This is a genomic window from uncultured Succiniclasticum sp. (assembly GCF_902793885.1).
GTDB lineage: Bacteria > Bacillota > Negativicutes > Acidaminococcales > Acidaminococcaceae > Succiniclasticum.
In genome coordinates, this window is sequence record NZ_CADBFF010000017.1 from 1 (window position 1) to 57,671 (window position 57,671).

Below are 57,671 nucleotides of genomic sequence, written 5' to 3' on the forward strand. Positions count from 1 at the left end.
TGTTATGTTTTGTGTGGTAACTTAATTTTAACAGTAAAGATACCAACATGGATTTTTATTTTCAATTTTTACTGTGCAACTTCATTTTACAATGAACCAATCTTTAATTTTTAGTTGTAAATGGAAAATTAGTCAGTTTACATTGCCGCAGGTAACGTAGTAAGTGAATCGTATTGAATTCCTCTGCGTGGGGATCGTCGCTCTTGCATTTTGACAAAGGAGTTGCTTTAACAGGCTGCATTATTTATGATATAATAAATTATCAGAGCATTATAATAACGTGTTAATGACGCGATGGTTTATGGTCAGGGATTTGCTAAAAAATTGTAAATCCATACAATCTGTATTTTCAAATTTTTGGGATGTTGGAGCGTAACAGCATGCATGCAATTCGTAACGGGCGTATTGTGTTGAACGACAAAATTTTAGACGGCTGCGCCCTGTTGTTTGATCGGAAAATTATAGGAATTGTTTCACGTGAAACGTTGGATTCTGCATGGGAAAAAGGAAAATGCTGGCAGGGTAAGCCGCTGACGCTGACAGATGCGCGGGGCGCCTATGTTTCGCCGGGCTTTATCAATCTGCATATCCATGGCTGTGCCGGGGCGGACACGATGGATGCAACGGAAGATACGCTGGCAGTCATGAGCCGTTTTCTGGTGCAGACCGGTGTTACGGCTTTTTTACCTACGACCATGACCTGTGCAAAAGCTGATGTATATAAGGCGTTGCAGCGTATCCGGGAAACGATGACGGTGATTACACGCCGCCGGGATGAGAAGCATGAGCCTGCGCAAACAGAACAAAAACCGACAATCGAAGCGGTCAATACTTCGGACACGCCTTCGTCAGAGCATTTCCCAGCGGTGACGGGCATTTCCGCAAAAACCGAAGAGGAAAACCATTGCCTGCTGCCGGGGGCTAAAGTGTTGGGCGCCTATCTGGAAGGACCTTTCATCAGCAGGCAATATAAGGGCGCGCAGAAAGAAGAGTTTATTACGCAGGCGGACTTTGCTTTTATCAAAGATTTTGCCGATGTAATCAAGGTTGTGGTACTGGCGCCGGAAACGCTGAAAGATGCTCTTACTCGCGGGGAGTTTATCGAACAGTGCAGGACGCATCATATGATCGTTTCCTTAGGGCACAGCGCGGCGGAGTATGATACGGCGCTGCAGGCAATTCGGGAAGGTGCCTCCCATGTTACGCATTTGTGCAATGCCATGACAGGTCTGCATCACCGGAATCCCGGCCTGTTGGGCGCTGCGTTGGACAGTCCGGCGATGTGCGAGCTGATTGCCGATGATCTGCATGTGCATCCGGCAGTGCAGCGGCTTATTTACCGCATGAAAGGCGCGGCCGGAATTGAACTGATTACCGATTCCATGCGTGCCTGCGGTTTGCCGGACGGCATTTCTGAACTGGGCGGGCAGACGGTATATGTAAAAGACGGGGCTGCCAGGCTGGCGGACGGCACGATAGCGGGCAGCGTGGTAACACTGAACCGTGCCATGGCGAATTTCCGGAATAATACCGGCGCGACGGTTCCGGAGGTGGTTCGCATGGTGACGGAGAATCAGGCTCAGGAGTTGGGACTGTTTGAAAAAATCGGCAGCCTGAGTCCCGGCGCGGCGGCGGATATTACCCTGTTTAACGAAAATTTCACAGTTTTGTGCACGTATGTAGACGGTCGCGAGGTTTACAAGAACCCGGCTTTTCGGTAAAATAAAAGAGACGCGAATTAATCAGCATTTCCTAAAGAAAGCGAGATCCAAACCGTATCCAAAACAGAGAAGCGAGGTACCTATGTTATTAAACGATATCATTCAAAAACACCCGGCGGATAAAACCGCATTCATTTTTAAGGATCAGTATACAACGTATGGCGAATTTCGTAAAAAGGTAGAAGACTGGGCGCTGTTTTTACAGTCCCAGGGCGTAAAAAGAGGCGACAGGGTCGGCCTGTTAAGCAAAAATTCAACGGACTTTGTAGCAGCATATTTTGCTGTAGTAAAGGCGGGGGGCATTGTAGTGCCCTTTAACTTCCAGCTCATTGCGCCGGAAATTTCCTATATTGTGAAAGATACGGAAATGAAAATACTCCTGACGAAAAAACCGGTGGATTTGGATCAGGCTTTGCGCGATTTAGGCTGGGAACAGGAACTGAAGCAGTTTACCTTTGAGGAGATGGTGCCGCCGGAGGGAGCGGAGTTTATCGATTATGCCCTGGAAGAACAGGATCCGGCTGCAATCATTTATACATCCGGAACCACGGGTCGTCCCAAGGGAGCCATGCTGAGCCAGGGAAACATTGTGCATAACACACAGGACTTCATGGCGATTACGAAAATGCAGGAGGATGATATTGCACTGTGTGTGCTGCCTATGTATCACTGCTTCGGTTGGATCTGCACAGTGTGTGCCAACCTGTATATCGGCGCGACCCAGGTGGTGCAGGAGACCTACCAGTTTGGCGACGCCATGAGCCTGATAAAAAAGTATCATGTGAACACGATGTGCGGCGTGCCCACCATGTTCCAGCTGTTTGTAAAGGGCGCAACAGCTGAAGAACTGGCTCATTTCCGTTTCTTTATCAGCGGCGGCGCACCGCTGTCCCGCGTATTATATGATGCCTTTGCAAAAAAATTCGGGCAGCATGTGCAGGAAGGGTACGGTCTTTCGGAAGCAACACCGGTTACGACCTTCAACCGTATTGACAAGACCAAACAGGGATCCATCGGCCTGCCGATTCCTCATGTGGAAGTAAAACTGATGGATACGGATTCCCAGGAAGTGCCTGTCGGTGAAGTAGGGGAAGTGTGCGTGAAGGGGCCTAATGTAATGCTGGGCTACTGGAACCGGCCGAAAGAAACGGCGTGGACCCTGCGGGACGGATGGCTTCACACGGAAGATTTAGCCTATCGTGATGAAGAAGGCTGGATCTTTATCGTTGACCGCCTGAAGGACATGATTATCAGCAGTGGTGAAAACGTGTATCCCCGTGAGGTGGAAGAAGTGCTGATGGCGCATCCGGATATTAAGGAAGCCGCTGTAATCGGGATTCCGGACAAACTGCGTGGGCAGGCAATCTGCGCTTATATTGTGCCGGAAGACGGAGGCACGACGGATAAGCGTATGATCCGCAAATATCTGCTTTCCCGGATTGCGGCGTACAAGGTTCCCAAGGAATTCATTTTCTGCAATCAGCTGCCCCGGAACAATACCGGCAAGATTATGAAAAATGTATTACGGGAACAGTCACTGGATGATCTGATCAACCGAAAATAATTGAGTTGTAATTTTTAAAGATACAACAAAAACGGTCACCCTGTTTTTCAACAGGATGACCGTTCTTTTAATTACGTTTTACCGTTTGGTGATCAGTTCCTTGCCTGCCTGCAAGGCTTTTTTATTCGCTTCTTCCGTTCCTTTGGGGACCCGGTTCAGGACAGCTTTTTCCAGCGCTTCTTCGGATACGCAGTGGGTTAACGCCACAACAGCCCCTAACGCTACGATGTTGGCGAATAAGGATTTGCCACAGGCGCCGATGGCCGTGTGGGTAATGGGCAGGTCGATACGTTCTTTATAGGTGCCCGGTACTTCCGTTACAAACAGGGAATCTGTGATAACGATACTGTCTTTGCCACAGTCCTTGGTGTACTTGTTCGCCGCTTCCTGGCTCATGGCCAGCAATACATCCGGGCAGGTAACCCGGCCAAAATAAATCTTGTCGTCGGAGATGATGGCTTCTGCTTTGGAAGAACCGCCCCGGGCTTCCGGTCCGTAGGACTGGGACTGGATGGCTTCTTTACCGTCAAGGATCGCTGCTTCCGCTAAGATGATACCGGCTGTGATCAGGCCCTGGCCGCCGGTTCCGGAAAATCTAAAATTATGTTTCATGATTATTTCCCTCCCTGTGCGCGCCGGATGACTTCATCATAGGCTTCGGTATATTCCTGTACGTCGTTGGTTTCAAACAGTACGCCGATGGGGAACTTGCCTGCTGCGATGGCTTCGGCTTTTTTCTCTTCGTCCATCTTGTCCCAGGCTGCTTTCATTACGCCGTGGTCCCGCTGCCATTCCATCATTTTGGCCGGTGTACCCGCTTTGTTCTGACGTCCGAAGTTGATGGGGCAGGCCGATACGCATTCGATGATGGAGAAGCCTTTGTGGGCGATACCTTTGGCAATCACGTCGACCATCAGAGGAACATGGAAGGTGGTAGCCCGTGCGCAGAAGGTAGCGCCGGCTGCTTTTGCCAGATCCAGCAGATTGAAAGAAGGCTCGATGGTCAGATACGGAGCCGTAGTCGCTTTGGATCCTTTGGGGGTCATGGGCGAATACTGACCGCCGGTCATGCCATAGATGCTGTTGTTATATACTACCAATGTTAAATCAATGTTGCGGCGTGCCGCATGAATCAGGTGGTTACCGCCGATGGCCGTGCAGTCGCCGTCGCCGCTGGCTACGATAACCTTCAATGCCGGGTTCGCCATCTTCAGGCCGCTGGCGATGGGCAGGGCCCGTCCGTGTAAGGTGTTGGCCGTATTAAAATCCAGATACCCGGAAGAGCGGCTGGAGCAGCCGATACCGGAAATTAAAGCGACTTCGTCTTTGGATAAGCCCTGCTTATCCACTGCTTTTACGATAGCGCCCGTGATGACGCCGTTGCCGCAGCCGGGGCACCAGATGTGGGGCAGGCGGCCCGGGCGAAAATATTTTTCAACTAATTGTTCCATTCCCATGGTCTTATCTCCTTTCCCTTACCGGCCCATGGCCTTTTTGATTTCCGCCAGCAGTTCCTGCGGTGTTGCGGATTCGTTGTCGTACTTGCCGTACAGGGTGACAGGGCATTTGCCTGCTACGACCCGTTCTACTTCCAGCACATACTGGCCGTAGTTCAGCTCATGCACTAAAATGCCTTTCACTTTACCTGCCAGCTCTTTCACTTCTTTTTCCGGGAAAGGCCAGATGGTGATGGGACGGAAGAAACCGACTTTCAGTCCTTCAGCCCGGGCCATGTCTACCGCTTCGTAAGCGGTACGGGCCGCGCCGCCGAAGGAAAGTACGACGAACTCCGCGTCGTCCATCTTATAATTTTCAAATGTAACGATATCTGCCAGGCTATTATAAATTTTATCATGCAGGCGGTTCAGGGCGTTGACCGTACCGGCAGGCGTGCCTTTCGGGAACCCGGTCTCATCGTGGATCAGGCCGGTGACATGCCAGCGGTAACCGCTGCCGTAATCTGCCATGGCAGGAACCAGATTGTCTTCCGTGGTACCGTAAGCCAGATACTCTTCCGGTTTGCAGGTGGGACGTACTCGGTCCACGGTTTCTACCGTGCTGTAGTCATCCGGCAGCTCAATTTTTTCCCGCATATGGCCGATGACTTCGTCCATTAAAATGATGACGGGCACCCGGTATTTTTCCGCCAGGTTAACCGCGCGGATGGTGAGCCAGAAGCATTCCGGCACGCTGGAGGGAGATACCACGATGACCCAGTGGTCGCCGTGGGTACCCCAGCGGGTCATCATTACTTCGCCCTGGGCGGGGCTGGTGGGCTGACCGGTAGCCGGGCCTACCCGCTGTACGTCTACGAGGACTACAGGGATTTCCGCCGTGCAGGCCAGACCTAACATTTCCTGTTTCAGGGAGAAGCCGGGGCCGCTGGTGGCGGTCATGGCTTTTTTGCCGCCCATGGAGGCGCCGATGGCTGCGCCTAACCCGGCGATTTCATCTTCTGTCTGCATAAATTTGCCGCCGACCTGGGGCAGGCGGGCTGCTAACTGTTCGGCAATTTCCGTAGAAGGGGTGATGGGATAGCCGCCGTAAAATTTAACGCCGGCCGCGATGGCGCCTTCTACTACTGCCTGGTTGCCTTGCAACAGTAATACTCTGGACATAACATCTCACTCCTTTACTTTTCCACAAAAATTGCGTAGTCGGGGCAGCGCATCTCGCACTGTCCGCACTGGATACAGTCCTTTTCTTTGTCCTTAATGATGGCGCACTTGCCTACTTCCGTAACTTCCAATACCTTTTTGGGACAGAAGTTTACGCAGATGCCGCAGCCTTTACAACGTTTTGTAACCAGTTTCAGCATTCGAAAACCCTCCTCTGAATTTGATTCCTCATTAAAATTTAGTAATATATGTTACAGTATTTTCCAAGTCAATTCATTATACCCTATCTTTTACCTTATTTAAAGCAGAAAATAATTTTTTAACAAATAAATTGACAACATTTTGCATTTTTTGTCAAAAGTCGTTATAATATAAAAATCATTATAATAAATTGTAAAGAAGGGGCAAAACGAAAGAGCAGGATTCCCGGCGTTATAAAATGGCCGGAAGGGCTTTTTCTGCAGATTCAATCTGTCCGGAGATTAATGGCATGAACAGGAAAGAAAAAGAAATCGAAACCAAAAGGCGGCTGATGGAAGCAACGGAAGCGGTGTTTTCCCGCAGAGGCTTTGCCCAGGCCACCGTGGATGAGATTATCGCGCTGGCAGATACCGGCAAAGGAACCTTGTATAAATACTTTGGAAATAAGGATAATGTGTTCTACACGCTGGTTTCCCATAAGCACAGTGAACTGATGGAACGGATGTGGTCTGTGGCCGATGACACGGAGAAAAGTGTAGAGGAACGGATGGCTGACATTCTGGCGGTCTGGATAGAATTTCTGCGGAAAAACACGGTGCTCTGGCAGGTACTGTGTTTTGAGATGACCTGTACAAACCGGGGCTTTTCCGGCGTGGAAGATGAAAACGGGGAAGTCCGACTGGTGAGCCGCTGGGGCAAGTTACCGCCGCCGGAGGAACAGGAAGGAATATTGCGGTATCACCGGCTGCTGGCAGAAGAGAATAAACCCATCCTGAAAGTTTATGAGGAAGGGATACGGCAGAACCTTTTCTGTGAAATGGCGCAACACAAAGATATTGCAGTACATATGTTCCTTGCGGTGGCCATGATTGTGTTTTTTCATTCTTCCGGTGACATAGAAAAAATCTCGGCCCGGGATTTTGCTGCCAACTTTGTGAAAACGCGCCTGTATGGTCTTATCAGGCATAATAATGAATTGTAATCCTTACAATTTACGGTAAGTGTTGTGAAGAGAGAAGGAAGTATCCATGATAAAGTTAGTGGACGTAGAGAAAACCTACTTCAGTAAAGCCGGCGATATTGCGGCCCTGAAGAAAACGAATATTGAGGTAAAAGAGGGGGAAATATTCGGTATTATCGGTTTGTCCGGTGCAGGAAAATCCACGCTGATCCGTTGCATCAACATGCTGGAGGTGCCTACGGGAGGGCAGGTGTTTGTGGACGGACAGGAGCTGACTGCCATGAATGAGGGCCAGCTGCGGAAAGCGCGCCAGAATATCGGCATGATCTTCCAGCATTTTAATTTGCTGGCTTCCCGCACCGTATTTGACAATATTGCGTTCCCGCTGGAAATTCAGGGGATGCCGAAAGAAAAAATCGCAGAACGTGTAAGGGAATTGCTGGAGCTGGTTCAGCTGACCGACCGTGCGGATTATTATCCCAGCCAGCTTTCCGGCGGACAGAAACAGCGTGTCGGCATTGCCCGGGCGCTGGCTTCCAACCCGAAAGTGCTGCTGTCGGACGAGGCCACGTCCGCGCTGGATCCCCAGACGACCAAATCAATTCTGCAGCTGCTGCGGGATATCAACAAACGCCTGAACCTGACGATTGTAATGATCACCCATCAGATGGAAGTGGTGAAAGAAATCTGCGACCGGGTGGCGGTTATCGAAAACGGCGTCATCATTGAGGAAGGCAGTATGTATAAAGTGTTCACGGAACCGCAGGAAGAAACGACGAAAGAATTTGTAAAGACCGTGAACGATATAAAAATACCGCCTATGGTCGATACGGAGTCCATGAAACAAACGTATTTCCCGGGAGCCCGGCTGCTGGTGAACCTGACGTTTCTGGACAGCGGTGAAAGCGGGGAAGGAAAAGAAAAGTCTGCCGGAGCGGACCAACCGATGGTTTCTGCTCTGATTAAGAAATTCGGGGTCGATGTGAACATTATTTCCGGTAAAGTCGATTACCTGAAAGATACTCCTTACGGAACCTTGCTGGTGGAAATCATGGGTGACGAAAAGGGTATCGCGGATTCTGTACAGTACGCTAAAGAAGCGGGCGTAAAACTGGAGGTGATCGGCTATGTCGGCTAATTTGATAGAGTTATTGGTAAAGTCCCTGGGGGAAACCTGCTACATGGTTCTGATCGCCATTGTCCTGGCAACGCTGATCGGCCTGCCGCTGGGCGTAATCCTGACGGTGACCCGGAAGGATCACATCATGCCCAATGCCCTGGTGCATAATGTACTGGGGGCAATCGTCAACGCGACCCGCTCTACACCGTTTATCATCCTGATGGTTGCGATTATCCCGTTTACCCGCATGATCGTGGGTTCTTCCATCGGGACTACGGCGGCCATCGTTCCGCTGACCATTACGGCGGCGCCGTTTATCGCCCGGGTCATTGAATCGTCCCTGCTGGAAGTGGACCGGGGCGTGATAGAGGCAGCCCAGTCTATGGGCGCCAGTCCGGTACAGATTATCGGGAAGGTGATGCTGCCGGAATCGCTGCATTCCATTGTTCTCGGCATTACCCTTGCCCTGATTGCGCTAATTGGCGCGTCCGCCATGGCCGGCGCTCTTGGCGGCGGCGGTCTGGGTGACCTTGCAATCCGTTACGGTTACCAGCGGTTTCAGATGGACGTGATGATTGCTACGGTAATCGTCCTGATTATCATGGTGCAGGGAGTACAGACCATCGGCAATATGCTGAGCCGTAAACTGAATAAGAATAAATTATCCTAAGCAGTTTCAGGTAAGCTGTGTTTAAAGTAGTTCCTTATTTCCGGCGTCCGGGTTTGAACGGGCGCCGGTTTTATGTATTTTAATGAAAGTTTAAGGATATATATTGACTTTCACACAATAAAGTAGTAAATTGATAAATAACGAATTTTATTTATGATTTTTACCAAAAGACAAATAATTGTAACACGAGATTGCAGATTAGAGTATTGCTGTGAAGTAAAATGGGGACTGTAGAAAAGGACAGAAGACAGTTTCCGGTAGCAAGGAGGAGTTTAATAATGGCAGAAAAAATTGAGAATCATTTGACAGAACAATTATGTGAGGCGCTTGCATGCCTGAAACAGAAACAACAGGTTGCCAATTTTCTGGAAGATGTCTGCACGATCAGCGAATACAAGGCGCTGGCGCAGAGGTTTGAGGTCGCAAGGCTTTTGGATGAAGGCATAAAATATGAAGAGATTGTAGAACGTACGGGAGCCAGCACAGCAACGATCTCCCGGGTGAAACGCTGTCTTGTGTACGGCAAGGACGGTTACGAAGTTGCATTGGAACATCTGCAGAAAAAACACCATATAACCCGCTCGCCCAAGGCAGTACTCAGAGCAAAATATGAAAAGGAAAGAGCCCAAAGAAAGAGAGCGGTACAGGAAAATGACTGAAACAATCTTACAGGTGCCGTATGGAACACGGGATGTGCTTCCGGGAGAGGCAGCGGCACGCCGTCAGATGGAGGATAAGATCTGCAGTCTGTTTGCCCTCTGGGGGTATGACGAAGTAGCCACACCGACCTTCGAGTATCTGGATACTTTTGCAGGTATGGGGCAGCCTGGCGCCGGCGCGTTTAAGTTTTTTGACCGCAAGGATAACATTTTAATGCTCCGCACGGATATGACGACACCGATTGCCCGCATGGTGGCCACGCGGATGCGCAAAGATGAAAGCGTGAAGCGGTTGTCGTACCGGGCTCAGTTATTCCGTTACGAAGAGGCCCAGGCCGGCCGTCAGTGTGAATTTACTCAGTGCGGTATCGAAATGATGGGGGCCGCCGGGGCGGCTGCCGATGCGGAAGTCATTGCGCTGGCCGTGTCGACCCTCATGGAAGCGGGCCTGAAAGATTTTAATATTACCCTGGGTCACATGGAGTTTATCAACGGGTTGATTGAAGCGGCAACGCTGACGGAAGAACAGGCAAAGGATATCAAGCATTGCCTGATCAGACGCAACGCGGCCGGACTGGAAAATGTCGTGGAAGCAGCGAAAATTCCAGAACAGTTGGCCCTTATTTTTAAAGAATTGCTGTTCCTGCATGGCGGTATTGCGTTGCTGGAAGATATGCAGAAGCGGGTGCTGAGCCGGCGTTGCTGGAATGCGCTGGAGAACCTGCGGGAAATCTATGAACTGGCCAAAGCCTATGGCGTGGAACGGTATCTGAGCTTTGACCTGGGCCTGACCCGCAGTCTGGATTACTATACGGGTATGCTGTTTGAAGGGTATGCTGCCGGAATGGGGTACTCCCTGATTGGCGGCGGGCGTTATGACAATATGATGCAGCGATTCGGGAAGCCCTGCCCCGCAACCGGTTTTGCCCTGGGCATTGACCGTATAGCCCTGACGCTGGAACGGCAGGGAAAACAGTTTGTGAAACAGCCGGAAACCCTGTTTGTTGCCTATGGGGAGGGAAAAACCGCAGAAGGCATCCGTGCAGCCTGTGCTCTCCGTAAAGATGGCAAACGGGTGAAACTGGCTGACCGTGCTATGACGGAAACGGAAATGCAGCAGGCCGTACAGGAAAATCATTACAGTACATGGAAATACATCGGATAATATCATCGTTGTGTTTTCTGTTACATGAAGTGCGGCGAAACAGGACCGAAATGGAGATTTGACCATGGAAGAATATATAACCATAGCGCTGCCCAAGGGCAAGCTGTTCAAACGCAGCCTGGATCTGCTGGGTAAAGTGGGGTACGGCGCGGAAGGCGTTTCGGAAAATTCCCGAAAGCTTGTGATCGCGAATGAGGAAACAAAGGTACGTTTTATCATCACCAAGACGGTGGATCTTCCGACCTATGTGGAGTACGGCGCTGCGGATATTGGCATTATCGGCAAGGATGTTCTGCTGGAAGAGCAGAAGGACGTATACGAACTGCTGGATCTGGGCTTTGGAAAATGCCGTCTGATGATGGCGGTGCCGGAAGCGAAGAAACGGCCGGAATTGAAAGATTACGCGCATTTGCGCGTGGCAACAAAATATCCCCGCTGTGCCCGGGAATATTTTGATAAGCTGGGCATCCAGATGGAAATCGTTAAGCTGAACGGTTCCATCGAACTGGGCCCGCTGATTGGGTTGTCGGAGCTGATCGTGGATATTGTTGAGACAGGGACTACCATCAAAGAAAACAAGCTGATAGAAGTGGACAGCATCTTTATTTCCACCGCACGGCTGATCGCCAATCCGGTCAGTTTCAAACTGAAATTTGAACGGCTGCACAAACTGGTCGTGGATTTACGTGCCGTACTGGCAGCGGAAAAAGGAGACAAGAAAGCAAAATGAATATAATCGACGCAAGAAAAATGAACGCAGAGGAAATTGCTGCGCTGCTGAAAAAGAAAGCCTTTGACGAAACGGAGCTGTCACCGGGCGTACAGGCTGCCTGCGATCAGATGTGGGGCGAGCACCTGACGGCTGCGCAGATCGTAGACCGCATTGTAGACTACGTGCGCAGGGTTGGGGACGAAGCGTTGCTGTATTTCACCAACACCATCGATCGTGCGGACCTGACTGCCGAAACGCTGCGTGTAACGGAGAGGGAATTTGACGAAGCCCGCACACTGGTAGACCCAAAGGTCGTTGATTCCATGACCCGGGCGATTATGAACGTTAAAAAATTCCATGAGGAGCAGATGCCCAAATCCTGGATCACCAACCGGGCTCACGGCAGCATTTTGGGACAGAAGATCACGCCCCTGGACAGTGTGGGTATTTATGTGCCCGGCGGTACGGCGGCCTATCCTTCCAGCGTGATTATGAACGCCGTTCCGGCCAAAGTGGCCGGCGTGTCCCGAATTGTGATGGCAGCGCCTCCCGGTAAGGACGGAAAGCTGAATCCTTATGTGCTGGTAACGGCAGAAAAAATCGGGATTACCGAAATTTATAAAATGGGCGGTGCTCAGGCTATTGCAGCGCTGGCTTTTGGTACGGCAACGGTTCCAAAGGTGAATAAGATCACCGGCCCCGGCAATATTTTTGTGACGCTGGCAAAGAAAGCGGTATATGGGCATGTGGATATTGATATGCTGGCCGGACCCAGCGAGATTTTGATCGTGGCGGACGATTCTGCCAACCCGGTCTATCTGGCGGCTGACCTGTTAAGCCAGGCAGAGCACGATCCGCTGGCCAGCGCAATTTTGATTACTGACAGCGAGCGTATTGCCAAAGCGGTGGCGGCGGAAGTGGATGTGCAGTTGAAAGAACTGCCCCGGGAAGAAATCGCGGCGGCGTCACTCAGGACCATGGGCAAGATCATTCTGGCAAATAACATGGAAACCGTGGTAGCAATGGCCAACCTCAGCGCGCCGGAGCATCTGGAAGTTATGACCAAAGCGCCTTTCCAGCTGATGCCTCTGCTGCATAACTGCGGCGCTATGTTCCTGGGAACGGATTCTCCCGAGCCCCTGGGCGACTATTTCGCCGGTCCCAACCATGTATTGCCCACTGGCGGTACGGCTAAATTCTACAGCGTGCTGAACGTGGAAACCTTTATGAAAAAGACCAGTATCATCGCTTATACCAATAAGGCGCTGCTGGAAGCTGCGGACGATATTATCGCTATGGCGGAAGCGGAAGGCCTGCGGGCTCATGCCAACGCAATCCGGAAGCGTCAGGAAAACAATAATCATTAAATCTGTGTGTATAAGCTGCTGACAGCTGATATCATTTTTAATTACACAAGAGGTGAGCAACGTGTCTGAAATTGCGATTCGTTCCAGCCTGGCCGGGCTGGAGGAATATGAAGTTGAAACGATAGAAGCGAAAATAATCGTAAACGCCAATGAGTCGAATTATCCGGTTCCGGCTTCCATACAGCAGGAAATTGAAGAAAAAACGAAAAGCTTTTTGTTTAACCGGTATCCGCCTATAAAATGCGAGACCCTGTGCAGCCTGATTGCAGAAACACTGGGTGTCGATATTGACAAAGTACGCGTCGGAAACGGTTCCAGTGAACTTTTGCAGATGGCCTGCTATGCCTTTGGCGGGGCAGGGAAGAAGATTGCGGTACCTTATCCTTCTTTTTCCATGTACGGCGTTTACGCCCAGATGTCAGACAGCGAAGTGTTGCGGTATCCTCTGAACGTGGAAGGATTTCTGGACGCGGAAGCAGTGATTGCGTTTTGCAAGGAAAATCAGCCGGATCTGCTGATCCTCAACAATCCCAACAATCCTACCGGAAATTATAATCCATTGTCTGTGATCGAACAGATTATTGCCAACGTGGAGTGTCCGATTATCGTAGACGAAGCGTATATGGAATTCGCCAGAGGGGAAGGGGTGGATCCCCGGGATCTGCGGCCGTTGAGCCAGTTGAAACTGGTGGCGGGTTCCGCGCTGGCACTGTTGAATAAATACCATAACTTTTTGGTTTTCCGGACCTTTTCCAAAGCCTACAGCCTGGCCGGTATGCGGGTAGGCTATTCCGTAGGCAGCATTTCCCTGAGCCGAATCTTGGGAAAAACGCTGCTGCCTTATCATGTGAACGCCTATTCCCTGATGGCAGCAGAAATCTGCTACCGGCATAAAGAAGATTTCCGGGAACAGATTGAAGAAATCCGTTCCCAGCGGGCGCTGATGATTGCGGAACTGAAAGAATTGGGCATGAAAGTCTGGCCCACGGAAACCAATTTTATCTGCTACAGTCCGGAAGGAAAAATTCAGGCTGTGCTGGCAGAGGCGTACGAAAAAAAATACGGTTACAGTAATTACAGCGCGGCGACGAAGGCCGGCAAAATGATTTTTAAGGCTATGCTTGCGGAAAAAATCCTGTTGCGGGATTTTTCTGAGCACCCGGTGTTGCAGGGCTGTATCCGTCAGACCATCGGGCTGCCGGAAGAAAATACTATAGTGATGAACAAAATCAAGAATCTTTGCAGGGAGTGTTTGGGAAATGAGCAAATCAACTGAAACAAAGAAGGCGCGCCGTGCTGAGATAGAAAGAAAAACGGCGGAGACGCAGATTTCCATAAAACTGAACCTGGATGGCGAAGGGACATGCGATATTGCAACGGGAATCGGCTTTCTGGATCATATGCTGACCCTGCTGGCCAAACACAGCTTTATGGATTTGACTGTAAAAGCAAAAGGCGATCTGGAAGTGGACAGCCATCACACCGTGGAAGATATCGGGATTGTACTGGGCGAAGCGCTGCGGGAGGCGCTGGGTGACAAAGCCGGGATTCACCGCTATGGTAACTGTTTTATTCCTATGGATGAAACCCTGGCTCAGGCGTGCCTGGATTTTTCCGGTCGCCCGTTTTTAGTCTTCGGCGCAGAGATTCCTAAAATCCGGTTGGAAAATTACGATACGGAAATGACAGAAGAATTTTTCCGCGCCGTAGCCATGCACTGCGGGCTGACGCTGCATATCCGGGTACTGTACGGCAGCAACGTGCATCATATCATTGAAGCAATCTTTAAGGCATTTGCCCGTGCCGTGGCGGAAGCGACGGCCGTGGATCCGCGGGTGAAAGGCGTTATGAGCAGTAAGGGCGTGCTATAAAAGCAGTTTAGGAGTTCTATAAACAGAAAAGGCATTCTTTCGGGAAAGATTGTTTCCTAAAGCAACTTTCGACAGAAACGTGAATGCATCTGCTAAAGTAACAGTATGTTCCTGAATACGTTTTGGAGATAGTAACGATGGGTAATCGGAATGTCGTAATTGTTGATTATGGTCTGGGGAACTTGCACAGTGTCAATAAGGCAGTTGCGCTGGTAGGAGGTAATCCTGTTATTACCGGAGATAAAGAAATCATTGCAGCGGCGGAAAAGCTGATCCTGCCGGGTGTAGGTGCATTTGGCGACTGCATGGCGAATCTGGAAAAAGCCGGCGTAATCCCGGTCATCAAAGAATATATTGCTGCTGACAAACCATTTCTGGGCATCTGTCTCGGAATGCAGGTATTGTTTGAAGAAAGCGAAGAAGCGCCGGGCGTTAAAGGATTGGGTGTATTTCCGGGCAAGGTTGTGCTGATTCCTACGTCTTTGAAGATTCCCCACATGGGCTGGAACCAGCTGAACCTGAAGACCGCTTCCCCGTTACTGACGGGCAGTGAAGGGCAGTATGTGTATTTTGTGCACAGTTATTGCTGCCGGCCGGAAGACCGGGCGCTGATTACTTCCGTCTGCGACTACGGAACGGAAATTGTGGCCAGCGTTGGCAGAGGTAATATTTCCGGCGTACAGTTTCATCCGGAAAAATCCAGTGAAGTGGGGCTTTCCATGCTGAAACGGTTTGTGAACTTGTAATTTGCAGGTAAGGAAAAGATACGAGCAAAACATCGGGAACGATTGCGTTATTTCATGAGATGAAAAGAGCCGTTGTGGCGAGACTGTTTGAGAGGCGAAGCCTCGAGTTTCGAAGCCACCGGCGAATGAATCCATGAAATAGCAATCGTACACGGTTTTGCGAAATCTTTTCCTTACCAGAAAATAGTGATGTACATTTATTAACAGAAAGAAGAGACGCTATGATTATTTTTCCCGCCATTGACTTGCGGAATGGAAAAGCAGTGCGCCTGGTGGAAGGCGATTTTAAACAGGAAACGGTGTATGCGGAGGACCCGGCCGCCGTGGCGGAACAATTTCGGGACGCAGGGGCGGAGTTTCTCCACGTGGTTGATTTGGACGGCGCTTTGGCCGGGGAGAGCCGAAACCTGGAAGTGATTCGGCGCATTTTGGCCAAGGCCGGTAACATGAAAGTGGAAGTAGGCGGAGGAATCCGCGATTTGCACGCGGTATCCCGCATGCTGGACCTGGGCGTGACCCGGGTCATTTTAGGCAGTCTGGCTGCACGGAATCCGGCGGAAACACGGGAAATCTGCAAATATTTTCCCGGTCAGGCGGTAGCGGGCATTGATGCAAAAAACGGTGAAGTGGCCGTGGAAGGCTGGGGCGTTTCCGGCGGTATGAATTATCTGGAACTGGGAAAACGGATGGCGGAAATCGGCATTCAGCATATTATTTTTACGGATATCAGCCGGGACGGAAAGCTGCAGGGCGTGAATGTGGAAGCTACGGCGGAACTGGCTAAAGCCAGCGGCGTGAAAGTCGTTGCCAGCGGCGGCGTGGCTTCGCTTGAAGATGTTAAAAAGGTTATGGCCCGGGAGAAGGACGGCATTGAAGGCGTGATAATCGGAAAAGCGCTGTATGCCGGCAAAGTGAATTTAAAAGAAGCGCTGGCTGTGGCAAAGGGCAAAGCCTGAAACAAGTTGGAAAAGCCCTGGGTCATACATTACTCTCTATTTCGCCGACGTTAGCAGGCAGCGAAAAGTGATATTGCAATCTTTTTACAATGCTTCAGAATAGCAAGCAGCAGCCGGAGAGGGTTGCTAATTCTGAAATAACTGCGAAATCATGCTGCAGCGCATGGTTTCGTAACACATAGTTTGCTATAATAGTAAAGGGGAACGACATGCTGACCAAACGAATCATTCCCTGCCTGGATGTGAAAGAAGGGCGGGTCGTAAAAGGCACGAATTTTGTGGGTCTGCGGGACGCAGGCGACCCGGTGGAGCTGGCTTCCGTCTATGACAGGGAAGGCGCGGATGAGCTGGTGTTTCTGGACATTACTGCCAGCGTGGAAAAACGCAAATCCATGCTGGATGTCATCAACCGGACGGCAGGCAAGGCCTTTATGCCACTGACGGTGGGCGGCGGTATCAGTACAGTGGAAGACATCCGCAATTGTCTGAATGCGGGAGCGGACAAAACTTCACTGAACACGGCCGCGGTAAAAAATCCGGACTTAATCGCCCGGGGCGCGGAACTGTTCGGCAGTCAGTGTATTGTGTTGGCAGTGGACGCCAAACGCTGCGGCACGGACCGTTGGGAAATTTATGTGAACGGCGGCAGGACGCCTACGGGAATCGATTGCCTGGAATGGGTGAAGAAAGCGGTGAACCTGGGGGCCGGTGAAATCCTGCTGACCAGCATGGACGCGGACGGTACCAAAAACGGTTATGATATTCCCCTGACGAGAGCGGTGGCGGAAGCGGTGAACGTGCCTGTTATTGCCAGCGGCGGCGCCGGTACGTTGGAACATTTTTATGATGTGCTTGCGCTGGGAAAAGCAGACGCGGTGCTGGCGGCTTCCGTATTCCATTACAAAACGTTTACAATCCGGCAGGTAAAGCAGTACCTGCGGGATAAAGGAGTAGAGGTGAGACTGTAATGAAAATTGATTTTTCCAATCTGAAATTTGATGACAAGGGATTGATCCCTGCCATCGTGCAGGATGTGTACAGTGATGAAGTGCTGATGCTGGCCTATATGAACGGCGAGAGTCTGGCGAAGACGGTGGAAACCGGCTATACCTGGTTCTGGAGCCGCAGCCGTCAGGAATTGTGGAACAAGGGCGCTACCAGCGGCCATATGCAAAAAGTGGAATCCATCACCTATGATTGCGACGGGGATGCGCTGCTGGTGAAGGTAGACCAGACTGGCGCGGCCTGTCATACGGGACATCGCTCCTGTTTCTTCAATCCCCTGTGGAATGAAGGGGAAGGCAAGAATTTGCCTGTTCCGGAACCGGACAATGAAAGCATCTACGGCGTACTGGCCGAACTGTACCGGGTCATCCTGTACAAACGGGAACACGGCGGCGAAAAGAGTTATACCAGGTACCTGTTCATGAAAGGGCAGGACAAGATTTTAAAGAAAGTGGGCGAAGAGTCGGCGGAGACTATCATCGCTTCCAAGAACAACAGCCGCCAGGAAGTAATTTACGAAATGAGCGACCTGTGGTATCACTGCATGGTATTGCTGGCGTACCACGGCATTACTCCGGCAGAACTGCTGCATGAATTGTCCGGCAGAAGGTCAAAGGAAAACAACAGTAAATATTAAGATTTAACCCAACAGCTAAAATATGCCCGGTGAAAAGAGGGCTGCATCCGACAAATTTTATAAGCAGAAACGTCTGCATCTTAAGGTGCAGACGTTTTTTTATGGTATAATAATATATTAAATTAAGTGTTAGCAATGTTAGGGAGGCATTTATGGATAAACCTGTTCTTATTATCGGCCACCAGCATCCGGATACAGACTCGGTCTGCTCGGCTATTGCCTATGCCTATCTGAAAAAGCAGCAGGGCTGGAATGCGGAACCGGCCCGGGCGGGCAAGCTGAATCCGGAAACGGAGTTTGTGCTGGATTATTTTAAGATTCCGGCGCCCCGGCTGATTAATTATTTCTATCCTTCCCTGGAAGATATCAGGCTTCTGCAGGCGCCGGCCGTGGGCATGCAGGCTACGCTGCGGGAAGCAGGCAAGCTGTTTGTGGAAAATCCCCGGCTGAAGTCCGTGCCTGTGTTGGACACAGAGGGCAATGTGGCCGGCATCATCACTGTGGGCGATTTGGCCAAACGTTATTACGAAGAGGAATCCATCAAGGAACTGGAGGATGGTTCCGTCAGCTATGCCAATATTGTCAGCACGCTGGAAGGCAGGCTGCTTTGCGGGGATATCGGGAAAACCTTTTCCGGCAAGATCAAGCTGGGCGCGTCTCAGGCGGCGACTATTCTGGCGGATGTGGCGCCCGGGGATATGATCATCCTGGGGGACCGGGAAGATGTGCAGAAGGAACTGTTGGGAATCGGCGGCGTCTGTCTGGTGTTGACCAGGAATACCGATGTTTCGGAGGAAATTATCCGGCTGGCGGAAGCAAAGGATGACGTGATTCTCGTTACGCCCTTTGACAGTTACCGAACGGCGCGGCTGATCAACCAGAGCATTCCTGCGAAGCTGATTATGACGTCCCCGGTGGTCTGCTTCAATGAAACGGACCTGTTGGCGGATGTAAAGGAAAAAATCCTTTCGGCCAAATATGTAACCTATCCTGTGCTGCGAAAGGGAAAATATATCGGAATCATCGATCGGGGCATGATGCTGGAGCCGGAACGGCAGCAGGTCATCCTGGTAGATCACAACGAGCGGAGCCAGGCGGTGGAAGGCATTGAAGAAACGCAGATCCTGGAGATCATTGACCATCACCGTCTGGGTGGCCTTACTACCGGCGCGCCGATTTACATCCGGCAGGAACCGGTAGGTTCCACGGCTACGATCATCGCCAACATGATGTGGAACCATGACATAGGCATGCCGCCTAATATTGCGGGCATTCTGTTTGCCGCTATGGTTTCGGATACGTTGTATTTCCGTTCCCCTACTACGACGGAGGCGGACCGGGCCGCGGCCAAACGGCTGGCAGTACAGGCGGGCATTGAAGACCCGGAAGATTTTGCTATGCGGCTGCTGCGGGCAGGGAGTGTGCTGAACACCATGGCCCCGGCAGATATTATCCGCAACGACTTCAAGGAATTTGATTTCGGGGATGTTCGGGTCACGGTGAGCCAGATCAATATTATGGACCGGAAGCTGGCCATGGAAAAACTGCCGGAACTGCAAAAGGCTCTGGACGAATTCAGAAAACGTGAAAACTATGATATGTCGCTGCTGATGGTGACGGACGTGCTGGGCGAAGCTACGGACCTTCTGGAGGCGGGCTGCCGGGACAGTGTGCTGGACCTGGCTTTTGGCGACCGGGACGCTGCGGGGTACTATCATCTGCCGGGCGTGCTGAGCCGGAAAAAGCAGGTAATCCCGCCACTGACGGAAGCTTTTAAGAAGATGGACTGAGGATAAACATGAAACATTACATGTGTTTTGATATTGGCGGAACTTCCGTGAAATTTGGCGTTGCCGGAGAAGATGGCGCGCTGTTGCAAAAAAACGAAATTCCCAATGTAATTACCCGAAAAGGTGTGGATGGTCTGGTGGAAAGTCTGGCTTCCGTCACGGAACGATACCGGCAGGAATACAATTTGCGTGGGATTGCGGTTTCCACAGCAGGTGTGGTCGATCCGGAAAAAGGTTTGATTCTATACGCACCGAAGTATTTTCCGGGTTATCCGGGTACGGTATTGGGAGAACGGCTGGAAAAACGTTGCGATCTTCCCTGTACGGTAGAGAACGATGTAAACGCCGCAGCGCTGGGGGAATATTGGCTTGGCGCCGGACAAGGGGTGAAATCGCTGTTCTGTATTACTGTCGGAACCGGAATTGGTGGCTGTGCCCTGCTGGACGGAAGGGTAATCCATGGCGCGGCCTGCTTTGGCGGGGAAGCGGGGCTGCAACATATTACGCCGGATAGCACCTGGGAAGAGATGGCGTCCACCCGGGCGCTGATCCGTAACGTAGCAGCGGCAAAAGGAATTCCGGAAACTGCGTTGGATGGCAGAAAAATTTTTGCCCTGGCACAGGGCGGAGACGAAGAAGCTGCGGCTGCCATTGCCAGACAGATGGATGACCTTGCGACTGGCATCGCCAATATTTGTTATATTCTAAATCCGGAACGGATCATCGTAGGCGGCGGCATTGCCGCACAGGAAGCATATCTGTATCCGTTGTTGGATACAGCGTTGCGGGAAAAACTGTTCCCGTTGGTGTATGAAAAACTGACGCTGCGGTTTGCCGCGTTGCAAAATGATGCCGGCATGCTGGGCGCTCTTTACAACTTACTGCAGAGGCAGTAAAGAGCCTTCTTGTATTGATAGGTTTTGCAGTATATTCCGAAAAAATGAAATCTGTAAAATTATGGTTATCTGCCATCGGTTATGGTCAACCGCTTATTGCAGATAACCATAATTATAAAAGTCATAAGAATTTTCTCTTGACAAATATACCCCTATGGGGTATATTATTTTTGTCAGGACAAATACCCCATGGGGGTATAGGAGAAGGATTCTGATAAGCAGTGGCAGGACTCTCACCGGCCGCTGTCGGAATGACGGAACTGCAGGCGGGGAGAAGGCCTGCAGTTCTTCCCCCTTTTTGTGTGAATGAAGAAGGTTTGAAAATGGCAAAAGAAGAAATGATGGCAAAAGAGGAGAAGTTTTGTTGTGCTGCAACTGCAAACTCCGATGCAGGAAAGACAATGTCCGGGTCTTCCTGCTGTGACTGTGTGAAACACAAGCACCGGGATGTAAACAGCAAAGAATACAAGAGTATGATCCGCCGCCTGAAGCTGATTGAAGGCCAGGTCCGGGGTATTGAAAAGATGGTGGAAGAGGACCGTTACTGTATCGACATTCTCATTCAGGTCAGCGCGATTCAGAGTGCACTGAATGCTTTCAACAAAGAATTGTTAGCCCAGCATATCCACGGCTGTGTGGTGGATGATATCCGTCACGGAAAGGATGAAGTAGTGGATGAGCTGGTGGCAGCAGTGCAGAAGCTGATGAAGTAAGAAGAATCTGCAGGCAGGTGTTTGTCTGCATAAAGGGAAACAGAGTTACGTAACAAAAAATGCGATTACAGCCGAACCGTTGTAAGCAGGAAGGTAATTATGAAGAAAGAAAAATATATCGTTACGGGTATGACCTGCAGCGCCTGCTCCAGCCGTGTGGAAAAAGCGGTGAGCAAGCTGGAGGGAATTGAAAAAGCCAGCGTGAACCTGCTGACCAATTCCATGCAGGTGGAATATGACGAAACGAAATTAAACGAAGAGAAGATTGTTCAGGCTGTAGTGGACGCAGGCTACGGCGCCGAACGGGTGGCAACGGGCCGCAGCGGTAAAACGAAGAATGATTCAATCGTCGGCGCGGCAGCAGGCAAAGGCGACGGGACGGCAAGTAATGGTATTATTGCGCCCGGCAGCGGCCAAGCAGTCGATTCTTCTACAAAAGCTAAAAAACCGGAAGAAAATCCGGCGGTGAAAGCAGCGAGGGAAGCTATTGCGGAAATGCATCACCGGCTTATGTGGTCGCTGGTATTTTTAATTCCGGTGCTGATTCTTTCCATGACGCCTATGTTTGCAAAATTTTTCGGTTTTGCGGTTCCGGATATTTTGCAGAATTATTTTTACGGAACCAATAATGCACTCTGGCTGGCTTTTACGGAATTTATCCTGGTACTGCCTATTCTGATTATCAATAAAAAGTTTTTTATCAGCGGATTTAAGAGTCTGGCCATGGGCGGTCCCAACATGGATACGCTGGTGGCGGTAGGGTCCGGCGCCGCGCTGGTTTACGGAATTTTTGCCATCTACCGTATCGGCTGGGGCCTGGGTCATGGTGATTCGGCGCTGGTGGATCTGTACCGCATGAATCTGTATTTTGAATCGGCTGGTATGATCGTCACCCTGATTACCTTCGGCAAATGGCTGGAAGCCCGGTCCAAAGGACGGACATCCAGCGCCATTGAAAAACTGATGGACCTGGCGCCGAAACAGGCTGCGGTCATCCGGAACGGCGCGGAAGTTGTCATTCCGGCGGAAGAGCTGACGGAAGGCGATGAAATCGTGGTGCGCCCCGGCGAAAGCATTCCGGCAGACGGGGTGATCATCAGTGGCACTACCAGCGTGGACGAAGCGGCTATTACCGGGGAGAGCATCCCGGTAGAAAAACAGCCGGGAGATACAGTCATCAGCGCCACCATCAATAAAACCGGGTTTATTCATTTTACGGCCCAACGGGTGGGGGAAGACAGCACGATCAGTCAGATTATCCGGCTGGTGGACGAAGCCAGCAGCAGCAAGGCCCCCATTGCCCGCATGGCGGATAAAATAGCCGGTGTATTTGTACCGGTGGTCATGCTCATTGCACTGGCAACCTGCATTTTCTGGCTGCTTTGGGGCGAACGTTTTGAATTCGCTTTCAGCTGTGCCATCAGTGTACTGGTCATCAGCTGCCCCTGCGCGCTGGGTCTGGCTACGCCGGTGGCGATTATGGTGGGAACCGGAAAAGGCGCGGAGAACGGGATTCTGATCAAATCCGGGGAAGCGTTGGAAACAGCGCATAACCTGGATATGGTAGTGCTGGATAAGACGGGTACCATTACGGAAGGAAAGCCCCGGGTCACCGATGTGATTTTGCTTTGCGGTTCCGCCGATGAAACGAATCCGGATTTTGCGGCACTGCTTACCGTGGCGGCCGGACTGGAGCATGGAAGCAGTCATCCCCTGGCAGGCGCGGTGATGGAATATACGGCGGAAAAGCAGATTGCTATCCCGAAGATGGATAATTTTGTTACACTTTTCGGCAAAGGTGTCCAGGCGGAACAAAACGGAAGCACGTTTTACGCAGGCAATGTGACGCTGATGGAAGAGGCGGGCATTGATTTTGCGGCGGTATCCGGCGAACTGGACAAGCTGGCAGATGCAGGCAAGACCCCGTTGCTGTTTGCAAAAGATAAAGAACTGCTGGGCATCATTGCCGTGGCGGACAGGGAGAAGGAAACCAGCCGGCAGGCCATCGCGGAATTTAAAAAACTGGGCATCAATGTGGTAATGCTGACTGGTGACAACCAGCGGACGGCGGCAGCGATTCAGAAACGGATGGACATTCCCCAGGTCATTGCCGGTGTGCTGCCGGAAGGAAAAGAAAAAGTCATTGCCGGTCTGCAGGCAGAAGGCCATAGGGTGGCAATGATTGGGGACGGTATCAACGACGCGCCGGCGCTGGCACGGGCGGATGTGGGAATCGCTATCGGCGCCGGTACGGACGTGGCCATTGAAAGCGCAGATATCGTTCTGATGAAAAGCGACTTGCTGGATGCGGTGGATGCGGTTCGCCTCAGTAAAGATGTTATCAAAAAAATAAAAGAAGGTCTATTCTGGGCCTTCTTCTACAATGTGGTCTGTATTCCGGTGGCAGCGGGCGCGCTGATGCACTGGGGCATCCATCTTAATCCTATGTTCGGAGCTGCGGCCATGAGCCTGAGTTCCGTTTCGGTGGTAACTAACGCATTGCGGCTGAAAGGATTTAAGCCGACTGTGGCGGTGAAGAGCAAAGCAGCAACGGAAGCGGGAATTGTGCAGTTGAAAAGTTTGGGTATGGTACCGGTGAATGCCGGTAAAGATAATAAAAATATAAGTATTACAGGAGGTTCAACTATGGAAAAAGTATTAAAAGTGGAAGGAATGACCTGCGCACATTGCCAGAAACACGTGACTAACGCGCTGGCGAAACTGGACGGCGTAACTGCGGTAGATGTTAGTTTGGAAGCGAAAACCGCTACGGTGAAGGCTGACCGTGACATTCCGGTAGCTGAATTTGAAAAGGCGATTACTGACGCAGGATATGAGCTGGTGAAGTAATAGTTGCTTTTAGGGAAAAGGCTTTGCGAAAACGTTGCCGTTTGCTGTTTGGCCGGTTTATTCACCTGTGGCTGCGTAAGTCGGGGCTGCGTCCCTCAGACAGTCTCGCCGCAACGGCGAATTCATCTCATGAAATAACGCAAATGCTCCCGATGTTTTGCTTCAGCCTTTTTTCTGACAAACTATTATTGCTGTTCCCAAATAAAAAACCTGATGCGCAAACATCAGGTTTTTTAATATCCAAAATCATTAACTCGATTTTACATGAGGGTTCCCGTACACGATTCTTTGATAGCCTTCCGGATCGGTATCGCCTTCGGTATTAACAAGCAGGACTACCGAATCCGCATTGATACGGAACAGGTTACGGAGAGTTTTATCTTGCAGAATCCGGTTGACCAGACCGTAGGTTACAGCCCCGGATTCTCCGGCTAGAACCGCTTTGTCGCTGCCAATGGGGTTTGCATAGGCGCGCATACCTTCTTCGGTGATGATATCGTCACAGGCACAGAAGAAAGTTGTTTTGTCCCGGATAGCGGGCCAGGTAATCCGGCAGGGCGTACCGCAGTTCAGCCCGGCCATAATGGTGACAGGGTTTCCGTCGATAGAATGACAACGGCCATCCCCACATTTTGCAGAAAGATAAATGCAGGCAGCTTCCGTTGGTTCCACAATGGTCATGACGGGCGGCTTGTCGCGATAACAGGACAACAGAAATTCCAATACACCGCCGGCCATGGCGCCAACACCGGCCTGCAGAAAAACATGGGTTGGAATCATGTTTCCCAACTGTTCTGCGGCTTCTGCCGCCAGGGTCAGGTAGCCGTCGATAATCCATTCCGGATACTGTTCGTAACCGTCCCAGGCGGTATCCTGAATCAGTATCCAGTCATTTTTACGCGCCAGGTTCCAGGAATGCTCCACCGCCTGGTCATAATTATATTCTGTAATTTCCGCAGTGGCATTGCCCGCTTCTTCGATAGCAACGCGGCGCGCTTCCACAGAACCTTTCGGCATAAATACAGTGGCGCTGCAGCCGAACAGCTTTGCAGCCCAGGAAACACCCTTGCCGTGATTACCGTCTGTGGCCGTGACAAAATGGATTTTGGCACATTGCTTTCGGACTTCGTCTTTCTGGAAGTAACGGTAATCCACAGTTTTGTAGTCCAGGCCCAGCTTTTCGCAGAGGATACGGAACATGGCATAACTGCCGCCGAGACCTTTAAAAGCGTTAAGGCCGAAACGATGCGATTCGTCCTTGCAGTATATGCCTTTAATTCCAAAGGCAGAGGCCTGTTCCTGTAACGCAGCCAAAGGGGCAGGCGCATACCCGGGCAGACTTTTATGAAAACGAATCACGTCTGCTGCCACGGTTTTATCAAACGACGGGTATCGTTTTGCCTTATTTGCCGGAAATGGTTTTTCGTTTTGCAGGATGCGGAAATCTTTGAACCAGTATTCCATTTGAATTCCTTTAGCGTGATTCCTACATGACATAATCCGATGTAAAACAGTTTTTTATACTGATGTTAATAACAATCAGTCAGTCTTGCACTTCCAAAGGATCGGGACCGAACTGGTTGGGCCCGTCCGTTCCCTTGAAGAACAGGAGATAAACTGCAAGAGCCATGTTTACCAGCGGAATGATACAGCCGATGCACCACCAGGTAGGGCGGTCCAAATCGTGCAGGCGACGGATTACAAGCATAAAACCGGGGATAATAGCGGCTATGGAAATGACACTTACCAGCATGGTGATTGCTCTGATTTTCAAAAAGGTTGCAATTAACCCGACTGCTGTGGACAGAATCATAACCGCAGCCCAAAGGGCGAGAGAGCGTAAGATATAACGCTTGCGATTCAACCGGTTGTCATAACGAAGGAACATGGACTGGAGGTCAGCGTCCGGTTCATATCTCGGACCGGCCCCGCCCCGGGCGAATTCTCCCGGCCGGTTGTAATTGGCTTGCGGCATGTCTTGTGCGGGATACTGCTCCGGGTAGGGCTGTACAGGTCTGTTACCCGGCCGTGAATAATTATCAGACATTGGTTGCTGCGCAGGACGAGGCTGTTGCTGCGGTGGAACGAAAGACTCCTGCGGTCTTTCGGGAGCTGGTTGAGGACGGAAAGCTCCGACTGTTGCAGCAGATGCGGCGCCGGTGGCAGGATTAACAGGGGATGCCCCGCCTGTACCGGAAGCTCTTCTGGGTGCTGAAGAAGGAGCAGATCGCGGTGCGCGTGGCACAGCAGGCGCAACAGGTCTTGAAACTTCTTCGTCGTCAGTTACCGGTGCTCCACAGTTCGAGCAAAACCTGTCGTCGTTATTTAAAGGCGTACCGCAGTTTTCACAAAAATTTGCCATGAATGTTTCCTCCTTTGCAAAAGTAAAAACTCAAAATAATAATAATTTTGTAATATAATGTTCCTTACAAGAATCTGCCAAAATGTTTCATTGTAGAGTTCAGTTATATTTTATACTATTGAGCAGACTTATGTAAATGCAACCGCAGAAAAATATTTTGAAATTTATTACTGCAATTTCCCGGGAAATATTGTAAAATAAAACACCGGATAAATTTGCGGAGGGCTGTCATGAAAAAGATTATAACACTTTTATTGGTTCTGCTATTACTGTTTAGCGGCGTGTGTTTTGCGGAAAAAAGCAAGCTGAAAAAGAATACGTGGACGCCGGTGCAGACAAGAACGGATAATTCCGTAGAGGTTCAGGATTTTTACAATCACAAGGAAGTGTATCACGAAGGTGATAAACAGGTTGGCCTGTGGTTCGTCACGTTTATTCCCAACCAGAAAGGCGCGGCACATTCCTATTTTTATGAAGCGGTTGTTTTGGATTACGCAAAGGGCCGATACAGAATTATCCGTGCTTACCAGGCAGATAAGAAGAATAAAAAAGTCAAGACATCGGATCAGCGTTTTGTGGATGCGGAATGGAAAAGCATTGCCGGGACAAAGTATGAAACGCTGTATCACAGAATGAAACCATCGATTTGGTAAGAAAGCTATTGACAAAGCACCCTTTTTTCCGTATAATATCGCTTGTAAAGCTTTTGGGGGCGTAGCTCAGCTGGGAGAGCGCTTGAATGGCATTCAAGAGGTCAGGGGTTCGATCCCCCTCGTCTCCACCAGAATCCATGCGGGTTTGCGAATTTTCGCAGACTCGCTTTTTTCCTTTTCTGGAGTTATGTACTTTTTTAATAAGCTGGCGTGAGGTCGTATCGTTCAACCCGGCGAATGTCAGGAAGCCGGACTTTCCGCAAAACCCCATGACCCTGCTCTCATACAGATTATATATTCTGCATGACGGTTATTCTAGACTGATGCATAACCGCTTATCTATCATATATTAATGAGTGCGTAGGGCTTAATCGCAGTTATCATGCTGATTCGTAACATAAAACCGGGTGTTTTTACACCCGGTTTTATGTTTTCCCGGAGTAAGAATTGCCAACTTGATTAAATGATTATTAGATGATATAATTCTAAATAGTAATCGTTTCTTTTAAGATAATAAAAGTATCAGGAGGCTATTCTAAATGAATTACTTTGCAACAGGATTAGATTATTTCATTAAGGGCGGCCCTGTCATGTATCCGCTGCTGCTTTGTTCTATTGCAGCCATTGCGATCTGCGTGGAACGCTATCTTTTTTTTAAAAAGGCAGACAGCGGCAGGGAGTTCACCAGACAGTTCTGTGATTACATAGAACAGGATAACTGGACAGATGCCAAGGCGCTGGCGGATTCAACCCGCGGTGAGATTGCCAAGTTGGCCACCATCTTTATGGCCAGACACGGGAACTATGAAAAGCTGGAGAACTTTGTCGGAATAAAAGCAGCAAGAGCACTAGATAAGTTCGAGCGCCGCCTGGATTATCTGAATGTTATTGTAGCGCTTGCGCCGGTTCTGGGTCTTTTGGGTACCATTACCGGCATGATTAGTTCTTTCAACAATTTCAGCAAAAGACTGGACGATCCGCTTATCGTTACAGCCGGTATTGGCGAAGCCCTGATTACCACGGTTTTCGGTCTTTGTATTTCTATTGTTGCTATCTGCATGTACGCCTACTTTAACCGCCGTCTTGCAGGAATCACGCTGAATGTGGAAGATATGAGCAACACACTGCTGGAAGCGATTGCCAAAAAGCTGGATAAACAGGAAGGCTGATACAACAGCGGGAAATACAGTTAACGCATTGACGGAAGCGATTGCGCAAAATTGGATAAAAAGGCGGGTAACGAAAAATGATTAAATTAAAATCCAGAAGAAATAAAATGCCGGCTATTATGCTGAGTCCTATGATTGATATGATGTTCCTGTTACTCATATTCTTCATTGTCAGTACCATGCAAATGACCGAACTGAAAACGATTCCGGTGAAACTGCCGGTTGCTACAGAAGCGGTGATCCAGAATACGGCGAAGTTCACGGTAACCATTAAGGATGACGGCGCTTACTGGCTCGCTGATAAAGTAATAAGCAAACAGGAACTGATCAATAAGGCGCGCGAGGAACAAAAGAAAGACGAGAAATTCCATATTGTTATACGCGCGGATGAAAACGTACAGTATAAGGCAGTGATAGGTCTTCTTGATTCGTTCAAAAAAGCAGGCGTGTCGCGTGTAGGCCTGGCGACGGAGAAGGACAATAAGAAATGAACAATGATGAAAAGAAGGGGCTGGCATTTTCCGTCCTTTTCCACATTGTCTGTTGTGCGCTGGTTGGTCTTCTTGTTCTGACCAATTTTCATACTTTCCCGGAAGAGCCGGTATATGATGTTGCCCTGGTGGGCGGTGGCGATGCAGCGCCTGAAGTGGCGCAGCCGGAACCCGAACCGGAGCCTGAACCGGAGGAAATCATAAAGCCCAAAGAAGACGACATTGTAGAAAAGAAGGAAAAGCCTGTTCCCAAGAAGCAAACGACGCAAAAGCCTTCCGCGAAGCCGAAATATACGGCGCCGGGTGGTACCGGGTCCGGCACCAAGCCGGGAACTAACGTTGGAAAAGGTGACGGTATCGGGCCGGCCAGTGATGCAATCCAGGCTCCGGCTGTACCGCCCCGGGTAACGCGTTCCCGTATGCCGTCCTATCCGGACTCGTGCCGTAAAAACGGGATTACCGGGACAGCGGTGGTACGTTTCCTTGTAGGAAAAAGCGGCGGCGTTGAATCTGTTGTACTGGCAAGATCCAGCGGCAACGGGGCTTTAGATCAGGCTGCCTTGAACGCGGCCGGCGGTTTCCGTTTCAAACCCGGACTGGACGGGTACGGGCGCCCGATTCGCTGTTATGCGTATCAGCCCTTTGCATTCAGGCTGTAATGTTAAGGAAACGCTGATTAATTCGTCTGCACGCTGCACAAACACATTTAATCAGCATCTCCTTAAAAAACCTGAGTGGAAATCAATATTTTACCAAATTGACCATATTCCTGATATACAGGGCCTGTCGAATGTGCAGAGCCCTGTATTCTGTTTTTGTGAGAAGTCATAACTATATTGCCGGTATACAGGTATGAAGTACCACAAACCGCCATGTTGCCTGCATCTGAAAAGGCGCTTGACTGTTTTCCCTGTATATAGTGTATAGTGTAATCGCAGGGAAATATTGCTTATATTCATTTAACCGGCGTTTCCTGCCAGTCATTTTGATAGCAATATCGTATGATTGCATAAAGGGATTCCCTGAGAAGATGCTAATTTAAAGGAGGAAAATCATTATGGCACATCCGAAGTTTGAAATTCCGGCTGATCCCCATGGAAAAGCACGTTATGAAAGCGCTAAACTACATGCGGAAGCAGCGAAGAAAGCAGGAAAATCTTCCGAAGAGATTCACGCGGTATTTAAAAAGGTAATGGAGTTTAATCCGGCTACTGATTTCGACAAAATTCCGAAAGATGAAGCTCATAAGAAATATCGCAGCGCGCTGGTTCATGCGATAAAGGCCAAAGAAGCCGGTAAAAGCGACGCAGAGATCCATGAAATCTTTGAAAAAGTGCTGAAGAGCACCAGTTCCGGTCATTGCAAAGCATAACAATCATTTCTGACAGAAAAATTTAAACAGGTTTTCTACCCGGGTACTGTTTTCAGTTAAAGGGCCTCCGGTAAATAAAAAACCTTTTTCCATATAATTATTTACGTAATTATGGGGAAAAGGTTTTTGTATTTGAACAAATAATTAAGGAGACACAAAAAAGTTTGTCTTTGCGTCTGCCGTTCGCAAAAAGATCCCGGCCATCGAACAAACACATTTAATCCGTATGCGCCTAAAACATTAAAAATGATGTTCAGGAAGTAACTTGGAAAAACAGTTTTGTCACATAATCCTGTTGATTTTGTGTAAACCAGTGATTTGTTACGGGCAGCACGAATACATCCCCTGCCGGTTTCAGTTTATATTTTTCCAATTGCTGCTGTATTTTTCTGCTGATTTCATCCGCTTTTTCATAAAACGTTCCGTCAAATGTCATTTCGCAGTACAGGCTTTCCGGTAAAGTCAGGATATAGTATTTTTTTGATCTGGCTTCTGCCTGGTTTTCATGAACGGTTGGTTTATCAGATGTATTCTGCTCAGGACCGGAGGATTCAACATGATGATTTTTAACCGGCCCGTTCAGGAAGAAAAAGAAGCCGGTTGAGGTATTGCTGCAATGACCCGAAAAAAAGTCTTCCTGCGTAATGACCCAGCCCTGTTGTTTTTCCAACAGGCTGCGGTTATGCAGGTTTTTATGACTGGCTCTGGCAAACAGGACAATACGGTCTTTCCCGCTGTCTTTTTCGGCAAGCGGATTGATTTTTAAATATCGCGGGGGATAGGAACGGATAAAAACCTGGTTGCGGAGTTCTTTTCGGTCTTCATTCAGTTTATCCGTGATGACAGAGATGGAACCCCGAATCCGTTCATTTTCCCGGATGATATCCGCGCATGCACGGTCCTTTTTCCGGAAGATTTCATCCAGCTTTTCCCTGCTTCTGTTATTCAGGTAGTCCTGGATATCGTTAATAGGAATGTCGAGAGACCGCAGGTTTACAATGATCTCCAGGTCAAGATATTGGGTGATTGAATAATGCCGGTATCCGTTTTCGCTGATAAAGTCAGGCGACAGCAGATGGATCTTATCATAATATAAAAGACTCTGTTTGGAAATGCCAAACATGGAAGCCAGTTCACCCGCTGTAAAATAGTTTTCGTACTGCTTTTTTGAAATATTATTCATACTAATTCCTTTTTGTCTTGACAATACAATAACTATATAGTTTAGTATTACTATAATATATTTATTATAGCATAGTTTTTAAATTTGGCAAAAATGATACAAACCAGTAACATGATTCAGATAAAATCAGGTAAATGAATCTGGTTGAAACGGAGAAAGAAAATGACAGCGGACCCGGTAATCCGAAATTTAATACTAAGTCTTACCGGGACCTGTAATTATGCCTGCGCATACTGTTATGCAGCATATCATCCGGAAAATAGGATGTCGGTGGACACGGCATTAAAAGCCGTTGATATGGCTGGGCAAAGCGGCCAGCCGTTTATCCTGCAATTTACCGGGGGAGAACCCCTGCTTGCGTTTTCCACAATCCGGGCGGTAACAGAACATGTTGAGGTAAAAGAGTACCCTGCGATTATCCAACTGCAGACCAATGCTTCTTTAATGACGGATGCGATCACAGAGTATCTGAAACATCATAAAATTGCTGTCGGAGTCAGCCTGGACGGCCGCCCGCCGGTCAATGATTCCCTGCGTAAAATGAAAAACGGAAACAGTGCTTCTGAGGCTACGATCCGGGGGATTCGCCTGCTGGCTGCCAAAAAGGTTCCCATCGGACTGACCTGTGTTGTTACGGACGCGAATGTAAAAGCCCTTCCCGGTATTGTGCAGATGGCATATTATCTCGGAAACGTAAGACAGATCGGTTTTGATCTGCTGCGTTGCCAGGGGAGGGGAACCGCGCTCCATCCTGCTGCGCCGCAGGACGTCGCAATGGCTGTGGAACAGTGTTATGCTTTGGCGCAACAGCTGGAAAAAGCAACAGGTATCCACATCCTGTTTTCGCAGCTTGAGAAGATCCGGAAAATTGCTTCGGGCAAGGCATGCTCTTTTGGTCAGTGTTATGCCATGCACGGGGAAGAAGCCTACGTAACCTCTGACGGAAAAATCTATGCCTGCTCTTCCCTGGCAGGCGATCCTGCGTTTTTGTTGGGGAACGTACAGGATGGCATGGATCCGGAAAGAACAAAAAAGGCCGGTTTATTTATTGCTGAAGCGATGCGTGCATGCAAGGAATGCCCTCACCTTTCTGTCTGCGGGGGAGGCTGCTTTACCCGCTGGCAGGGACGTAACGGCAAAGCGGAAGAAGAATGCGCTATGCAGCAGACGTTTGCAAAAATATATCTGGGCCAGGGTGTTTGACGATGCATACTTTTAATATATGTAATTTAACGAATAAAAAACGTTTTATCATACTGTTTCTCATCGTGCTGTTCCTGTTGACACTGCTGTGCGGCTGCAAGCAGGATGCGCCTGCAGAAGAAAAAACTCATTCTGCCGTGAAAAGCAGTTCGGATGTTAAACCGGCAGGCGGAAATCCGGAGCAGTCTTATTCTGCCAAAGACGATACGGGACGGACCCTTGTTTTCAAAACCAAACCCCGCCGGATCGTTTCCGTTACCTATGGCACGGACGAGATACTGAAAACACTGGCAGGACCGGAACGGATTGCAGCGTACAGCCGGCATGCGGGCGATCCGGAAATATCTTTTCTGAGTAAGGAAGATGTGAAGCGGGTCGGCAAAAAAGTTGAAAACAATTCGGAAGCCATCTTTGCCCTGCATCCGGATCTGGTGGTCATCTCAACCTCCACGGGGGCTGATGAATTACGTACGCTGGAGAGCATGGGCCTTACTGTCTATGTGGCCATGAGTCCGAAAACGTATCAGGAAATGCGGCAGAAAGTCCGCAATCTGGGAGTGGCGGCAGGTGAACCGCAGAAGACAGAAGATTTGCTCAAACGCATGGATGAACGTATGGCTTTGCTGGAAAAACGTTTACAGACAATACCGGATGACCGGAGAAGAACGGCAGTGGCTTTTTCCATGACCGGGCCCATGGGGCGCAAGGGGGAACTGTTTGATTCCATGATGAAACTGGCCCACGTAATCAATGGCGCTGCAACGGTCCATCCTTTGGGGATGAAAGGACAGATCAGTAAAGAACAGGTGGTGCAGGTGAATCCCGATATGTTTTTGCTACCGACCTGGAATTATGACAAACATTCCGATCCGGAAAAGTTTGCCAGGGAATTGATGGAAGATCCGGCTTACCGTAATGTGAAAGCAGTAAAAAACAGGAAAATGGTTTATGTATCAGACCGGTACCGGTATGTGGCAAGCCATCATATTGTGGACGCTGTGGAAAATATTGCCTATGCTGTATACCCCGAACTCTTTCCGGAGGGGAAACCGGAGGACCAGGAATAAAGATTTGATTTGTATTGTTAAGGAGACGAATTCATCAGCATCTCCTTAAGTTTAATGATATGTTTTGTTGAGGAGGTTCCCTTTGATTAAGAACAAACGCGCCGCATTGCTGGGACTTGTCATTCTGCTGTTGTGCGTGACAGCTTTGTCTCTGACATTCGGCCAGATTCCGGTGCCGGTAAAAAATACGCTGGCTGTTGTCTGCCATCAGACGGGACTGCCTTTTTTTACAGAAAAAGATTTTACCCAGGAGCAGCTTGCTGTAATCTGGTTTATCCGTATGCCGCGTATGGTAGTGGGGGTTTTGGTTGGCGGAGCATTAGGGATGTGCGGCGCGGTCATGCAGGGAATCTTCAGTAATCCGCTGGCGGATCCCGGCATCATCGGTATTTCCGCAGGCGCTGCAACGGGAGCCGTGCTGGCCATTGCTACGGGTTTTGCCACACAAAGTATGTTCACCATGCCCGCATTTGCGCTCTGTGGCAGTATCTGCGCGGTTGCGCTGACGGTCTTTCTGGCTGCCCGGAACGGAAAAATCCCGGTAATGACATTACTTCTGGCAGGCGTTGCGGTCGGTATGCTGCTGGGAGCTCTAACGTCAGGCATACTGACTTTTATGAACGAACAGAAATTGCAGCAGTATCTCTTCTGGATGGTAGGCGGTCTGGATTACCGGCGCTGGGAACATGTTTATCTGGCTGTCGGGCCGATTGCTTTTGGTATCGTGATCATGTTGCTGCTTGCTAGGCACCTTAATATCCTGGTACTGGGTGAAACCGAAGCCAGAGCGGTAGGCATGCCGGTTATGTATTTTCGTATGGGTCTGCTGCTGGTGTCTGCCATGACTACGGCAACTTCGGTATGTGTTAGCGGCAACATCGGCTTTGTGGGACTGGTGATCCCCCACATGATGCGGATGCTGCTGGGACCGGACCACCGGGTGCTGCTTCCCGCCAGCGCGTTAGGCGGAGCGTTATTCCTTGTGGTTTGCGATTCACTGGGGCGCGTGGTCCTGGCGCCGGCGGAAGTGCGCGTAGGCATCATGACCGCATTGCTGGGTACCCCGTATTTCTTATATCTGTTGCGTAAGATGCAGAAAGAAAAAATGTAATTTGGGAGAAAAACATGAGCAAGATTATTTTCATGACCAATGTGATCCGTCGTTTCGGCATCATGCAGCAGATGCTGGACAAACTGCAGAATAACGGGGAAATGCAGGGAGATTTTTCCTGCTGGTGGGTAACAGATAATACAGAATGGAACGCAGACGCTGAAAAACGTCTGGCAGGTACGGATTTTCTGCTGCTGAAGTGGATGGGCAGCGGACTGACGACCACATTTCTGAAACGGGTACACGCCTATGTGCAGCAGAAGAATATAGCCTATTATATTGATGCGGCTGGCGGAGATGACGACAACCTGATTCAGGGCATTACACCGGAACAGGAAAATGCTATCCGCTTATATTCCGTTTACGGGGGCGAAAGCAACCTGTATCATCTCTGGCAGTATATGGACGGACTGGCTGCGGGAGATACTTCTGCTGTGGCAAAACCGGATCCTATCCATTGGACGGGAATCTTTCACCCACGGGCAAAAAAGGTATATACGGATCTGGCAGAGTATGAAAAAGATTTCTGCAGCCCGGGGCGGCTTACAGTAGGAATCCTGTTTTACCGGGATGAATGGGTGTGGGGCGACCTGGAATATCAGAGCCGGCTGATTGAAGAAGCGGAAAAGCAGGGGCTTAATGTCATCTGTGCCTTCAGCAACGGAATGCCCTATAAAGAAATGGGAATGCCTACGCTGGATGAAGTGTTCAGCCGCTTTTTCTTTAAAAAGGGATTTCCCGTAATAGATGTTTTTATCAATATAACCAAATTCTCCCTGACAGCCAGCGGCGCCCTTAAACTGGATTTTCTGAAACAGTGGAATGTACCTGTACTGGCTGCCTATACGCTTCTTACGGAATATGAAGAGTGGAAGGACAATCTGGAAGGCATGAACGCCATGGAGGTTTCCATTTCCATCTCCCTGCCGGAATTTGACGGTGTGACCCACGGTGTGCCGGTCGCAACCAAAAAAGTACTGGATAACGGGGATATCCGGTATATCCCGATCCCTGAGCGTATCGCCCATATGATCAGCAAGGCCAAAAAATGGGCCGTGTTGCGCCATAAATCAAATGCCGATAAAAAAATAGCGATAATTTTCCATAATTATCCTCCGAAGAATTCCAATATCGGCAGCGGGCTGGGATTAGATACTATTGAAAGCGTGCGGCTTTTGCTGGCCAATATGAAAGAACGCGGGTACAAAGTTGAGTTTATTCCGCAGGATACCAGAGAGTTTATTAAAATACTCACCAGCCACGCAACCAATGACCGCTCCATGCTTTCGGCAAAGCAGCTGGAAGAAGCCAACAAGATTTCCGGGGAAGAATACGGAGCGTTTTACAGTCAGTTTGAAGAGAAAGTACAGAACCAGCTCGCCAAAGACTGGGGAAGTGCCCCGGGCAGCGTTATGGAATATGGCGGAAAGCTGATGGTGCCGGGAACCATGGACGGAAATGTCTTCATTACGGTACAGCCGCCCAGAGGATTTGGCGAAGATCCGGCAAAGATATACCACTCTCCTTTCTGCGCGCCGACACATCATTACCTTGCTTTTTACCAATGGGTGCGGGATATCTGGAAAGCGGATGCAGTGGCACATATCGGTACCCACGGCTCCCTGGAATGGCTGCCGGGAAAGAATGCAGGCCTCAGCGCGGGTTGTTATCCTGATTTGTCATTGCGGGATCTGCCCAACATGTATATTTACAATATGACCATTACGGGCGAGGGAATCCAGGCCAAGCGGCGCGGGGCTGCCGTACTGGACGAACATCTGCCCGCGCCCCAGTCCCAGGCCGGCACCTATGATGAACTGGAAGAACTGGAAAAAGCGATGGAAGAATATGTTCATTTCCAGCGGACCGCGCCGGAAAACCTGCCCCGTCTGGAAGAACTGGTGCTGGCAAAGGTTAAAGAAGCGAATCTGGACGGCGAGGTTGAACGGGAAGAAGGCCAGCCTTTCGAAGAATATCTGGGCGACCTTCATAATTACATTACCGATTTAAAAAATATGGAGGTCCATACAGGCCTTCATGTTTTGGGAGAGCCGCCGAAGGATGATGGGCTGACGGAATACCTCTGGCTGCTGACCAGGCTGGACAACGGTAATATTCCGAGCCTGAACCAGACGCTGGCGTCCCAATACGGATATGATTATTATTATCTGCTGGAACACAGCTCAGAAATATATGAACCGCTGCAGATCACGTTTAATATGCTGATCGACCGTATCGGTGAACAGTGCAGGGACGTGATCCGCATTTTGCAGGACCATGATTTTTCCGATGCCGGCATACAGGCAGTCATGCAGCAGGTCTGGGTAAAAGAAGCGGCCTCAAAACCGCCGGTACAGATTCTGGCAGGAGCATCCCGTACGGCTGCGGATCAGAACATACAGGAAACACCGAAATCGTTTGATGAAAAACTGCGTACAGTTTGCGAATATATCTGCCATACCGTGTATCCCAACCTGATGCTGACTTCACAGGAACAGGCTACCATGCTGCGCGGGTTTGAGGCAGAATATATTGAACCGGGGCCCAGCGGGGCTCCCAGCAGCGGCGGGGCAGATTTGCTCCCGACGGGCCGGAATTTTTACGGCGTGGATCCCCGGACATTGCCTACCGCGGCAGCCTGGGAAATCGGCAAAAGCCTGGGCGACCAGGTAATCAGCCGGTTTATTGAAGAAGAAGGACATTACCCGGAGAACATCGGTATTGTGTTATGGGCCGGAGCGAACATGCGCAGCCACGGCCAGTGCCTTGCGGAGTTTCTGTACCTGCTGGGCGTGAAGCCGGTCTGGCAGCCGGGCAGCCTGCGGGTCATCGGCCTCGAAGTGATGCCGCTTAACGAATTGAAACGGCCCCGCATAGACGTTACCGCCCGGATCAGCGGACTGTTCCGGGACAGCATGCCGGGCGCCGGTGAAATGCTGGACAAAGCGGTGCTGAAGGTTGCCGCGCAGGAAGAAGATCCGGAACAAAACTATGTCCGCAAACATATTATGGAAGACAGCGCAGAATTAGAAAAAGAAGAAGGCATGGTTAAAGAAGAAGCATGGCGTACCGCGGCATTCCGTATCTTCGGCGATGAACAGGGAGTCTACGGCGCCGGCGTGGCTGCTTTGCTGGAGGCAAAGAACTGGGAAACGATTGACGATATCGCTGACGTGTATGTACGGTGGGGCGCTCATGCCTACGGCGGTAAAACCAGGGGCAAATTCCTTCCCAAACAGTTCCGGAAACGGATGGGAGTATTGGATATCACAATCAAGAATGAGGATAATCACGAAACCAACATGCTCAGCAGCGATGACTACAATGCCTACCACGGCGGCATGATCGCGGCGGTGCGCAGCATCAAAGGCAGCGCTCCCAAATCCTATTGCGGGGACAGCACAGACCGGAGCCGTGTTACCATGCACAGCGTGCAGGAAGAAGCGAAACGCCTGTTCCGCAGCGAGGCTATCAATCCGAAATTCATCGAAGGCATGATGAAACACGGATACAAAGGCGCCGCGGACATGAGCAACATGGTGGCCCACAGCTACCAGTGGGACGCCACCAGTAAAGTGATGGAAGACTGGATGTATGAAAAATACGCGGAAAAATATGTGTTGGATCCCAAAGTGCAGGAATGGATGCGGGACGTAAACCCCTGGGCCCTGAAACGGACAACCGAAGTGTTACTGGAAGCTTCCCAGCGGGAACTGTGGCATGCAAAAGAAGAAACACTTCAGGCATTGCAGCGCTTATGCCTGGATGTGGACGGTGAGTTGGAAGAACAGGCGGATGAAGCATGAGCAAGGATACGGTTACCGAAAAATTATATACATTGTCTACAGGCGACGAAGTGTACCGCTATGAAAAAAGCATTGTTGTTTTTTTCAAAGGCAGGCGTAAAGTTCTCAGTACGTCAGTATTTAACGGGGGATATCACGAGAACTATAACGCGGTGTTTAACCATGATGCCAAACAGGGAGCCGGCATGCCATGTGAAATGCTGGCTCCCACTTACACCGAACATATGCAGATCCTGTCCGGGCGGCTGGGTTTGAATCCGGAAACCGTAACGGGCATGGGAACGGCGGCGGATATGGAAAACGCAGCGATTGAGACATTGTCTTATCAGAATCTCACAGTAACAGCTATTGTTACTGGCGGTATCGAAACAAACGGAGGCCGGGTGGGAGATCCCGCCGACTTTTTTAAACCGCTGGAAAAAGCGGACAAAGCCGGGACTATCAATATCATGCTTGTGCTGGATACGGATCTTCCCCCCGGAACCCTGACCCGGGCCCTGGTGACCTGTACGGAAGCCAAAACCGCGGCAATTCAGGAACTGCTGGAAGGAAGCAAGTATTCCAATGGAATCGCTACCGGTTCGGGAACCGATACCACCATTGTTGTGGCCAACAGTGAATCGCCGTTGTATCTGGAAGGGGCCGGTAAACATTCCAAACTGGGCGAGTTAATTGGCCGGGCGGTTAAAGAAGCGGTCAAAAAGGCATTGGACAAACAGACTGGACTGAATCCTCAATCGCAGCACAATGTGTTAAAACGTCTGCAGCGCTTTGGCGTGAACAAGACTACGTTATGGAAAAAATATCTGGTTGCAGGCAAGAAGGGAGATGCTCTGCTGAAACCTGAGTTTCTGGCAAAAGCGGAAGCCCTGGCAAAAGAAGAAAAGATGTTGACATACACTTCATTGTATATTCATTTGCTGGATCAGTTTTTATGGGGATTGCTGCAGGAAAAGGAAACAAAGGACGGAGCAGAGGCGGTACTTGGAATTCTGGCACAGGCCTACGGCATAAAGCCTTTGAAAATTGAAAAGAAGGTTTCCCAGGAGTCCATGACGGAAATCTGGCAGCAAATGTTTTTAGCAGTTCTGCAAAAGTAAACCTGCAGTCTGCAAACAGGCGGTGTCTTTTCATAAACACAAATATATAATTTGTCTGAGGGGAAGTTTGAGCATGGTGCAGTTATTTAATTTCTGTGTATATCATGATTATGTAAAGCAACTGGAGGAGACGGGAAAAACATTACCGGAATATGTAAAATATCTGGGCTTGGACGGGATCGAACATCTGATTTACGGAAAGGAAGCACCGGAACCGGCTTTCAAAGAATCTTCCGTGGGAGTCCATCTGGCTTACTGGCCGTACTGGGTGGGATTCTGGAAGAACAATAAATCCCGGCTAAAGCGGGAATTCAAGTCTGCAAAAGCAAGAAATGACTGTTACTTCGGCGCCCTGAACAAGGATGAATGGCTGTCGGTCATACAGCAGCATCTGATTGCCGCCGCCGTGGTAAAACCGGAATATATGGTCTGGCACGTTTCGGAGGCGGATGTACAGGAAACCTATACCTTCGATTTTCAGTATTCGGATCTGGAAGTGCTGGAAGCGGCTGCCGATGTTTTCAATGCTGTTTCCATGGCTGTTCCGTCTCACATAACCGTCCTGTTTGAGAATCTCTGGTGGCCTGGGCTGCGGCTGACAGATCCGGACAACGTGAAATACTTTTTCGAGCGTATCCGACGTAAAAATGTGGGCATCATGCTGGATACCGGGCACCTGATGAACACCAATCCCGAACTGCAAAATGAAGCAGAAGCGGCGGATTACGTCTGCCGGACCGTTGAGAACCTGGGCGAACTGGCGGAACTGATCAAAGGCGTCCACTTAAGCTGCTCCTTATCAGGCGCCTATCAGAAGAGTTTTGTGCATGAGTATGATCGGCGCACGACCTTTGCGGATATGTATAAACACATCGTGCAGATTGACCGGCACCAGCCCTTCCGGACAAAAGCGGCCCGCAGGATACTGGATTTTATACAGCCAAAGTATATAACCCATGAAATGATTTACAGTTCATTGACGGAACTGGAAGAAAAACTTAAAATACAGCTTTCCAACTGCTGACACGGGACAGCAGGGGAAAGGCGTGAAGTGTTCTCTCACATATCAAATCGTTTAGCTGATAGTAAACAGATACTGATACCCAAGGAGGAAGTAATGAAACGCAGAGGAGTCTATCCTTTTACTGCCATTGTGGGGCAGGAAGATATGAAACTGTCACTGATTTTAAACGTAATCAATCCGGCGCTGGGCGGTGTTTTGATTAAAGGTGAAAAAGGAACAGCCAAATCAACGGCAGTCCGTGCCCTGGCGGAATTATTGCCGGCCATGGAAGCGGTGAAAGGATGTCGTTTTCATTGTGATCCTTTACAGGAAAATTTTTTATGTGATGACTGTACGGAAAAATTTCATTCAGGTGAACTGAAAGAAGCTGAATCGCTGAAGATGCGTGTGGTGGAACTTCCGGTCAGCGCAACGGAAGACCGCGTGGTAGGCACGCTGGATGTGGAATATGCGATCAAGCACGGGGAAAAGAAGTTTGAACCGGGCCTGCTGGCCCAGGCCAACCGGAACATTTTATATGTAGATGAAATCAACCTGCTGGACGATCACGTGGTGGACGTGCTGTTGGACGCGGCTGCCATGGGTGTGAACACGGTGGAACGGGAAGGGGTTTCTTATTCCCACCCTGCCAGATTTGTATTGGTAGGTACCATGAACCCGGAAGAAGGGGATATCCGGCCCCAGCTGCTGGACCGTTTTGCCTTGTCCGTAACGGTCACGGGCGAGCATGACCGGGAAAACCGGAAAGAAGTCATCAAACGCCGTCTGGCTTATGAAGCGGATCCGGAAGGTTTTATTGCTTCTTATCAGAAGGAACAGGAGGAATTGGCGGACAAAATCGTGGCGGCAGGAAAGCTGCTGCCGGAGGTTACCGTGCCGGACGTGATGCTGGATAAGGTGGCGGACCTGGCTATCAATCTGGGAGTGGACGGGCACCGTTCCGATATTACGATGATAAAGACAGCCATGACCATGGCGGCCTTCCGCGGTAGCAGGGTAGTTAATGCGGAAGACCTGAAAATCGCGGCAAGGCTGGCACTGCCGCACCGTATGCGGCGCCGTCCCTTTGAAGACGGAACGCTGGATATGGAAAAAGTGCTTGCAGCCCTGGAAGGATAATTATGTCTGATTATTTCAAGTGTTATCCCTTTGTTGCCGTAACAGGACAGGAACAGGCAAAACGGGCCATCCTTATCGCATTGGTCAATCATAAGGCGGGCGGACTCCTGATCAGCGGTGTGACCGGCACGGCAAAGTCCGTGCTTGTGCGCGGCGCGGCGGAACTGTCCGGGGACAGGAAACTGTTGAACCTGCCGCTGAACGTCACGGAAGACATGCTCTTTGGCAGCATTGATCTGGAATATGCGGTTACACAGGGGGAAAGACGGTTTGAACCCGGTCTGCTGGGCCGGGCTGACGGAAATATTATTTATATTGATGAAGTGAACCTGCTCCGACCGGAACTGCTAACTGCCGTACTGGATATCAACATGGCAGGAGAAAACCGGGTGGAAAGGGACGGTATTTCTTTTGTCCATAAAACAGAATACACCGTAATAGGCACCATGGATCCCCATGAAGGCGTGCTGCCAAATCACCTGCTGGACCGTTTCGGACTGTTTGTGGAAACAGAAAACCTGAAAGAAAAAGAACAGCGCAAAGAAATCATGCAGCGTCTTTTGGATTTTGCAAAGGACGCAACCACATTCCGCACAGAATATAAAGAAAAAACGGAACAGTTGCAGGCGCAGATTTCCAAAGCACGAGAACTGTTGCCTGACGTTGAGATCAGCGATGCCATGATGGAACTGGCGGTGCAATACTGTTCCCAGGCGTTTTGTGCCGGGCACCGGGCTGATCTGTATCTGCTGGAAACGGCAAAGGCCATAGCGGCACTGGCGGGGAGGGTCTACATTTTGCCTAAAGATATGGAAGAAGCGGCGCTGTATGTGCTGCCGCACCGTATGCGCAAGCCCCCGGAACCCCAACCGGAAGAACAGCCGCCTCAGGAAGAACCAGAGGACAGCGAGGAACCGCCGGACACGGAAGACGATGACGCGGATCCGGATAACGATTCGGAAGACATGATGCCGCCCCCGCTGCCGGAACAGGACAACGGTGCGGAAAATGCTGACGAAGATAAACCGGATCCGGAGGAAGACGGTCAGGAGCCGCCGGAACAGGATCCGCAAAATAACTCTAACCAGGAAGACAAGGTTGACGGAATCGATATGCATTTCCCCTTTCCCAAAATGATTCTGGATATGGGAAAAGACCAGATCAAACGCAAAGGCAGCGGTAAACGAAGCCTGACGAAAACAGACCTGAAACAGGGGCGCTATGTGAGGGCAGAGCTTCCTAAAGAAAAAGTGAACGATCTGGCCTTTGACGCAACAATCCGGGCCGCAGCGCCTTATCAACGGCACCGCCCGAAAAACGACTGCGCCATCAATATCCAGCAGACGGATCTGCGGCAGCGTGTCAGGGAAAAACGGATTGGTACAACTTTTCTGTTTTTAGTTGATGCCAGCGGTTCCATGGGCGCCCAGGAACGCATGAAAGCAGTGAAGGGAGCCATCTTTGCCATGCTGCAGGAAGCTTACCAGAAACGGGACAAGGTGGGCATGATTGCTTTCCGGCGAAAAGTGGCGGAAGAACTGCTGCCCATTACCCGCAGCGTAGACCTGGCGCAGAAACGGCTGGCGGAACTCCCTACCGGCGGTAAAACGCCTCTGGCGGAAGGACTGGCCCAGGCGTTTATTACGTTGGACATGCAGAAACGCAAAGAACCTGATACAGAGCCGGTACTGGTGTTGGTAACCGACGGGCGCGCTAATTCCGTTGTGCAGGATGGGGAAGACCCGGTAGAAAGCGCAATGAAGCTGGCAAGACAGATTCATAAAGCAAAAATAACTTCCGTAGTCATTGATACAGAAACGGATTATATTAAATTAGGAGTTGCCCGCCAGGTCGCAGCGGAAATGGGAGCCAATTATTACAAACTGAAACAGTTGTCTCAGGGAGATATTTTACATATAGTACGGAATTTGGGAATATAAAACTAAAAGTTAGAGAGAATTAGTAAAATCAAAAAGCGTGGTATGAACAGACTGCTTTGAATTAATGCGTCGTTTTCATATCACGCCTTTTGTTTTTGTTAAAAAGTGTTAATTATTGAGCATTAAAACTGAGCTTAAAACTGCTTATATTTAATGGTTTTATAAAATATTAGAAAAAATATTGACTATATTCTAAGTATATAGTTTATTATATAAAAAATAAATATTATTAAAAATAAATATTATTAAAATGTAATTTTTTATAAAGTTACAATCAAGAAACGGCATTATTAGGACGTCTATATTTTGCGGTTCGACATATAAAAAAGCAGATTGCGAATAGAGTACTGCAGGACCATGAAAGACTGGCTGCAGGAAATATTTTCAATAAATATGATTTAAAAAATGAGAGGTGTTTGTGATGAAGAAGAGATTGACCAAAGGAATGCTGATGACAGCATTGATTTGCGGGACAATCAGTGTTTTACCGTTTGGGGGAACTGTTGCTCATGCGGAAGATGCTACGACCGAAGAATCTGCGTTGCAGGGATTTACGTTAGATCAGATTGTTGTGACGGCGACGAGAACACCCGTGACTGAATTTGATGCGCATGCGAATTTAAGTGTAATTACGGCAAAGGATATTGAGAATCGTCATTACACTACAGTAAAAGATGCGTTACGAGACGTTCCCGGTGTTGTAATTTATGAATACGGCAGTCCCGGTCATGAAATGAGTAGTTCAATTAGATTGAACGGTTCAAATCAGGTTGTTGTGTTGGTAGATGGGGTGAGAGTTTCACAGTCTGATATTACCCCATTGGCTTCAACTATGTTTGTTCCAGTAGAAAATATCGAACGGATTGAAACACTTAAAGGTGCTGCATCTGCTCTGTATGGCGCTGATGCAAAAGGTGGTGTTATTAATATTATTACAAAACAAACCGCAGAACCTGTAACAAAAATCAGGGCAGAAGCTGGTAGTTTTGGAGCACAGGAATATGCGCTTTATACCCAGGGGACAACGGAAAATAAAAAATTAACTTATCGTGTCAATGCAAAGATTAATAAATTAGGTGACGCTAAAGACGGACATGGGGACAAAATTATTCAAGATTTAGATGCGAAAACCATTGGTTTTTTCTTGAAAAATGAATTTAGTGAAGGAACTGATTTGTCTATAGGTTATAACAAGTACAAATCAGATTTTAAATATGAAGATAAGTTTTATGGTGGCGGTATTACTAACGGAAATACAGATACTGATGAATGGACTGTAATTTCTAATCAAAAGTTTAATGAAAAAGTTGCTAACAGGTTTGCATTAAAATATTTGAAGTTCAATAACAAGTATTCAGATCTTTCTCCTGCTACTACTCAGTACAAATCCCGGAGTTGGGAAATTGATGATCAGTTAACTGCAAAGTTAAGTGATTCAAATACTCTGGTAGTAGGATTAAATTACATGCATGATAAATTTGATTTTGCGTCTGAAGATATGTGGTGGGGTCGGTCAGACATTAATGAAACCATTATAAAGAAAGCTATTTTCTTGCAAGATGAATGGAAATTTGCTAAAAAATGGGATTTGAACACAGGATTGCGTTATGATAATCATTCTATTGCCGGGAGTGCCTTTACTCCTCGCTTTAATGTAGGTTATGAAGCTGACAAGAACAATAACATGTATCTTTCTTACAACAGGTTCTTCGTAGCGCCAACAGCTTACCAATATTTTTCCACATATTATGACGTTGGAAACAGAAATCTTAAACCGGAAAAAGGCTATACATGGGAGATTGGATGGAATCACAAGTTTGATGACACTGCTTCCTTGGCAACTCATTTATTCTATCGAAAATCTCATGATGCTGTTGGTTATGATAATGCAACCTGGAAATATGGTAATATTGAAAAAGAAAAGGCAAAAGGATTCGATATACAGTTTAAGAAGGCTTTTGAAAAGGGCTTTTCAATGTCTTTAGGGTACACTTATACGAATACTAAACAGACAACAGATGGCAATGTTAATCACAATGTAAGCGGCTTTGTTCCGAAACATGCAATTAATTTGGGCTTATCATACAACAGCAAAAAGTTTGACGTTGATTTGATGGCAAGAGCATGTTTAGATAGAAATAGCACTATACCAGGTTTCTTCCCTTCAAAAAATTATGTTGTAACTGATTTGGCAGTTAATTATAAACCTATCAAGGAATTAAAAGCTTATATTAAAGTGAATAATCTGTTCGATAAATTCTATACTGAATGTTCTGCAGTAGAATCTTATGATCCGGTTGGAACAGCTGGACGATGGTATACCATGCCCGGACGTTCTATTGTTGCGGGCGTTGAGTATTCATTCTGACGATTTACATAAGAAAGATGAATCGAGAAATCGATTCATCTTTCTTTTTCATTGATTGCGCCATGAGTGTGCGCAACTAAAACATGCGATATGAATGTTTAATAAGAGCTTGAGATGAATAATAAATGGAAACACAGAAAAGTTAAATGTTTTATAATCCTACTAATGCTGGTATCGCTTATAATGTGTTTTCCCGGACGCAAAAGTGAAAAAGCAGGTACCTCTTCAAAAAACACTGCTAAACTGCAATCTTCTTACACCATAACAGATGATACCGGTCTTACGCTTCAATTTACCGAAAAACCTAAACGTATCGTTTCCTATTCCATTAGTACAGATGAAATTCTGATAGCATTGGTCAAGCCGGAGCGTATTGTAGCTTTATCAAGACTGGTAGATGATCCCGGCGTTTCCAGTATTGTTAAAGAAGCGAAGCAGATTCCCAACCGGGTGCAGGGAAACAGTATGGAAGGCGTACTGGCATTCAAGCCGGATCTGGTGATCATACCGGATTTTCATCCGCCGGAAATGCTGCAGTCTGCGCGGGAACTTGGGCTGAAAGTCTATATTTACAAAACACCATCAGATATTAAAAGAGTAAAAAGGTCTATTCGCCAGATAGCTGCCCTGACAGGTGAAAAGGATAAAGGGGAAGCCATCATCGCCAAAATGGAAGCAAGAATTAAACAGGTGCAGCAACGTCTGGCCAATATTCCGGCATCACAGCGCAAGCGTGTCATACAGCTTCGGTCAGAGGGGGCATTTTATGCACCGGATAACAGTTTCGGAGATGTATGCCGCCACGCGGGAGTCAGCGACGCAACACTGGAACTGAAATATCCCAGCGCTATGGAGATCACCCAGGAAAAAGTTGTCGAACTGAACCCGGATATTATTTTTGTGCCCGACTGGGACTATGACGGAAAACACAACCCCGATGGAGAAAAACGAAAAATACTGAATAATCCTTCATACCAGGGAATGAAAGCGGTACAACAGGGAAAAGTCTATACGATTTCCGGCGCGCTGGTGCTTACCGTATCACAGTACATTGCGGATGCAGTGGAAGAAGTAGCAAAAATGTCCTATCCTGAGGTGTTCGGAAAGAGTTAACCGTGTTACATATATTATTGTAAATACTTTTTAAATTGAATATAATTATCGTATGGTAAACATAACCATTTCTACTCGTAACGGCTGTGGAATAGAACATTGGAAGTATTTATTGTCATAGCCGAGGCGGTTTGTCTCCGGCGGAAGTCTAAATTTCGGGTATATAACAATACAGTTTAACAGTAGTTCATTGTATTTTTAAAGGACAAAACTATGCGCTTAAGAAAGATTCTAACCCTGTTTCTTTTTTCATTTTTCCTTATATCAGCATTGCTTTCCGGCTGCAGTTCTTCTACACAATCGCAAAACAGCAGTAAAACAAATGCAGCGCAAAGCAAACAGGAAATGAATACAACAGGGTCGTATTCAGTAACCGATTTAACCGGAACCAAAGTTACGTTTCCCTCAAAACCGAAAAGAATTCTGACCTTCGCCATGTACACGGACCAGATTGTATTGGGGTTGGTCGCCAGCGACCATCTGGTGGGAATCAACACATTGTTGGACGATCCGGTATTGTCAAATATTATTCCCATTGCGAAGAAAATTACTAAAAAAATCGGAAATCCCAGCGCGGAAGAAGTGTTATCTATGAAACCGGATCTGGTCATCGTTTCCGACTGGACGCAGGCAGAAAAGATACAGAGTATGCGGGATCTTGGATTAAAGGTTGTGTCGGTAAAATCACCCGAAACGATTCAGGATGCAAAAGATGCTGTCTCACAGGTTGCCGCGGCAATAGGGGAACCGGAAAAGGGAAGGCAGCTCATAGGGATGATGGATAAAAAGTTAGCTGAGATTCGGGAGAAAACGAGTAAAATCAAACCGGAACAGCGAAAAAATATTGTTTTGCTTTCCCTGATGACTGCCTATGGCGGAACTGGGTGCGCTTATGACGATGCCTGCCGGGAAGCTAATGTGATCAACGGGATTGCGGCGGCAGGATTGAAAAACGGCCAGCAGCTGACCAAAGAGATGCTGATTAAAATCAACCCGGATATTATGCTGTTGCCTGTCTATACCGGTCAGGGCAGTTACGATACACAGGCCTTTATTGACAGTTATTTAAAAGACCCTTCCCTGCAAACCGTAAAGGCTATAAAAGAAAAGCGGCTGATTTATCCCCGGGAGCAGTTCATTTATAACTGTTCGCAGGATATTGTCTTTTGTGTGCAGGAGGTTGCCCGTTGCGCTTATGGAAAAGAATTTGATTTCCCGGATAACGCGCGGCTTACCGTGACGGATGAGAAGAATGAGTAAAGGATGATTGAATTTATCTGTACCCACCGACATTGTTATTGATGAGGACAGTTTGACGGACAAATAAGAAATCAACGAAGGGAAAGGCAAGCATTGTTATGAAGATCATGTTATGCCACCTGACTCTGAGCATGGGGTCCCTTGAAAAAAACCTGAAAATTCTGGAACGCGCCGTACAGGTTGCGGGCGAAGTGAAAGCGGACTGGGTCATTACGCCGGAAACCGCAGTGCAGGGTTATCATTTTTATAAAATTGACCCGGAGCAGAAACTGGATCCGCAGCCTGCGGAATATTTAACTCCGCTGCGGAATCTGGCCAGGAAAAACCGGCAGTATTTATTTCTGGGAGCCGGAGAGTATGACGTAAATGACAAGTGCAATTATAACACCTGCTTTGTGTTCGGCCCGGACGGCGAACTGGTCGGGAAGCACCGTAAAAACCATTCCCACGGTTATGGCGGAGAAGGCTGGGTGACGAACAGTACCATTGCAGAACCGGTACAGGTGGGAAATGTAAAAACAGGAATCATGGTCTGCTCTGATGCATGGTACATCGAATGTCCCAAACGGCTGGCAGAACAGGGCGCGCAGATTTTAGTGGATATTGCCGGCTGGCCTATATCCAAAGAATGCGGAGACCCGTTGCCATCCTGGTTAAAATGTTCAAATGAAACAGGTCTGCCCATGGTTTTATGTAACCAGACCGGAAAGACAGAGTGGCTGGATTTTACAGTTGGGCAGAGCGTGTATATTGAAAACGGGCAGCCGAAACTGACCTACAGCGGAGAAGATGCTTTGCTGGTGTTTGAATGGGATGAAACAAAAAACAGCATAATTTCAGAACGGTTTACAGTGATATCACTGTATTGAGCGAGATGGGCATAGAAGATAAGTGAAAAAGGAAGAATTGTCATGAAGGGTTTCGCTAAAAAGTTTCATATCCTGCTTCTGTTTGTTTGTCTCATTTTGTGTTGTACGGGTTTTGCTGCAGGAACCGGAGAAAATACTTCGAATACGGACAATTTAAAAAAAGGCAGTCCGGATAAATCTATACGTATTGCTTTGTGTCATCTGGATGTAGCCCAGGGATCCCAGGCAGAAAATATTAAAAAAATAGAAAAAGCAATTCACATTGCCGGTGAGCACGGGGCCAACTGGATTGTTACGCCGGAAACCGCGTTGCAGGGGTATTATTTTTATGTGATTGATCCGAAGCAGAAGGAAAAAATAAAACCGCAGCCTTCTGAAGACATCCGGTCTTTAACAGAGACGTGCAAAAAGTATGGCGCCTACTTATTCCTGGGCGCCGGTGATTATGATAAACAGGCGGACTGTTACAGGAATTCCTGCCTGGTTTTCGCTCCCGACGGCAAACCGGTGGGACGGCACAACAAAATGTCTGCCCATGTAGGTTTTGGCGCAGAGGTTTGGTCCACTAACGATAATAAACTGAATCCTGTTGCCTGCAGTGGTGTGGCAACAGGAGTATTGGTCTGCTCTGATATCTGGTTTTTAAATTATCCCCGCGTTCTGGCGGACAAAGGCGCGCAGATTATTGTCGATATAGCTGCTTGGCCGCCTGCCAAAGAAACAGGAAATCCGCTGCCAAGCTGGGAACTGGCTTCACAGCGGACGGGTTTGCCTGTAGTGGTCTGCAACCAAACGGGAAATCCAAGGTGGATGGACATGACACCTGGCCAGAGCGCAGTGGTTGAAAACGGAAAGGCAAAATTATTACACAGCGGGGAAGAAGCAGTGTTGCTGTTTGACTGGAATCCGGGAACGGGAAAAGTGGTGTCTGACACTTTTGATATTCTGACTATTAGCAACTGAATATCTGGTTTTAAACTGAAAACGCAAAGACGGCAAACATGGATGGAATGTATGCCGTCTTTGGTTTTGTTATATGGCGAAAAGATTTATTGTGTTATATCCTCTTCGGGAAATGCTTCTTCAGCCACAGGAACAGCACGGGAATCACAAACAACGTAAATACAGTAGACGTAATCATACCCCCGATGATAACCCAGGCCATGCTGACACGAGTCTCGGAGCCTTCCGAAAGACTCAGGGCGGTGGGGAGCATGCCGACTACCATGGTGATGGCGGTCATGAAGATGGGCTTTAACCGGACCTTGCCTGCTTCCACTACCGCTTCCAGAGGAGAAAGGCCTTCATGAATCCGGGTGAGGGTGTAGTCTAACAGCAGTGTGCCGTTTTTGGCAACCAGGCCGTCCATGACCAGAATACCGATCAACGAATACAGGTTGATGGTGTTGTTGGTGAACAGCAGGAAGAAAATGGAACCGATGATGCCCAAAGGCAAAGAGAACATCCGGATAAAGGGGGTAAAGACGGATTCATACAGGACCGCCAGCAACAGATATATTAATAGTAGAGACATGGATAATGCCATGATCATTTCCTTAAAGGAAGTGTTCATGGTGGCCGTCTGGCCGGAAAATTCATAGCGGCAGCGCAGGCTGGCCGCTTTTATTTTTTGCTCAACTTCCTGTTTCACTTCGTTCAGGGGCCGGTCTGTCAGGTTAGCCTGCACGTTGATGAAGCGTTCCTTGTTCAGGCGCCGGATGGTGGTGGGGCCTACCGTTTCTTTGATTTCCGCAATGTCTCCCAGATATACGCTGCCTGTCTTTGCGGGGATGGGGATGGACTTCAGTTCATCCATCTGGTAACCTTCGCCACCTGCAAAGCGGACATTGATATCCGTATCCTTGCCATGGTTGTTTTCATCGTTGGCCAGCACGCCCGCCCGCTGCCCTGTGATGGCAGAGGCAAAGGACCGAAGCACCTGGCTTAAACTGACGCCGTAATATTCCAGCTTGTCTCGGTCAACCACCACTTTCAGTTCCGGGTTTCCTTCTACATAAGAATTTTTTACGTCTTTGACACCGTTTGTTTCTCTTAAAATTTTTTCCACTTTGGCGGATTCTTCCGCCAGTACTTCCATGCTGGAGCCTTTTAATTCTATCTGTAAAGGCGAACGCACCAGGTTGCGGCCGCCGGAAACGCCGGCCACAGAGGACTGAATGACATTGACCCGGGTTCTGGCGCTGCCGAGATTATTCCGGGCAAAGGCGCGGATGTCTTCCGCAATGGTCCAGACACTGCGGGAACGTTCGTTTTTACTGCATAACGTGATGGAGATTTTGCCGTTGCGCTCCAGGGTAGTCACATAGGACATATGGTGTTTGATTTCCGGGATAGTGCGCAGGTAGTCGTCAAAGAGCAGCAGCACTTCGTTAGTCTGCTGGGCATTGGAACCGATAGGCAGTTCCACGTTGACCTGCAATGCGCTTTCATCCGTTTTGGGCATGTACTCGGCGCCCACGATGCCTAACGGGATCAGCAGCAGGCTGCATAAAAACAGGGCGATGATGCCTGTCAATAGTTTTTTGGGATGCTGCAGGCAGTTTCGCAGCAGTACTTCATAACGACGGATGGTATTCCGTTCCAGATTGTCAAAAAAGTCCCAGACTCTTCCCTGCGGTTCTTCCAGGCCGCCGGCATACAGTTTCGAGGCCATCATGGGAGTCAGCGTAAAGGAAACTGCCAGCGACATCAAGGTGGCGAACACGATGGTGAGGCCGAACTGACGGAACAGCTGGCCTGTAGCGCTCTGCATGAAAGCGATGGGCAAAAATACGACCACGTCGCACAGGGTCATGGCGATCGCTGCCATGCCGATCTGCATCCGTCCCTGCTCCGCGGCGTCTCTGGCATTGTATCCGTTTTGCAGGAAACGGTGGATGTTTTCCAGTACGACAATGGAGTCGTCAACCAGGATGCCGATACAGGTGGCCATGCCCATGAGGGACATCATATTGAAAGTGAATCCTGCGGCATACATCAAAAAGAAGGTGGCAATCAGGGAAGTAGGAATCGCAATCATAACCGCAGAAGCAGAACGCCAGCCACGCAGGAAGAGATACAGGACCAGACCCGTGGTGACCAGGCCTTCCAGTAAGGTGCGCAGCGTGTTGTTCAGGGAATTTTTGACAAACGTCGCCTGGTTATAGACCAGGGTGAAGGTGTAATCCGGATAACTTTTGCGCAGTTCCTCCAGTTTCTTTAATACGTTGTCCGCGGTATCCACGATGTTGCTGCCGCTGGTCTTGTACACTTCCATGGAGACAGCGTCGTTACCGTCCATGCGGGCGTAACGGGAGCTTCGTTTACTTTTTACCTGTACGTCGGCTACGTCCCGCAGCAAAAATGTCCGGCCGTTTTTGGTCAGGCTGATCTGTTCAATATCCGACACGGTTTTATACTGGGAATCCAGGCGCACGGAAATCTGCCGGTTCTCCGAATACACGGATCCGGCGGAAACCATGGTGTTTTCACTGCGGATAGCGTCGGTGATATCTTTCAGGGTCAGGCTGTAGTAATTCAGCTTTTCCTGGTTTACCAGCACCGCGATTTCCTTTTCCGCGCCGCCGGTGACGGAAACGTCCGCCACGCCCTCCGCCTGCTGCAGCTTTTCCTTAAAGGTGTTTTCTGCCATTGCATGCAGGTCCGCGGCATCCTGTTTGCCGGTAACCGCAATTTCAATAACAGGGTATTCTTCCGCCGAACGTTTCAGCACTACAGGCTCGTCAATATCCGCCGGAAGGGAACTTCGGATTTTGTTCAGGCGTTTGGTGGCTTCCACGGACATCAGGTTGGGATCCAGTTCCGGAGAAAGTTCGATAAACACTTCCGAGCGTCCCGTCATGCTGACGGAACGAATCTCTTTGACCCCTTCCAGCGTAGAGATGACGTCCTCAATCGGTTTGGTCAGCTGCTGTTCTACCGACTCCGTGCTGGCGCCGGGGTACTCCACAATACAGCTGATGTACGGTGACTCTACATCCGGAAGCAGTTCCACGCCGATGTGGGAATAACTGAACAGACCCAGCACCGTGATCAGCATAAAGATCATGGAAATGCCGATGGGGCGTTGGATGGAAAATTTGGTTATATTCATTTTTCTTCATCCTTTTTGCCCAGATCGGTAACTTCCAGGCCTTCCCGCAGGCGGGACACGTTATCGGTGATGACTTTGTCCCCTGCTTTCAGGCCGCTTACGATTTCCAGGTCTTCCGTATTGCGGATACCGGGCCGGATCGTTTTGCGGTGTGCTTTTTTATCCTCGCCTAATACAAAAGCATACTGTTTGCCGTTTAGTTCTAATACAGCGCTGCGATTTATGAACAGCGCTTTTTCTTTTTGCAGAAAGCGCAGGGAACCCTTCGCGAACATGCCGGACTTCAGCTGGCCGTCTGCTTTGTCCAATGCGACGCGTACCAGGTAGTTTTTGGTTTCTTTGCTTTTGTCCGGGCTTACAAAGGTGATTTTTCCCGGATACGTTTTCCCCAGCGATTCCACCAGAACCGAAACAGATTCCCCGGTCTTTAGCAGCGCTGCGTCGTATTCGGAAACCTGACAGTCCAGATGCAGGCTGCTGTTATCCACGATGGTAAAAAGGTGGGAACCCGCCTGCACATAGCTGCCCGCTTCCGCGTTGCGGAAGGTGATGACCCCGTCCCGCGGCGCCCGGATGGTCATATCCGCCCGCTGGTTTTCCAACAGCAGCATGGAATTGCGCCGTTGTTCCGCCCGTTGGGCCCGTTCGGCCACATAAGCCGGTTTTCCTTCATACAGTTTCTGGCTGGTCAGAGAATCCAGGTTGGCTTTGGCGCTGAGCATCTGCTGCTCTGCTTCATCCAGCGCCAGTTTGGACACGGCGCCTTTCTTAAACAGTTCCGTGTAGCGTTCAAAGTTAGTCTTTTTCAGATTGTATTCGCTTATATATTTCTGGTAATTGGAATTAAAGGTTGCGTCGTACCGTTCCGTGTAGGCATCGTACGATTTATAATCCGCTTCCGCCCGGTTGACCTGTATGTTAATATCCTTTAAATCCTGCTGGGCCAGTACATCCCCGGCGGAAACTTTGTCCCCCAAGTCTTTTTGTACGTCTGTAATCATGCCTGCGTACTTGTTCACTACAATGATTTTGGCAACGGCATTGGTCTGACCGAACAGGGTGACGGTTTTGTACATGGGTTCCTCAGCCAGCACTTTGGTATGGACTTCCACCTTTAACGGTTTGCGGTCTGCGGAAGCCGAGCTTTTGACCAGGCCTTTAAGGGATGAAAAGAGAAGGATGCCCAGCACTGCGATGCAAAGAAAAGCTAACGGCTTGTTGTTCTGTAATTGCCAGCGCAGATTGGGAATCCGGTTTTTGATTTGCAGAAAAAAGCCTTTTATATTTTGCAGAAGGCTTTTAAAAAAGTTAGATAAATCGTCCATGGCAGTCTCCGTAGTGCACGCTTTGTAATGTATGCAGGAAAGGATGAAATACAAATCACTATCGTATTTCGCTAACGCATAAAACTTAAAATAAAAAACAATTAAGATTATTTGTTAAAAATAAAAATTCTTATTAAGATATTCTAAATTATATCATCCTTTGCACGATTATGGAAGAACGGTCAGTCTTTTTCGCAATCATTTTTGCCGGAAGATTGTGTAAATACAGTAGTTATTTTAAATCTCAAAATTTAAATTTGCTAGGAAAGAGTTTTTCGTAACAAACACAGAAATGATTTTGCGAAAATGTGAAATATATTTGACAAGTTGACAGTTTTGTAGTTTAATATGTAATGGAATTTAATAAGAAATATTATCATTTAAATAATTTTCCAAATTGTATATTGTTTTAAATATGGAGGAAAGCAATGAAGAAGATAGCGTTGCTGTTATTGGTGACTCTTTTACTGACACTGCAGTCTTCCGTTCTGGCTGCCCGCAGGCAGGTGGAAGAAGTGCCGGAGAATCCCATGGACTGGAGCATCAGCACTAAACCGCCCATGAGCGAAGAAGAAAAGGAAGCCGCCCGCTGGTCGCTGATCCTGGAAAATGATTTAGGCTTATATGCTTACGACATGAGCACCCTGGGTTACATTGCCGATAAAAAAGGTACTGTGGATACTAATTTGGTGGGCGCTACCGTCAAAACACTGTTTACCGATAAAAAAATACTGAAAAAACTGCAGGAGCAGTATGCGTCCAAACTGAGAGGCAAGGAAAAATTGCAGTACTGTCTGCTGGATATGCAGTACAACATGGCGGAGAAAACCTATACGGTGACAGAGATGCGGGTGTTCACCAATAAGAACCGCATCATTGAAACCAAAAAAAATAAAACCGGCTTCGTGCCGGTTCCGGAAAAGTCTTTTGCAGAAGCCATGTATGAAATCTGCCAGCAGTTTGTAACAGAGGGTGCTGCGCCGGAAGAAGGCGGGCAGAAAGCGTCGCTGTTAAGTAAGTAAGAAATGAATTTGTAGTTTGCACTGCAAAGTACTGCAGGACCATGAAAGACTGGCTGCAGGAAACGCATACAATAAATTTTTATTTTATTAAGGGAGTGTAAAAAAATGAAACAAAGTCGAAAAGGTATGTTGATGGCCGCTTTGATCTGCGGCACAATCGTTCCGGTACTTTTTGGCGGAACCAGTGCCTATGCGGCGGAAAAGAAAGCCGAAGAAGATGCGTTGGCAACATTTGAGTTGAACCCGATGGTTATTACAGCTCAGCGTACGGAATTAAGTGACCTTGATACACCTGCAGGTACGTCTGTAATTACGGCTGCAGATATTGAACGCAGCGGAGCCAAGACTGCTTATGAAGTCATTGAGCGGCAGGTAGGTGTCGTCAATAAAGCCTATGGACCGGGTGGCCGCGAATATGGTGGCAGTGCCAGCCGTATTACCATAAGAGGATTGGATAAAGGTACATTGGTACTGGTTAATGGCGCACCCATTAACCTTATGAACTATAATAGCACTGAAGGCATTCCTGTACAGGCCATTGAAAAAATTGAAATGGTTCGAGGCGCCCAGGCTGCGTTGTACGGTGCAGAAGCTATGGGTGGCGTAGTTAATATTATTACCAAAAAGGGAGGAAAAAGCAGAACAACTCTTTCTTATGGAGCAGGAAATTACGACCAGAAGTGGAGTGTTTCTTCAACCGGTAAAAATTATATGGCTTATATAGGAAAAGAGTATTATCGTTCCAGAGACCGTAATAATAATTATGTTTCACCGTCATCCTCAAGTTGGTCATTGCGTAATAGTACAAAGGATAATGCTTTCGTTTCCATATCACCAACAGATAAATTAAGCTTTCAGTGGTCTCATACAAAGGGAAGGTATTATCGTGATTCCTGGTCAAGAAAAAATGGAGCATTGACCGGTGCGGGTACAGCTTATTTTTATGCGGATACACGTGATAATATAAGCGCTGTTTACGATGATAAGAATAATTTGTTTAAATCCGTGTTGGCATATAACAGAAGAAAAGTTGAACCCGAAAGGGGAACTATCAAAAATTGGAGTATTGGCCCTTTGAGTTGGTACTATTCGTCCAGATGGAATCTTGAAAGCCTGACATGGGATACGCAAAAAGGCTGGAAACTCAACGGTGACAAAGATACGCTTATTGTAGGGCTTAATTTCCTGCGTGAAAAGGCAAAAACGTGGCAGTCCGCGACAACATATGGAAGCGGCGATCGTAAAACATATGCGTTATATACATCTTATAAGCATCAGTTCTCTCCAAAATTTGAGGCAACGTTAGGTTTGCGTGCGCTGCACGTAGACGATTATTCCGATAATCAGACTAAGGTCCTGCCGCAGATACAGACATTATACAGGCTAAGCGATAAAGCTTCCTGGTACATTAACGTAGGGAAAGCGTTTCAGATGCCGGCGCTGAACCAATATTGGAATACCAATAATCCTAATGGAAAGGTCAACCCACAAGAAGGTTGGACGTATGAAACCGGTGTGAAGATAGTTAATAAGGCAAACTCTTGGAAGTTTGACGTATTCCATATGGATTTGGACGCTAAGCTTGACTGGAAATTTGCAGACCCCGCTGACAAATCCACTGCTTATTTATCTAATATTGGTAAATGGAAGAATACAGGTGCTGAACTGGAATATACGCAAAATGTTAATGATAATTTAAAGATGCGATTTGGTTTAATGTTAGCTGACCCGAAAAAGAAAGAAGACGATGGGGCGTCTTTTGTTCAGGATCAGGCTAA

49 protein-coding genes, 1 tRNA gene and 1 pseudogene (1 of these 51 running past the window's edge) are annotated in these 57,671 nt (G+C 48.6%); 41 read left to right on the top strand and 10 right to left on the bottom strand.

Annotated elements, in window-relative coordinates; genetic code table 11:
* The first annotated feature begins 380 nt into the window (after positions 1 to 380).
* Complete coding sequence (gene nagA / locus QZV31_RS08925) at positions 381 to 1,721, top strand: N-acetylglucosamine-6-phosphate deacetylase (protein WP_295359739.1); 1,341 nt, start codon at positions 381 to 383, stop codon at positions 1,719 to 1,721.
* A gap of 82 nt (positions 1,722 to 1,803) precedes the next feature.
* Complete coding sequence (locus tag QZV31_RS08930; protein ID WP_295359741.1) at positions 1,804 to 3,285, top strand: long-chain fatty acid--CoA ligase; 1,482 nt, start codon at positions 1,804 to 1,806, stop codon at positions 3,283 to 3,285.
* A gap of 78 nt (positions 3,286 to 3,363) precedes the next feature.
* Here the strand turns inward: QZV31_RS08930 and QZV31_RS08935 are convergent, their stop codons facing one another.
* The 4 genes from QZV31_RS08935 to QZV31_RS08950 are packed head-to-tail and all read right to left on the bottom strand — an operon-like array spanning position 3,364 to position 6,103.
* Positions 3,364 to 3,897, bottom strand: coding sequence for a 2-oxoacid:acceptor oxidoreductase family protein (locus tag QZV31_RS08935; RefSeq protein WP_093729834.1), 534 nt, complete (start codon positions 3,895 to 3,897; stop codon positions 3,364 to 3,366).
* Between the two features lie 2 nt (positions 3,898 to 3,899).
* Entirely contained in the window at positions 3,900 to 4,736 is an 837-nt protein-coding gene (locus QZV31_RS08940; protein WP_366508707.1) for a thiamine pyrophosphate-dependent enzyme, read from the bottom strand.
* Positions 4,737 to 4,760: 24 nt separating this feature from the next.
* Positions 4,761 to 5,903, bottom strand: a complete 1,143-nt coding sequence (locus QZV31_RS08945; protein ID WP_295359746.1) for a 2-oxoacid:acceptor oxidoreductase subunit alpha — start codon at positions 5,901 to 5,903, stop codon at positions 4,761 to 4,763.
* 14 nt (positions 5,904 to 5,917) lie between these two features.
* A complete protein-coding gene (locus QZV31_RS08950; protein WP_093729836.1) occupies positions 5,918 to 6,103 on the bottom strand; it encodes a 4Fe-4S binding protein in 186 nt (61 codons plus the stop codon).
* A gap of 290 nt (positions 6,104 to 6,393) precedes the next feature.
* Here QZV31_RS08950 and QZV31_RS08955 point away from each other — a divergent pair, with 290 nt between their 5' ends.
* The 17 genes from QZV31_RS08955 (at position 6,394) to QZV31_RS09035 (ending at position 24,222) form a co-directional block, all read left to right on the top strand.
* On the top strand, positions 6,394 to 7,086 hold the full coding sequence (locus tag QZV31_RS08955; protein WP_295359747.1) for a TetR/AcrR family transcriptional regulator: 693 nt from the start codon (positions 6,394 to 6,396) through the stop codon (positions 7,084 to 7,086).
* Between the two features lie 46 nt (positions 7,087 to 7,132).
* Positions 7,133 to 8,203 (top strand): methionine ABC transporter ATP-binding protein, encoded by a 1,071-nt coding sequence (locus QZV31_RS08960; RefSeq protein ID WP_295359748.1) that lies wholly within the window; start codon positions 7,133 to 7,135, stop codon positions 8,201 to 8,203.
* Entirely contained in the window at positions 8,193 to 8,855 is a 663-nt protein-coding gene (locus tag QZV31_RS08965) for a methionine ABC transporter permease (protein WP_295359750.1), read from the top strand. The genes QZV31_RS08960 and QZV31_RS08965 overlap by 11 nt, the downstream gene beginning before the upstream one ends.
* 278 nt (positions 8,856 to 9,133) lie before the next feature.
* The gene (locus QZV31_RS08970; protein WP_176760406.1) at positions 9,134 to 9,514 is read left to right on the top strand and encodes a YerC/YecD family TrpR-related protein; all 381 of its coding nucleotides are present in this window, start codon (positions 9,134 to 9,136) and stop codon (positions 9,512 to 9,514) included.
* Positions 9,507 to 10,679 (top strand): ATP phosphoribosyltransferase regulatory subunit, encoded by a 1,173-nt coding sequence (hisZ, locus tag QZV31_RS08975; protein WP_295359753.1) that lies wholly within the window; start codon positions 9,507 to 9,509, stop codon positions 10,677 to 10,679. The genes QZV31_RS08970 and hisZ overlap by 8 nt, the downstream gene beginning before the upstream one ends.
* Before the next feature lie 64 nt (positions 10,680 to 10,743).
* On the top strand, positions 10,744 to 11,409 hold the full coding sequence (gene hisG / locus QZV31_RS08980) for an ATP phosphoribosyltransferase (RefSeq protein WP_295359755.1): 666 nt from the start codon (positions 10,744 to 10,746) through the stop codon (positions 11,407 to 11,409).
* Positions 11,406 to 12,758: a histidinol dehydrogenase gene (gene hisD / locus QZV31_RS08985; protein ID WP_295359757.1), complete on the top strand. Its 1,353-nt coding sequence runs from the start codon at positions 11,406 to 11,408 to the stop codon at positions 12,756 to 12,758. The genes hisG and hisD overlap by 4 nt, the downstream gene beginning before the upstream one ends.
* Positions 12,759 to 12,819: 61 nt before the next feature.
* Complete coding sequence (locus QZV31_RS08990) at positions 12,820 to 14,034, top strand: histidinol-phosphate transaminase (RefSeq protein WP_295359758.1); 1,215 nt, start codon at positions 12,820 to 12,822, stop codon at positions 14,032 to 14,034.
* Entirely contained in the window at positions 14,018 to 14,629 is a 612-nt protein-coding gene (gene hisB / locus QZV31_RS08995; RefSeq protein ID WP_295359760.1) for an imidazoleglycerol-phosphate dehydratase HisB, read from the top strand. Before QZV31_RS08990 ends, hisB begins: the two co-directional genes overlap by 17 nt.
* A 137-nt stretch (positions 14,630 to 14,766) precedes the next feature.
* Positions 14,767 to 15,375: an imidazole glycerol phosphate synthase subunit HisH gene (gene hisH / locus QZV31_RS09000; RefSeq protein ID WP_295359762.1), complete on the top strand. Its 609-nt coding sequence runs from the start codon at positions 14,767 to 14,769 to the stop codon at positions 15,373 to 15,375.
* A 221-nt stretch (positions 15,376 to 15,596) separates the two neighbouring features.
* Entirely contained in the window at positions 15,597 to 16,331 is a 735-nt protein-coding gene (hisA, locus tag QZV31_RS09005) for a 1-(5-phosphoribosyl)-5-[(5-phosphoribosylamino)methylideneamino]imidazole-4-carboxamide isomerase (RefSeq protein WP_295359764.1), read from the top strand.
* Positions 16,332 to 16,540: 209 nt separating this feature from the next.
* Entirely contained in the window at positions 16,541 to 17,299 is a 759-nt protein-coding gene (gene hisF, locus QZV31_RS09010) for an imidazole glycerol phosphate synthase subunit HisF (RefSeq protein WP_093729847.1), read from the top strand.
* Positions 17,299 to 17,973 (top strand): bifunctional phosphoribosyl-AMP cyclohydrolase/phosphoribosyl-ATP diphosphatase HisIE, encoded by a 675-nt coding sequence (hisIE, locus tag QZV31_RS09015; RefSeq protein WP_295359766.1) that lies wholly within the window; start codon positions 17,299 to 17,301, stop codon positions 17,971 to 17,973. The genes hisF and hisIE overlap by 1 nt, the downstream gene beginning before the upstream one ends.
* Positions 17,974 to 18,125: 152 nt before the next feature.
* Entirely contained in the window at positions 18,126 to 19,763 is a 1,638-nt protein-coding gene (locus QZV31_RS09020; protein WP_295359768.1) for a putative manganese-dependent inorganic diphosphatase, read from the top strand.
* Between the two features lie 8 nt (positions 19,764 to 19,771).
* Entirely contained in the window at positions 19,772 to 20,659 is an 888-nt protein-coding gene (locus tag QZV31_RS09025) for an ROK family protein (protein WP_295359770.1), read from the top strand.
* A 401-nt stretch (positions 20,660 to 21,060) separates the two neighbouring features.
* Entirely contained in the window at positions 21,061 to 21,372 is a 312-nt protein-coding gene (locus QZV31_RS09030; protein ID WP_366508708.1) for a metal-sensing transcriptional repressor, read from the top strand.
* Between the two features lie 99 nt (positions 21,373 to 21,471).
* Positions 21,472 to 24,222 carry a heavy metal translocating P-type ATPase gene (locus tag QZV31_RS09035; protein WP_295359772.1) on the top strand — a complete coding sequence of 917 codons (2,751 nt, stop codon included), beginning with the start codon at positions 21,472 to 21,474 and terminating at the stop codon, positions 24,220 to 24,222.
* 249 nt (positions 24,223 to 24,471) lie between these two features.
* Here QZV31_RS09035 and QZV31_RS09040 read toward each other — a convergent pair whose 3' ends face one another.
* On the bottom strand, positions 24,472 to 25,686 hold the full coding sequence (locus QZV31_RS09040; protein ID WP_295359773.1) for a diaminopropionate ammonia-lyase: 1,215 nt from the start codon (positions 25,684 to 25,686) through the stop codon (positions 24,472 to 24,474).
* Between the two features lie 79 nt (positions 25,687 to 25,765).
* Positions 25,766 to 26,197: a DUF805 domain-containing protein gene (locus QZV31_RS09045; RefSeq protein WP_295359775.1), complete on the bottom strand. Its 432-nt coding sequence runs from the start codon at positions 26,195 to 26,197 to the stop codon at positions 25,766 to 25,768.
* A gap of 53 nt (positions 26,198 to 26,250) precedes the next feature.
* On the opposite strand from QZV31_RS09045, the gene QZV31_RS09050 reads away from it, so the two are divergent.
* Positions 26,251 to 26,394, top strand: coding sequence for a hypothetical protein (locus tag QZV31_RS09050; RefSeq protein WP_295359777.1), 144 nt, complete (start codon positions 26,251 to 26,253; stop codon positions 26,392 to 26,394).
* Positions 26,395 to 26,536: 142 nt separating this feature from the next.
* On the opposite strand, the pseudogene QZV31_RS12995 reads toward QZV31_RS09050, so the two are convergent.
* Positions 26,537 to 26,584, bottom strand: a pseudogene (locus tag QZV31_RS12995) (hypothetical protein); the annotation flags it as partial.
* Between the two features lie 230 nt (positions 26,585 to 26,814).
* Here QZV31_RS12995 and QZV31_RS09060 point away from each other — a divergent pair.
* From QZV31_RS09060 to QZV31_RS09085, 6 genes are all read left to right on the top strand, one after another.
* On the top strand, positions 26,815 to 27,237 hold the full coding sequence (locus QZV31_RS09060; RefSeq protein ID WP_295359779.1) for a hypothetical protein: 423 nt from the start codon (positions 26,815 to 26,817) through the stop codon (positions 27,235 to 27,237).
* A gap of 55 nt (positions 27,238 to 27,292) precedes the next feature.
* Positions 27,293 to 27,368, top strand: a tRNA-Ala gene (locus QZV31_RS09065).
* 408 nt (positions 27,369 to 27,776) lie between these two features.
* The gene (locus tag QZV31_RS09070; RefSeq protein ID WP_295359781.1) at positions 27,777 to 28,406 is read left to right on the top strand and encodes a MotA/TolQ/ExbB proton channel family protein; all 630 of its coding nucleotides are present in this window, start codon (positions 27,777 to 27,779) and stop codon (positions 28,404 to 28,406) included.
* A gap of 77 nt (positions 28,407 to 28,483) precedes the next feature.
* A complete protein-coding gene (locus tag QZV31_RS09075; RefSeq protein WP_295359783.1) occupies positions 28,484 to 28,897 on the top strand; it encodes a biopolymer transporter ExbD in 414 nt (137 codons plus the stop codon).
* On the top strand, positions 28,894 to 29,556 hold the full coding sequence (locus tag QZV31_RS09080; RefSeq protein ID WP_295359785.1) for an energy transducer TonB: 663 nt from the start codon (positions 28,894 to 28,896) through the stop codon (positions 29,554 to 29,556). The genes QZV31_RS09075 and QZV31_RS09080 overlap by 4 nt, the downstream gene beginning before the upstream one ends.
* 398 nt (positions 29,557 to 29,954) lie before the next feature.
* Positions 29,955 to 30,269 carry a hypothetical protein gene (locus QZV31_RS09085; protein ID WP_295359787.1) on the top strand — a complete coding sequence of 105 codons (315 nt, stop codon included), beginning with the start codon at positions 29,955 to 29,957 and terminating at the stop codon, positions 30,267 to 30,269.
* Between the two features lie 253 nt (positions 30,270 to 30,522).
* On the opposite strand, the gene QZV31_RS09090 is transcribed toward QZV31_RS09085, so the two are convergent.
* A complete protein-coding gene (locus tag QZV31_RS09090; RefSeq protein WP_295359789.1) occupies positions 30,523 to 31,452 on the bottom strand; it encodes a MerR family transcriptional regulator in 930 nt (309 codons plus the stop codon).
* 162 nt (positions 31,453 to 31,614) lie between these two features.
* Here QZV31_RS09090 and QZV31_RS09095 point away from each other — a divergent pair, with 162 nt between their 5' ends.
* The 13 genes from QZV31_RS09095 (at position 31,615) to QZV31_RS09155 (ending at position 50,395) form a co-directional block, all read left to right on the top strand.
* Positions 31,615 to 32,655, top strand: a complete 1,041-nt coding sequence (locus QZV31_RS09095; protein ID WP_295359791.1) for a radical SAM protein — start codon at positions 31,615 to 31,617, stop codon at positions 32,653 to 32,655.
* A 2-nt stretch (positions 32,656 to 32,657) separates the two neighbouring features.
* Positions 32,658 to 33,722, top strand: coding sequence for an ABC transporter substrate-binding protein (locus QZV31_RS09100; protein ID WP_295359793.1), 1,065 nt, complete (start codon positions 32,658 to 32,660; stop codon positions 33,720 to 33,722).
* An 85-nt stretch (positions 33,723 to 33,807) separates the two neighbouring features.
* Positions 33,808 to 34,833: an iron ABC transporter permease gene (locus QZV31_RS09105; RefSeq protein ID WP_366508709.1), complete on the top strand. Its 1,026-nt coding sequence runs from the start codon at positions 33,808 to 33,810 to the stop codon at positions 34,831 to 34,833.
* A 14-nt stretch (positions 34,834 to 34,847) separates the two neighbouring features.
* Entirely contained in the window at positions 34,848 to 38,639 is a 3,792-nt protein-coding gene (gene cobN / locus QZV31_RS09110) for a cobaltochelatase subunit CobN (RefSeq protein ID WP_295359797.1), read from the top strand.
* Entirely contained in the window at positions 38,636 to 39,739 is a 1,104-nt protein-coding gene (locus QZV31_RS09115) for an adenosylcobinamide amidohydrolase (protein WP_295359798.1), read from the top strand. The genes cobN and QZV31_RS09115 overlap by 4 nt, the downstream gene beginning before the upstream one ends.
* Positions 39,740 to 39,812: 73 nt before the next feature.
* Entirely contained in the window at positions 39,813 to 40,763 is a 951-nt protein-coding gene (locus QZV31_RS09120) for a TIM barrel protein (protein WP_295359800.1), read from the top strand.
* A gap of 93 nt (positions 40,764 to 40,856) precedes the next feature.
* Positions 40,857 to 41,882, top strand: a complete 1,026-nt coding sequence (locus QZV31_RS09125) for an AAA family ATPase (protein ID WP_295359802.1) — start codon at positions 40,857 to 40,859, stop codon at positions 41,880 to 41,882.
* Between the two features lie 2 nt (positions 41,883 to 41,884).
* Positions 41,885 to 43,822: a VWA domain-containing protein gene (locus QZV31_RS09130; protein WP_295359804.1), complete on the top strand. Its 1,938-nt coding sequence runs from the start codon at positions 41,885 to 41,887 to the stop codon at positions 43,820 to 43,822.
* A gap of 421 nt (positions 43,823 to 44,243) precedes the next feature.
* Positions 44,244 to 46,190 carry a TonB-dependent receptor gene (locus tag QZV31_RS09135; RefSeq protein ID WP_295359806.1) on the top strand — a complete coding sequence of 649 codons (1,947 nt, stop codon included), beginning with the start codon at positions 44,244 to 44,246 and terminating at the stop codon, positions 46,188 to 46,190.
* 183 nt (positions 46,191 to 46,373) lie between these two features.
* Positions 46,374 to 47,303, top strand: coding sequence for an ABC transporter substrate-binding protein (locus QZV31_RS09140; RefSeq protein ID WP_295359808.1), 930 nt, complete (start codon positions 46,374 to 46,376; stop codon positions 47,301 to 47,303).
* Between the two features lie 345 nt (positions 47,304 to 47,648).
* Positions 47,649 to 48,563: an ABC transporter substrate-binding protein gene (locus QZV31_RS09145; protein ID WP_295359810.1), complete on the top strand. Its 915-nt coding sequence runs from the start codon at positions 47,649 to 47,651 to the stop codon at positions 48,561 to 48,563.
* A 98-nt stretch (positions 48,564 to 48,661) separates the two neighbouring features.
* Positions 48,662 to 49,432 carry a carbon-nitrogen hydrolase family protein gene (locus tag QZV31_RS09150; RefSeq protein ID WP_295359812.1) on the top strand — a complete coding sequence of 257 codons (771 nt, stop codon included), beginning with the start codon at positions 48,662 to 48,664 and terminating at the stop codon, positions 49,430 to 49,432.
* Between the two features lie 42 nt (positions 49,433 to 49,474).
* A complete protein-coding gene (locus QZV31_RS09155; protein WP_295359814.1) occupies positions 49,475 to 50,395 on the top strand; it encodes a carbon-nitrogen hydrolase family protein in 921 nt (306 codons plus the stop codon).
* A 94-nt stretch (positions 50,396 to 50,489) separates the two neighbouring features.
* Here the strand turns inward: QZV31_RS09155 and QZV31_RS09160 are convergent, their stop codons facing one another.
* A complete protein-coding gene (locus QZV31_RS09160; RefSeq protein WP_295359815.1) occupies positions 50,490 to 53,546 on the bottom strand; it encodes an efflux RND transporter permease subunit in 3,057 nt (1,018 codons plus the stop codon).
* Entirely contained in the window at positions 53,543 to 54,871 is a 1,329-nt protein-coding gene (locus QZV31_RS09165) for an efflux RND transporter periplasmic adaptor subunit (protein ID WP_295359816.1), read from the bottom strand. The genes QZV31_RS09160 and QZV31_RS09165 overlap by 4 nt, the downstream gene beginning before the upstream one ends.
* A gap of 428 nt (positions 54,872 to 55,299) precedes the next feature.
* On the opposite strand from QZV31_RS09165, the gene QZV31_RS09170 reads away from it, so the two are divergent.
* Together QZV31_RS09170 and QZV31_RS09175 are read left to right on the top strand one after the other, a co-directional pair.
* Entirely contained in the window at positions 55,300 to 55,893 is a 594-nt protein-coding gene (locus tag QZV31_RS09170) for a hypothetical protein (RefSeq protein ID WP_295359818.1), read from the top strand.
* 105 nt (positions 55,894 to 55,998) lie between these two features.
* Positions 55,999 to 57,671: the 5' portion of a TonB-dependent receptor gene (locus QZV31_RS09175; protein WP_295359820.1), read on the top strand. Its footprint extends 310 nt past the window's final position; the window shows 1,673 of its 1,983 coding nt (coding positions 1–1,673); the start codon lies at positions 55,999 to 56,001; its stop codon lies off the right edge, out of view.

Excerpts from the sequence above, each read along its gene's own strand:
- QZV31_RS08940 (WP_366508707.1), bottom strand. The coding sequence starts at position 4,736 with ATGGAACAATTAGTTGAAAAATATTTTCGCCCGGGCCGCCTGCCCCAC.
- QZV31_RS09115 (WP_295359798.1), top strand. The coding sequence starts at position 38,636 with ATGAGCAAGGATACGGTTACCGAAAAATTATATACATTGTCTACAGGC.
- QZV31_RS09130 (WP_295359804.1), top strand. The coding sequence starts at position 41,885 with ATGTCTGATTATTTCAAGTGTTATCCCTTTGTTGCCGTAACAGGACAG.
- QZV31_RS09045 (WP_295359775.1), bottom strand. The coding sequence starts at position 26,197 with ATGCCGCAAGCCAATTACAACCGGCCGGGAGAATTCGCCCGGGGCGGG.
- QZV31_RS09140 (WP_295359808.1), top strand. The coding sequence starts at position 46,374 with ATGTGTTTTCCCGGACGCAAAAGTGAAAAAGCAGGTACCTCTTCAAAA.
- QZV31_RS09090 (WP_295359789.1), bottom strand. The coding sequence starts at position 31,452 with ATGAATAATATTTCAAAAAAGCAGTACGAAAACTATTTTACAGCGGGT.
- hisD (WP_295359757.1), top strand. The coding sequence starts at position 11,406 with ATGAATATAATCGACGCAAGAAAAATGAACGCAGAGGAAATTGCTGCG.
- QZV31_RS09060 (WP_295359779.1), top strand. The coding sequence starts at position 26,815 with ATGAAAAAGATTATAACACTTTTATTGGTTCTGCTATTACTGTTTAGC.
- QZV31_RS09145 (WP_295359810.1), top strand. The coding sequence starts at position 47,649 with ATGAATACAACAGGGTCGTATTCAGTAACCGATTTAACCGGAACCAAA.
- QZV31_RS08960 (WP_295359748.1), top strand. The coding sequence starts at position 7,133 with ATGATAAAGTTAGTGGACGTAGAGAAAACCTACTTCAGTAAAGCCGGC.
- QZV31_RS09155 (WP_295359814.1), top strand. The coding sequence starts at position 49,475 with ATGAAGGGTTTCGCTAAAAAGTTTCATATCCTGCTTCTGTTTGTTTGT.
- QZV31_RS08935 (WP_093729834.1), bottom strand. The coding sequence starts at position 3,897 with ATGAAACATAATTTTAGATTTTCCGGAACCGGCGGCCAGGGCCTGATC.
- QZV31_RS09040 (WP_295359773.1), bottom strand. The coding sequence starts at position 25,686 with ATGGAATACTGGTTCAAAGATTTCCGCATCCTGCAAAACGAAAAACCA.
- cobN (WP_295359797.1), top strand. The coding sequence starts at position 34,848 with ATGAGCAAGATTATTTTCATGACCAATGTGATCCGTCGTTTCGGCATC.
- QZV31_RS08955 (WP_295359747.1), top strand. The coding sequence starts at position 6,394 with ATGAACAGGAAAGAAAAAGAAATCGAAACCAAAAGGCGGCTGATGGAA.
- QZV31_RS09025 (WP_295359770.1), top strand. The coding sequence starts at position 19,772 with ATGAAACATTACATGTGTTTTGATATTGGCGGAACTTCCGTGAAATTT.
- QZV31_RS09150 (WP_295359812.1), top strand. The coding sequence starts at position 48,662 with ATGAAGATCATGTTATGCCACCTGACTCTGAGCATGGGGTCCCTTGAA.
- QZV31_RS09160 (WP_295359815.1), bottom strand. The coding sequence starts at position 53,546 with ATGAATATAACCAAATTTTCCATCCAACGCCCCATCGGCATTTCCATG.
- hisZ (WP_295359753.1), top strand. The coding sequence starts at position 9,507 with ATGACTGAAACAATCTTACAGGTGCCGTATGGAACACGGGATGTGCTT.
- QZV31_RS08970 (WP_176760406.1), top strand. The coding sequence starts at position 9,134 with ATGGCAGAAAAAATTGAGAATCATTTGACAGAACAATTATGTGAGGCG.
- QZV31_RS09125 (WP_295359802.1), top strand. The coding sequence starts at position 40,857 with ATGAAACGCAGAGGAGTCTATCCTTTTACTGCCATTGTGGGGCAGGAA.
- QZV31_RS09070 (WP_295359781.1), top strand. The coding sequence starts at position 27,777 with ATGAATTACTTTGCAACAGGATTAGATTATTTCATTAAGGGCGGCCCT.
- QZV31_RS09075 (WP_295359783.1), top strand. The coding sequence starts at position 28,484 with ATGATTAAATTAAAATCCAGAAGAAATAAAATGCCGGCTATTATGCTG.
- hisG (WP_295359755.1), top strand. The coding sequence starts at position 10,744 with ATGGAAGAATATATAACCATAGCGCTGCCCAAGGGCAAGCTGTTCAAA.
- QZV31_RS09085 (WP_295359787.1), top strand. The coding sequence starts at position 29,955 with ATGGCACATCCGAAGTTTGAAATTCCGGCTGATCCCCATGGAAAAGCA.
- QZV31_RS09135 (WP_295359806.1), top strand. The coding sequence starts at position 44,244 with ATGAAGAAGAGATTGACCAAAGGAATGCTGATGACAGCATTGATTTGC.
- nagA (WP_295359739.1), top strand. The coding sequence starts at position 381 with ATGCATGCAATTCGTAACGGGCGTATTGTGTTGAACGACAAAATTTTA.
- QZV31_RS09035 (WP_295359772.1), top strand. The coding sequence starts at position 21,472 with ATGAAGAAAGAAAAATATATCGTTACGGGTATGACCTGCAGCGCCTGC.
- QZV31_RS09165 (WP_295359816.1), bottom strand. The coding sequence starts at position 54,871 with ATGGACGATTTATCTAACTTTTTTAAAAGCCTTCTGCAAAATATAAAA.
- hisH (WP_295359762.1), top strand. The coding sequence starts at position 14,767 with ATGGGTAATCGGAATGTCGTAATTGTTGATTATGGTCTGGGGAACTTG.
- QZV31_RS09020 (WP_295359768.1), top strand. The coding sequence starts at position 18,126 with ATGGATAAACCTGTTCTTATTATCGGCCACCAGCATCCGGATACAGAC.
- hisB (WP_295359760.1), top strand. The coding sequence starts at position 14,018 with ATGAGCAAATCAACTGAAACAAAGAAGGCGCGCCGTGCTGAGATAGAA.
- hisF (WP_093729847.1), top strand. The coding sequence starts at position 16,541 with ATGCTGACCAAACGAATCATTCCCTGCCTGGATGTGAAAGAAGGGCGG.
- QZV31_RS08945 (WP_295359746.1), bottom strand. The coding sequence starts at position 5,903 with ATGTCCAGAGTATTACTGTTGCAAGGCAACCAGGCAGTAGTAGAAGGC.
- QZV31_RS08950 (WP_093729836.1), bottom strand. The coding sequence starts at position 6,103 with ATGCTGAAACTGGTTACAAAACGTTGTAAAGGCTGCGGCATCTGCGTA.
- QZV31_RS09030 (WP_366508708.1), top strand. The coding sequence starts at position 21,061 with ATGTCCGGGTCTTCCTGCTGTGACTGTGTGAAACACAAGCACCGGGAT.
- QZV31_RS09170 (WP_295359818.1), top strand. The coding sequence starts at position 55,300 with ATGAAGAAGATAGCGTTGCTGTTATTGGTGACTCTTTTACTGACACTG.
- QZV31_RS08965 (WP_295359750.1), top strand. The coding sequence starts at position 8,193 with ATGTCGGCTAATTTGATAGAGTTATTGGTAAAGTCCCTGGGGGAAACC.
- QZV31_RS09095 (WP_295359791.1), top strand. The coding sequence starts at position 31,615 with ATGACAGCGGACCCGGTAATCCGAAATTTAATACTAAGTCTTACCGGG.
- QZV31_RS09120 (WP_295359800.1), top strand. The coding sequence starts at position 39,813 with ATGGTGCAGTTATTTAATTTCTGTGTATATCATGATTATGTAAAGCAA.
- QZV31_RS09100 (WP_295359793.1), top strand. The coding sequence starts at position 32,658 with ATGCATACTTTTAATATATGTAATTTAACGAATAAAAAACGTTTTATC.
- hisA (WP_295359764.1), top strand. The coding sequence starts at position 15,597 with ATGATTATTTTTCCCGCCATTGACTTGCGGAATGGAAAAGCAGTGCGC.
- QZV31_RS09080 (WP_295359785.1), top strand. The coding sequence starts at position 28,894 with ATGAACAATGATGAAAAGAAGGGGCTGGCATTTTCCGTCCTTTTCCAC.
- QZV31_RS08930 (WP_295359741.1), top strand. The coding sequence starts at position 1,804 with ATGTTATTAAACGATATCATTCAAAAACACCCGGCGGATAAAACCGCA.
- hisIE (WP_295359766.1), top strand. The coding sequence starts at position 17,299 with ATGAAAATTGATTTTTCCAATCTGAAATTTGATGACAAGGGATTGATC.